Source organism: Tranquillimonas alkanivorans (assembly GCF_900115595.1).
GTDB classification, from domain to species: Bacteria; Pseudomonadota; Alphaproteobacteria; order Rhodobacterales; family Rhodobacteraceae; genus Tranquillimonas; species Tranquillimonas alkanivorans.
In genome coordinates this window covers 166,692-211,660 of sequence record NZ_FOXA01000007.1, presented here as the reverse complement: position 1 = coordinate 211,660, position 44,969 = coordinate 166,692, and the positions used below count along the sequence as shown (strand labels likewise).

Here is a 44,969-nt window from a genome sequence, read left to right as displayed (position 1 = left end):
CGAGGTGAAGGCCGCCGAGAAGGTGGGCGAGATTGAAAAGCTGCACGCCAAGATCGGCCAGCTCGTGGTGGAACGAGATTTTTTAGCCAAAGCCTCCGGCCGTTGAGCGTGGCCCGGAGGCGTGAAATGATCGAAACGCGGCACCCGGCGCTGTCGATCACCCGTCAATGCGCGCTGATCGGCATCAGCCGGTCGGCGTGGTATGGCCCCGGTAAGGGCGAGAGTGCCTTGAACCTGGCGCTGATGAAGCTGATCGACGCGCAGTTCATGGAGACGCCGTTCTACGGCAGCCGACAGATGGCGCGTCACCTGCGCAACCAGGGCTACAGCGTCGGGCGCAAGCGCGTCCGGCGGCTGATGGCGAAGATGGGGCTGCGGGCCGTCTACCAGCGCCCCCGCACCACGGTGCCCCACCCGGAGCACCGCAAATGGCCATACCTGCTGCGAGGAGTGACCATCGACCGGCCAAATCACGTCTGGTGCGCCGATATCAGTTACATCCCGATGCGGCGCGGCTTTCTCTATCTGGTCGCGATCATGGACTGGGCGAGGATGGCGCGCCGGTGACACGCTGGGATGGGGTGACGACTATGCGCCACCCGGCGACGGGTGAGGAGGTGCCGGACCCGTCGGCGCGGGTGCAGATCTACGACTACGCTGATCCGCGCCCGGCGGAGTGGCCCGAGGCCACCTTCATCGTCGGCAACCCGCCGTTCATCGGGGCCAGCCGGATGCGCGAGGCGCTCGGGGATGGTTATGTCGAGGCGCTCTGGCAGGCGTGTCCGAAGATGCCGCAAAGCGCGGACTTGGTGATGTTCTGGTGGGAGAAGGCGGCCCTGAAGGCGCGCGCCTATGACGGCCAGAGTGGTCTGCGCCGGTTCGGCCTCATCACAACGAACTCGCTGCGCCAGACCTTCAACCGGCGCGTGCTGGAGCCGCATCTGGGCGATACCAACCGCCCCCCTGTCGCTGCTCTTCGCCATCCCGGACCACCCTTGGGTGGACACTGTGGACGGCGCGGCAGTGCGCATCGGCATGACGGTGGCCGCGACGGGCAACCGCCCGGGGCGGCTGGTTACGGTCGTGTCCGAGAGTAGCGAGCGGAACGAGGCCGAGGGGCGGCAGGTCGAGCTGAAAACTGAGCTTGGGCTGATCTTCTCGAACCTCAGGATTGGCGCGGATGTGGCTGGCGCGCTGGAGTTGCGGGCGAACTCGGGACTTGGCTACCGCGGCATGCAGCTAATTGGCGCGGGCTTCATCGTCTCTCCCGAGCGGGCGCGCGATCTCGGCCTCGGCTCGTTCCCGGGGCTGGAGCAGCATATCCGCCCCTATCGCAACGGTCGCGACCTGACCGCATCACCGCGCGGCGTCATGGTGATCGATCTTTTTGGCCTCTCCGAACAGGAGGTGCGGGAGCGTTATCCTGCTGTGTTCCAGCATGTCTCCGACAACGTGAAGCCGGAGCGAGACCAGAACCGGCGCGACGGTTACCGGAGAAATTGGTGGATCTTCGGCGAAGCCCGCCGATCCATGCGACCGGCTTTACACGGGCTGCCTCGCTACATCGCTACCGTCGAGACAACCAAGCACCGCGTTTTTCAGTTCCTGGAAGCGGAAGTCATCCCAGACAACATGCTCATCGCGATTGGCTTGGACGACGCGGCCGCACTCGCCATACGGCGAGGAGCTCGACGCGCATCGAAAAGAGCGGCAGGCACTGCACCCCAAGCTGACGCTGACGCAGATGTATAACGTCCTCGCGAAGCTCCGGGTTGGCGAGGCGATCGAAGGGAAGGAAAAGAAGGCCTACGAGGACGGGCTGGTCGGCCTCTTGAAGGACATCCACGACCGGATCGACGCGGAGGTGGCGCGCGCCTATGGCTGGCCTGTTGAGCTCTCCGAGAACGACATCCTGATGAACCTCGTCGCGCTCAACCACGAGCGTGCAGAAGAAGAAGCTCGTGGCCATGTCCGCTGGCTCCGCCCGGATTACCAGAATCCGGACGGCCGCGCGGCAGAAACCAGGCAGGGCAAGCTGGAGATCGCCGCCGCCACAAAAGCTGGCAAGGCTCCTTGGCCCAAGACGCTCCCCGCCCAGATCTCCGCCGTTCGCGAGGTGCTGGAGGACTTGGGCGAGGCCGACGCGGAAACCGTCGCCCGCACCTTCATGCGCGGCCGAGCCACCACCGTTGCGCCGCTTCTCGAGACGCTCGCGGGCCTCGGCATGGCCGAGGTGATCGAGGAGGGCCGTTATGCCGTCTGAGCGCCGCTTTACGATCGAACCTGAGGGACTTCCGGACCTCGCGGGCATGATGCTCGCCACGCTCGATGCCCTCAGGCACCTGGGCGGCTCAGGAAGCATTCAGGAGATCGACGAGACCGTCATCGAGATCGAGCGACTCTCAGAGGCCGAGCAGTCGATCCCGATGCCGAACAACGAACAGCGCCTCAAGGTGAACTACTACCTTGCCTGGGCCCGGACATACCTCCGGCGCGGGGGCGCTGTCGAAAACTCGGCCCGCGGCATCTGGGCAATCACCGAGGCGGGAACTGCGATCCATGACCGCGGCCCTGTCGCCGCCATCGTCGAGGCGGTCCAGGCAGAGGAGCGTGAAAAGGCGCGCCAGAAGCGCAAGGCCAAGGAGGCGGCAGAGGATATCCCCGGCGGCGCTGAAGTCGTCATCGCGGACACCGATACTGGCCCTACGGACGAAGAGGACTGGAAGACGGCACCGCTCTCGGTGCTGGGTTCCATGCCCCCAGATGCCTTCGAGCGGCTTTCACAGCGGCTTCTCCGCGAGGCCGGGTTCACCAAGGTCGAGGTGCGCGGCAAGACCGGAGACGGCGGCATCGACGGGCTGGGGGTCCTTCGGGTGAACCTCGTTTCGTTCCAGGTCTACTTTCAGTGCAAGCGCTGGAAGGGCGGCGTCGGTGCGAAGGAGATCCGCGACTTTCGCGGTGCTCTGCAGGGCCGCGCCGACAAGGGCCTGTTCATCACCACGGGTCACTACACGCCGGCAGCGTCCGAGGAGGCGACCCGGGACGGCGCCATCGCCATCGACCTCATAGACGGCGACCGATTGTGCGAGCTGCTCAAGGAGAACGGCCTCGGGGTCTCCACCGAGATGGTTGAACGGGTGCGGATCGACGGCGGCTGGTTCGACGGCGTCTGACCTCCGAAAAAAATCTGGCGTCAGGCTCCAAACCGGCTTTGTGTCCGATCGGCTAACTCCACTTCCCGCCTGCCACCCCGCCGGGGTGGTAGCGCGGGTAGCGGCAGTACCGCGCTTACCATTACCAGAGGTAGGAGCCGGAAATGGCGACCAAGGATACGAAGAAGATATCGGCGCAGCGGGAAAAGAGCGTCCGCGCGGCCGTTGCTGAGCTTGAGAAAAAGGGCGAGCGCGTCACGTACTCGAGCGTTCGCCGGGAGATGGGTGGCGGGTCGTTCCGCGATGTTGGGCCCATCCTCAAGGCCATCGCGGCCGAAAAGGAGGCGATGGCCACCGCGGCGATCCAGGTGCCCGAGATGCCGGAGGATATCGCCGATCTCGCCACTGCCCTGTGGGAAGGCGCCTATCGTCGCGCCGACGAAGTGGCAGCCGCTGATCGGCGCGCTCATGCGGAAGAGGTAAAGTCCCTTCGCCAGGAGCTTGCGGACCGGGAGAGCGACATCGCGACCGTTGAAATCGAGCTTGATGACATGAAGGACCGTGCCGAGGCCGCGGAGGAGCGCGGTTCGCAGCTTGAGCAGGAGTTGGCGGCTCTTCGCCTGGTCGTCGCCGGACTGGAAGGACGGCTGATCGGGCGGGAAGAAGTAAGTGCCGCAGCGGGCACGTCGGCGGAAACGGCCGATGCGGTCGACGGCCGGCAGATCCCGCTCTTCGCCGAGGAAGAAGGTGGACAGGACGCCCACACTGCCGCTTCTGATGGCATCCCCGCAGACAAGGATGCTAAGCCGCGCAACCAGAAGGCTGCGTGAATTGAAAGAGCCGGAGCGACAACATCCGCTCCGGCTACTCGTGTTTCCTAGGTAATGATTTGGTCCGGCCGTGGTTTCGGGATCAGCGGCTCGGGATGAGGACCTTCTCCCGCCTGATCTTGGTCCACTCGTTCTTCGGCAGAGGTCGCTCCTGGATGCCCCCCGTCTCTTTCAACCTCTGCTCGTCCTTCGGGCTCATTTTGCCGTCTTCGAACCATGCATCTTCAAATTCGTGGACCTTTTCCATCGTGCCGATCGGGTCCAGTCCGAGCTTCGCTCGCTCATGGTTGATCTCTGCCCATGCCTCGCGCACCATGTCGAGCTGCATTCGGGCGTAAACCTCAAGCTTCTTGCGCGTCTCTGTTGCGACCCGATCGGCGTAAGACTTCGCTTTCTTTGCGAATTTCAGGATCAGCGGTAGAGCTGGCTTCAACCGTTTGATCAGCTCGCGTTGCTCGGCTTCTTCCTTCGGATAGTTCGGACCTTTCGCGAGCGTTCCGTCCGGTTTGCCCACCTTTTCCTTGTGCTGGACCTTCTCCTCCATGACCGCGTCGGCGCCGTATTCGAAGCTCTCCCGGATCTTCCGGTTTTCCGATACCCATTGCCCTGCTTCGCGATCGACTCGGAGTTCGTGCCGACGAACACGATGTTGTTTCTGGTTTGGCTGAGGTTGACGTGGTGAAGGTTGCCTGCCGTTCGATTATTGTGACTTGTCAATCCGGCTATGTCGGACATCGTCTTCCTCTTTATATCGAAGACGGTTTTGGGCGCTCCTGTTTCGTCGGTCATGCCGCCGGATCCTGGTCTTATATGCTCAGTATTTGTGACCTCGCGACAGAGTCCGCTCGTTTCTTGTTTCTCTCGGTTATTCATGTCCATCACGAAGAAGATTGACCGGATTTTCCGTGGGGCGCATTTTTCAATGTCCCGGCGCATTGGCGCATCCGATGTCAGCGTGCTCAATGTTTCTCATGAAGGGGAGAGGCGAGAGATCGGAACAGATTCGAATTCCTCCATTGCTCACAAGGGAAAAGCGGGGCCCGCCCGGCTTCGCCGGGTCCCACCCGTTTTCCCAGCGCCCATAAATGGACGCCCTGTTCGCGCCTCGCCGGCGGGGCGTCTCCGACGGCTCGCTGCCGCGAGAGGCCGGGGAGGTGCTCCGCCCTCCCTCGACCCTCCCGGCCGGGAAATCGCTCCCGGCACCTTCCGGCGCCTCCCGCTCAATGAGCAAGCCGGGCGAGCCCGGCTTCCCGGAAGATAGCACCGGACGTCCTTGCGCCGTGGAAACAGCAGCGCCACCTGACGTGGCCGCCGCGACCCGAGCAGGGTCTCAGGGAGGAATCATCGGCCCCGCTCTATCGATCGGGACGAAGCCGGGACGGGCTCCAGGGAGAGCCACAGCGCCAACGCGGTCATGAGCAAGTCAAGGAATTTATCGACAGCGGAGGTCACTTCGTTTGCGCGCGCTCCTGGTGACGCGCCCCAACGAAGAGACCACCGCTGCCCAGGGAGTAGAGGAGGCAGGCCCGGGCGCGTCGCACCCTGACATAAAGGAGAGCAGCATGCTCGACGCGACCAATCCGAAAGGCACGACGTCATCCACCTGGAAAGAGGCACTCCGCCATGGAGACATCGTCGCCTTTCGTTTCCCGGTTCCAGGCGATTCACGCGGAGGTGCGCCTGATGTCCGGCCCTGCCTCGTCCTCGACGTCAAGAGGCTTGCCGGCAGGACCTTCGCACTGCTCGCATATGGCGTCACCGCCAGGCGGATCCGAAATAAGGATGCCGAAGTGGACGTCATCCGCCGGAGCGACCACCGGGCCGCCGGTCTGTTGAGACCGACGCGCTTCGTCGGGGAGATGCGCATATTCGTCACGCTCGACAACCCGGGCTTCGAGCCGCGAGACGAGACAGGATCGCCGCTCATGGGCCGACTGCGAAACCAGCCGCTGGAGCGCCTCAGGGAGGTCCGGGCCCGACTCCATGCGCTCAGCGATGCTCGCGCAGATGGCCGCCGCCGCGGGGGGAGGCCGACCGGAAGGAGACGATCAGCCCGGCGAGGCATCGATTTCGCCGTGGAGGTTCGTGGAAGGCCCCGCAGGGTCCGCCACCACCTGGGAGCCGCAGGATGAAGATGCAGGACCATATGACGGCGCAATTGCGCGACGCTGTCGGACTCGCCGTCGCGTTCTCCGACGCCATGCCCAAACACCTCGAGCACGTCGTGGCGCCCCTTCTGCCGGAGGATCGTCATGAGCATCTGTCGACGCTCGTTGCGATGCTCGCTGAGGGACGGCTCGTGGAGAAGCGAACCCGCGATCTGCTCCGAGAAGCCAACGCTGCGCTCGATGAGGTCATCTCGTCTGGCACGTACAGGGTGGAGCGGCCTACCCATGACGTCCTTTGGCTCAGGGAGCCCTGCCGGGTCTACGAGACCCGCCTCACCAGGTATGCGAAGGCGGCCGAGCAGGCCAGGAAGCCCCTTCGAGCGCTCCTGGGTCAGATCGAGCTTGCGCTCAGTCTGACCAGCGCCATGAGGACGACGCAGGAGCTGCTGAACCAGTAGGTTTCGCCGGCGCGGAGGGCCCGCGCCGACCGCGACCGCAGCGCCCAGGCCGCTCAAGATCCTGGAGACCTTCCAGTGGCGGCCTCCGCAGCGCATCAAGCGATTCGTCGGTGGGATACCGGATAATGCTGCCCGGTTTTGGTGCGGCGTCGGAGTCACCGATCACGACTTCGTCGCAGAGCTGTGGGAGTAACTACGGATGCGCCGGCCGTTCCGGCGCATCGTTAGCGTTGCTCTCTCCGGCGAGGGAAGGAGCGTTGGCGGAGCCAAATTGAACCGGCTGGGCTGGAGAAATGCTATGGGACCCCAGATCAAGCGGCTGCAGAGCTTCGTTCAGCGGCCATCTGCAGGATCCTCTGATAGTCTTCGTTGGTCCCCTTGTGCGCGGCGATCTCTTTCTCGAGGCGCAGGAATATCGGAACGTAACGCGCGCCGTCCTCGCGCGACGAGATGATCGTCAACATAGCATCACGGGCCTGCAGCAAACGGTTGATCGAGGGCGCCATTTTTTCCTCCAGAGCAAGTTTTGGACTGGAGGGAGGTCGTTCCGACGGCGCTCAGGAGATGCGGTTTGATCCGCCGATTTTACCGGCAGGCGAGGCGCGAGCCGGGGTGCCTGTCTGGCGGTCTTGTGTGGCAATTTGTGTGGCAGTTTTTCCTCAGAACAGCAAAAAGCCTCGGAAACTGAACGTTTCCGAGGCTTTTTGCTGTTGACGGTGGTGCCGCCACGAGGATTCGAACCCCGGACATCCTCATTACAAGTGAGGCGCTCTACCGACTGAGCTATGACGGCCACAGGGTCTGATACTGCGCTGAAGTCGAGTAGGCAAGGCTGCAGGGGCCCGGTTGGGCGACCTCGACGCGGCGTTTCTCTGAGCTTCCGGCGGGTCGATGAGGCTCACGGGGCACCTGGATGCCGGCGATCCGACAGAGGCCATCGCGCAACATCTGGAATTGTCGCCCGCAGGACAGCGCGACGCCCTCTGAGGCAGAGCTTCAGCGACTGCGTCCGGCAGGACCGCAGTCGATGCTGCGCAAGGAAAGCTGGCTGCGGACTGTCAGAAGTCGCTGGGAATGGCACACCGTATCCGGTACAAGTTGCACCTCATGTGTCTCCAGATGCTGAACCGAAGCACGCTCTCCTCCTGCCGCCGCTGTGACGAGTCCGGCAGATGACCCGGTCAATCGCCCGGCTCGGCCGTGCCTTCGGGCTGTCGGCCCTGCTTCCCCCCTATGGAGCGACCGTGGCATATCGTCGGGTCTCGGGTCGGGCGCGGCTGGTCGAGTTCCTGGGGCCGCCGGCCGTCGGCAAGTCGACGCTCCTGCGAGAGATCGCACGGCGGGGCGGGTTCGGGGGCGTCCAGCCGGAGGCACTGGCCTACACCGATGTGCCGCTCGATCCGGTGGAGGTGCGGCTGATCGAAAGCTACGTCGTCGGACGACTGCGGCCGTACGAGAGGATGGACTGGCGCGCGCTCGAGGGCAGCATGCGGTATCTCGACAGGCAGATCGGTTATCTCAAGCAGGACGTCCGCCTGCGGCGGCTGGGCGGAGAGATCCTGCTGGACGAGACGGGGATCTTCCGCAAGTTCCGCATGCAGATCCTTGAGCTGGCCGAGCAGGGGCAGCCGGAGCACATGGCTTTCTTGTCCGGTCTGCTGCGCGACCGGTTGCTCGTATGCCTCGTGGCCGAACCGAAAGCGGTTTACGCCCGGGCGAAAGAGCGGATGAAGTCCAGCCGGAGCCACCGGACTCGCCATGGTCATCGCCCGCAAGAGGAGTTCGAGGCCGCCATCGCGGCCAATCTCGCGGGGCAGCAGCGGTACGTGGCGGCGCTGTCGCAAGTGCCAGAGGCGCGGTTCCTGAGGCTGGACGGCACGCGCCCGGTCGGGGAACTGGCCGACGAGGTTCTGGACGCGCTCGACCGCTGAAAATATGGCGGCCGTTCCGTTGTAGTGTATACAGTGTCGTCAAGGGACGCACCGCGCAGACTGCGCTTCGGCGTGCGTGCATGGCCCGGAAGACGCATCAACCCCTGAGCATCCTGAGCGTGCACGTATCTGCCAATGCGCCGACTTCGCACGTCTCGCCCCCTTGCTTTTCCCGCTGCGTCACGTCACAAGAATGTATACATTTGGGCCTGACTCGGGAGGAGCCGACATGACCGCCACCAGCCTCGACGATATCCTCAAGGAAAACCCCGACGTCGTCGGGATGCTGCGCAACTCCAAGCTCGGCATCTACGTCTACCCGGTCGTCGCGCCGGAGTTCTCGAACTGGCGCGACGAGCAGCGCGCCTGGCGCGAAAGCGCGGTGCTGTTTGACCAGAGCCACCACATGGACGAGCTGATCGTCGAGGGGCCGGACGCGGCGCGCTTCCTCGAAAGCCTCGCCATCAACAGCTTCGCCAATTTCGGCACCGACCGCGCCAAGCACTTCGTGCCCGTGTCGACCGAAGGCTACGTGATCGGCGACATGATCATCTTCCGCGAGCGCGAAGACAAGTTCGTGCTGGTGGGCCGCGCCCCGACCGCCAACTGGGTGCAGTTCAACCAGGCGGTCAGCACCTTCAACGTCCGCATCACCCGCGACCCGCGCTCGCCCTCGCGCCCCGACGGCAAGGCGGTGACGCGCACGCATTACCGGTTCCAGATCCAGGGCCCGGAGGCCGACAAGATCTTCACCGTGATGAACGGCGGTCCGGTGCCGGACGTGAAGTTCTTCCACGTCGACTGGATCAACGTCGGCTCGAAGCGGGTTCAGGCGCTGCGCCACGGCATGGCCGGCGCGCCGGGGCTCGAGCTTTGGGGTCCGTACGAGGACAAGGACTACATCCGCAAAGTGATCCTCGACTCGGCCCGCGAGGCGGGTGTCGACCTGCGGCAGGTCGGCTCGCGCGCCTATGCCACCAACACGCTCGAGTCGGGCTGGATCCCGTCGCCGCTGCCGGCGATCTACACCGGTGACGGCCTGATGCAGCAGTACCGCGAATGGCTGGCGGCCGACAGCTACGAGGCCGGCGGCTCGATCGGCGGCAGCTACGTGTCGAAAGACATCCGCGACTACTACACCAACCCGTACGAGTTGGGCTACGGCATCTACGCCAAGTTCGACCACGACTTCGTCGGACGCGAGGCGGTCGAGAAGATGAAGGGTCAGAAGAACCGCAAGAAGGTCACCTTCGAGTGGAACGCCGAGGACGTGGTCAACGTCATCGCCTCGGCCTTCAAGCCGGGCGAGGATCACTACAAGTGGATCGACTTCCCGCTGTCGAACTACGCCTCGTCGAGCTTCGACATGGTGATGCAGGGCGACCGGATGGTCGGCATGTCGATGTTCAACGGCTACTCGTACAACGAGCGCTGCATGCTCTCGCTGGGCATCGTGGATGACGACGTGCAGGTGGGCGACGTGCTGACGATGGTCTGGGGCGAGCCGAACGGCGGCTCGGACAAGACCTCGACCGAGAAGCACAAGCAGGCCGAGATCCGGGTGCGCGTGTCGCCGACCCCGTACTCGACCGAGGCGCGCGAGAACTACGCCGACAGCTGGCGCACCAAGCAGGGCTGACGGCTCCTCCATCACTCACGGGCAGCGCGGCGGAGGGCGACCTTCGCCGCGTTTTCTTTTGCGGCCCGCCCGGTTGCAGGCACAGGACAACCAATGCCACGCTCGCGCGTTGGGGCGGGAAGAAGCAGAAGGAGGATTCTGTGCGCGGCATCTCATCGGGCAGACGGTACACGGTATTCATCGGCGTGACGGTGGCGGCGCTGTTGTCGCTGGCCGGTCTTCTGGCGACGCCGTGGGCGCTGGTGCCGCTGGCGATCTTCGGGCCGATGGCGCTGCTGGGCCTTTGGGACGTGGTCCAGCCCAAGCACGCGATCCTGCGAAACTATCCCGTGATCGGGCACATGCGCTTCCTGTTCGAGGGCATCCGCCCCGAGATCCGCCAGTACCTGATCGAAAGCGACCAGGACGAAGAGCCGTTCAGCCGCGAACAGCGCTCGCTCGTCTACCAGCGGGCCAAGGGAGTGGAGGGCAACCGGCCGTTCGGTACGCGCGAGCGGGTCTACGACGCGGGTTATTCGTGGCTCACCCACTCTGTCCGGGCGGTGCACATCGACGACCACGACTTCCGGGTCACCGTGGGCGGACCGGACTGCAAGCAGCCCTATGCCGCCTCGATCTACAATATCTCGGCGATGAGCTTCGGGTCCCTGTCGCCCAACGCCGTCTCGGCTTTGAACCGGGGCGCGAAATTGGGCGGTTTTGCACAGGACACCGGAGAGGGCGGGATCAGCCGGTATCACCGCGAAGGCGGCGGCGATCTGATCTGGGAGCTCGGCTCGGGCTATTTCGGCTGCCGCAACCAAGTGGGCGAGTTCGACCCCGGCAAATTTGCCGATCAAGCGACCGATCCGCAGGTGAAGATGGTCGAGATCAAGGTCAGCCAGGGCGCCAAGCCCGGCCACGGCGGCGTCCTGCCGGCGGCCAAGATCACGCCCGAGATCGCCGAGGCACGCGGCATCCCCATGGGGCGCGACTGCATCTCGCCGCCCTCGCACTCGGCCTTCTCGACGCCCATCGAGATGATGGAGTTCATCGCCCAGCTGCGCCTCTTGTCCGGCGGCAAACCCATCGGCTTCAAGCTTTGCATCGGCCACCGGCGCGAGTTTATGTGCATGGTCAAAGCGATGCTCGAAACCGGCATCGCGCCCGACTTCATCATCGTCGACGGCAAGGAAGGCGGCACCGGCGCCGCGCCGGTGGAATTCGCGAACCACGTTGGCATGCCGCTGACCGAGGGGCTGACCTTCGTGCACAACACCCTGCGCGGCGCAGGCCTGCGCGACCAGGTCCGCATCGGGGCGGCGGGCAAGCTGGTCTCGGCTTTCGACATCGCCCGCGCGCTGGCGCTGGGCGCCGACTGGGCTAATTGCGGGCGCGGCTTCATGTTCGCCGTTGGCTGCATCCAGGCGCAGGCCTGCCACACCAACCGCTGCCCCACCGGCGTGACCACCAACGACCCGCTGCGTCAGCGTGCGCTGCACGTCGGCGACAAGTCGATCCGCGTCGCGCGTTATCACGAGAACACCCTGCGCGCGCTGGCCGAGATCACGGGCGCCGCCGGACTTGCCCATCCCAGCGCCTTCCTGCCGCGCCATTTCATGACGCGGGAAAAGGACGCGGAGATGATGACAGGGGACGAAACGTGGCCGTATCTGCCCGAGGGTTTCCTGCTGCGCGAGGAGGATGACGGTTGCGGATACCTCGGACGCTGGCACCGCGCGAGGGCCGACAGCTTCGCCCCGCCGGACTGAGGGGTTGGAACCCGGGCCCGCTCGCGCTATGTCCCGCGCCATGGGGAAAACAGATATAGCAGTGATTGGAGCCGGACTCGCCGGCCTGAGCGCGGCGCGTCAACTGGCTGAAGCCGGGCACGCCGTAAATGTATTCGACAAGGGCAGGAGCGTTGGTGGACGCCTTGCCACGCGCCATACCGACGCGGGCGATTTCGACCATGGCGCGCTCGAGGTGCACCCGAAAAGCGACGGCTTCCGCAAGCTCTGCGGGCAGCTGGTGCAGGCGGGCTCGGCCATCGAGATGACGAAAAGCCGCAGCTTCGTCGGCAAGCCGGGGATGAGCGATTTCGTGAAGCCCATCGCCATGGGTCTCGACGTGCGCACCGAGGTCAGGATCGACAAGGTGCAGCGCGACGCGGATGGCTGGTGGCTGTCGGCGGGGGACGAGACATTCGGCCCGTTCGCGACCGTGATATCGACCATCCCGGCGCCGCAGGCCGCCGAGCTTCTGGGCGAGTACCTGGATGACGCAGGCGCGCTGAACCGGGTCGAGATGGCGCCGGTCTGGACGCTGATGGCGGCGTGGGACCAGCTTCCCATGATCCTGCCCGATCCGAACGTGTTCTCGCGCCTGACGTGGTCGAGCGACCGTCCGGGCCGCGAGGACAAGCCGCTGCTCGTCGCGCATTCGCGCCCCGAGTGGACACGCGCCCAGCTCGAGATCGAGCGCGTCGACGCCTCGGCTCGCCTGATCGCCGCGCTCAGCGCGCCCGAGCCGTTGTTCGCCGAAGCACACCGCTGGCGCTTCGCCTGGGCCGAGGAGCCGCTGGGCCGGCCGTTCCTGACCGGCGCTGACGGATTGTTCGTGGGCGGCGACTGGACGCTCGGCGACACCGCCGACCACGCCTGGCAGTCCGCCAACGCGATGGCGCGCGCCGTGATGGAGCAGAGCTTCCCGAAGGCGGTCTGAGGCGCTAAGAGGCCGGACATGGCCTTTCGCTTCAACACCCTGCCGGAGCTTTACGCCCACGGCTTCGACACCGTGATCGACGTGCGCTCCCCGGCGGAATTCGCCGAGGACCACGTCCCCGGCGCGATCAACCTTCCCGTCCTCTCGAACGAAGAGAGGGCGGAGGTCGGCACCATCTATGTCCAGGACGCGCCCTTCAAGGCGCGCAAGATCGGCGCGGCGCTCGTCGCCCGCAATGCCGCGCGCCATATCGAGGGACCGCTGCGCGACAAGGACGGCGGCTGGCGGCCGCTGGTATATTGCTGGCGCGGCGGGCAGCGCTCGGGCTCCTTCGCCGCGATCCTGTCGCAGATCGGCTGGCGGGTGGACCTGATCGAGGGCGGCTATCAGACCTATCGCCGGGCGGTGAAGTCGGTGCTTTACGACCTGCCGTTCGAGCCTCCGGTGATCCTGCTCGACGGGAACACCGGGACGGCGAAGACGGACATCCTCGAATTGCTGAAGGCGCGGGGCGTGCAGGCGCTCGACCTCGAGGGGCTGGCCAACCACCGCGGCTCGGTCTTCGGCGGCATGGGCGAGCAGCCCGAGCAGAAGGGCTTCGAGACGGCGCTCGCGCGCGAGATGGTCGCGCTGGACCCGAGCCGCCCTGTCGTCGTCGAGGCCGAAAGCAGCAAGGTCGGCGCACGCATCGTGCCGCCGTCGCTGTGGAAGGCCATGCGCGACGCGCCCCGGATCGAAATCGCCGCTCCGGTCGCGGCGCGCGTCCGCTACCTCGTGAGCGCCTACGACGACATCATCCGCGACCGCGAGACGCTGACGCGCGTGGTGGCGTCTCTGAAGCGCCTGCAGGGGCGCGAGAGGGTGGAGCACTGGCAGGGGCTGGTCGAGCGCGAGGACTTCGCCTCGCTCGCCGAGGAACTGGTGATCCACCACTACGACCCCCGCTACACCCGCCAGCGCGGCGACGACAACCGCTGGCTCGGCCGCGTCGAGACCGAGACGCTGGACCCCGATGCGCTGGAGCGGGCGGCGGACCGGGTGGCGGCGATCGTCGCGGAGCGCAGGTGAGTCTCCGGGAGCGGCTCGAGTAGGCGCAACAGACGGTAGCGGCCGTCCGCGCCGGCCCGGCCGGCCTGGTTGAAGTGGCGCGCCGCCGGTCGAACGACGCGCGGGCGGTTGGCGCGGGATGCCTCCGGCGGGAGTATTTATCTCAAGAGGAAACACCGACGCGCGATGGCCGCGCACCGCGCGGATGCGTTCAGCGGATAACGAGAATTGGCGGCCCGTCCACGATTTCTCCAACCTCCGCAGAGGGATATCCAGCGTCCCGGAGGCGTCGCACGAGGTCCTCCGCGCTCTCTTTCGCCACTGCCGCCAGCAAGCCGCCGCTCGTCTGCGGGTCGAACAGAAGCGGCGCGTCCTCGGGCGCGCGTAGCGTCGTCCGCGCCGCCGCCGCCGTGTTCGCGCTCCAGAGCGTCGAGCGGACGCCACCCGCCGCCAGTTCCGCCGCGCCTTCCATCAGTGGCACGTCATCCAGCCGCAATTCCGCCCCGACGCCCGAGGCGTCGAGCATCGCCAGCAGGTGCCCGGCCAGCCCGAAGCCCGTCACGTCGGTCATCGCGTGCGCGTCGCGCAGGATCGTTGCCGCAGCGCCCTGTCCCTGCTGCATCAGCTCGAGCGCCAACGCCACCCACGCGCCCTTCGCCTTCAGCCCCATCTCGGCCGCCATGATCGTGCCGGAGCCAAGCGGTTTCGTCAGAATCAGCCGGTCGCCAGGCCGCGCGCCGGCAAGCGTGATGGCAGGCCCATCGAGCAGCCCCGTCACCGTGAAGCCGATCGACAGCTCCGCGCCGGTGGCCGTGTGGCCGCCGACGATCTCGGCCCCCGCGTCCGCGAACACCGCGCCGGCGGCCTCCATGATCTCGCCAAGTGTCCGGGCCTGAAGCCTTGGCGATAGCCGGGGCAGGGTGAGCGCGGGCAGCGCCGCCTGCGGGGCCGCGCCCATCGCCCAGACGTCGCCGAGGGCGTGGTGCGCCGCGATCCGCGCCATGACGAACGGGTCCTCGGTCACCGCGCGCAGGTGGTCGGTCGTCACCACCTGCCGCGTGCCGCCCATCACCAGCACCGCCGCGTCGTCGCCCGCGCCCGTCTCGACATCGGCCCGCCGGCGGGGCAGGTCGGCGAGGGCCGAGACCAGCGCGTTCTGCGCCACCTTGGCGCCGCAGCCGCCGCAGACGGGCTGGCCGCCGTGCATCTCGTCCCGCACCCCTTCAGCTACCTTCCGGGGCAGGGCGGGCGCGGGCATCTCGGGCAGGTCGCGGAACTTGTCCATGAACTTCTGGTCGATGTGGTTCTTCCAGCGCCAGAGCCAGCGCCCTTCGATCTCGCGTCCCGACCGGTCCGCCACCGCCGCCTTCTCGCCCACCGAGATGAGCTTGAGGTAATCCTTCTGCGGCCCGTAGACGCGCCACCGTCCGGCCCCCAGCGCCGCGCGCAGGTTGGCGTGCAGCACCGGCGCCTCGCGGACCGCGAAGACGCCCGCCTTGGGCCGTGGCGCGTGGGTCAGGTGGGCGCAGTCGCCCACGGCGAAGACCGAGGGGTCGGAGACGCTGCGCAGGGTCGCGCCCACCTTCACGAAGCCGTCCTCCAGCTCCAGCCCCGTCGCGCCCAGCCAGTCATAGGGCCGCGCCCCCGCCGCGCCCACGGTGAAGGCCGAGCGGAGCTCGCGCCCGTCGGCGAGGCGCACGGCGCCGGGGCCGACCTCGGCCACCTCGGCGCGCTCGATCACCGTCACGCCCATCTTCTCCATCCGCCGCCGGAGCGCGCCGGTGGAGGAGGGGGCGAGTTCCGGCAGAACCCCGTGGTGGTCGATCAGCGTCACCGGCATCCGCCGCCCTGCCGCCTGCGCCCCGCCATGCGCCAGCGCCATCGACAGCTCGACCCCGCCCACGCCGCCGCCGATCACCGCCGCGCCGGCCTCGGCCGCCTCGGGGCAGGCGCGCAGCCGCTCAAGATGCGCCGTCCAGGCCTCGGCCAGCCGCTCCAGCGGCTTGGCGGCGACGGCGTGGGCGGCGAAGCCCGGCAGCGATGGCATTTCGGCATGGATGCCGATGTCGAGCGAGACGAGGTCGTAGCCAATCCAGCCCCGCCCGGCGACGTGCACGCGCTTGGCCTCGCGGTCGAGCGCGTCGGCCTTGCCCAGGATCAGCCGCGCACCGGCGAAGCGGGCAAGACGGACAAGGTCGATATCCAGCTCCTCGCGCCGGTAGTGCCCGGCGACGAAGCCCGGCAGCATGCCGGTATAGGGGGCAGAGGGGCCCGGGTTGATCAGCGTCAGCCGCGCGCCGGGCAGCGGTTTCATGCCCCAGCGGCGCAGGACCAGCGCGTGGGCGTGGCCGCCCCCGATCAGCACGATGTCGCGGGTGTGGGGAATGGTCTGCATCATGGGGCGGTCCTTCGCGTCACCGCCGCCGGATAGACCAGCGGCGCGGCGATGGCGAGTCAGGGCGCGATCCAGCGCCCCGCGAAGCCGTCGTCGCGGGTAAACAGCGCGCGGCGGTGCAGGTCGCCCAGGTGCACGGCGTCGATCTCCTCGACCCGCGCCAGCAGGACGGCCAGCCGCTCCCGTTCCCGCGTCTCGACGTAGTCCTCGGCCCGCTTCATCGGCCGGCCCGGCGGCGGCAGGCCGCCATGGTTGCGCCGCGCCTCGTCGGGCATGGCAGCCCACCTTCCGTCCAGTCCCTCGGTCACCACCTCGACCCGGACGCGCAGGCGCGCCTGCAGCAGCGCCTCGGGCTCCCACGACAGCAGCGTTGCGCGCGGCTCGGCGCGGAGCTCATCCACCTTGGCCGAAAGGAGGTCCGTCTGCACCTCCAACTCCGCAGCCTCCACGCGCGCCTCGCGCAGGGCGACCATGCGCGCCTCGGCGCCCCGGCCGCCGACGGTCGCCAGCGCCACGACGCGGGAGCCGCCGCCACTCTCTGCGCCGGTCCGCAACCTCCGCCAAATCTCGCCGCGCAGGCCGTCGAGCGTCTCGAACCACTCACTCATATCCCGTCATCTCCAGGTATCCGATGCCCTCGTGGCCGCCCTCCACCGTCACCGGCCCCTCCCAGTAGGGGAAGGCGGTGTCGTTCCAGGCGTCCTCGTTGATCGCCGCCACCGTCACGTCGAGGTCGCGCGCCGGAAGCTCCAGCCGCCAGCGCACCGGGATCGCGCGCCCCGCGACCTCGGCCTCCGCCAGCGGAGTCGCCGTCACCGCGCCGTCCGGGAAGGGCTGCGGCCCGCCGTCGGGCGCGATCCAGGTGGCCGAGGTGTAGTCGGCCCCGGCCTCATCACGCAGGCGAAACGCCATCAGCTTCGCGCCGCCGTCGAGGTGGAGGGAGAACCAGTCCCACCCGGTCTGCGTCCGGGCGAGCGGTTGCGACGACCATTCACGGTCGAGCCAGGCCTGCCCCGTCACCGCGACCTCGCCTTCGGGCAGCGTCAACGTCCCTGCCACGTCGTAGAAGGGCTGGGAGTAGTAATAGCTTGCCTGTCCCGCCTGCGACTTCACCGAGTAGCCCGCCTCGCCCTGCGGCACGAAAGGTCGGTCGGTCTCGAGCGACAGGGCGAAGGCGAAGTCGGGACCGGCGGCCTCCATCGTCACGTCGCGCAGCCTCGGGCCGGCCACGCGCCACTCGTCGATCCAGGCCTTGAAGGGCGCGACCTCGACCCCGGCCTGACCGATGCCGCCGCGGGCGAGGCGTTCGGCCACGAAGTGCCGTTCGGGTGTGGTCAGCGCCGCGTGCCCCATCCAGGCCTGCGCCGCCGCCCATCCGGCCCGGCTGGGTCCCGGAGAGAGGGCCGACCGGAAAAGCGTCCACTGCACGCCATAGGGCCGTCCGTTCGCATCTTCGAGATTGGCGGTGACGTACCACCATTCGATCCGGAAGTCCGGGTGCGGCCCGTGGTCGGCGGGGTAGTCGAACTCCGGGTTCGGCGCGGGCAGGGCGAAGCCTTCGGCGTCGGTGCCCAGCCCCGCGAACCCCTGCGCCAGTGCCCCGCCCGCCGCGCAGGCGACGCAGAAAGCGGTGAGCGACCCGCTCCATCTTCGGTCTTGAAATATCCCCGCCGGAGGCTTCCGCCCGCTCCACGGGCGCTGTGGCCGGTCATCTTTCATTGGCGAACACCTTCAGCAGCTCCGAAGGCGGAATCGTGGCGATGCGGCGGGCGGGCCAGAGCGCGGCGAGCCCGGCGGCAAGAAGCGCGAGCGCGCCCAGCAGCGCCCAGTCCGCCGGGAAGACGTGCATCGGCAGCCGCCAACCGAACGCCTCGACATTGATGACGGCCAGCAGCACCCAGGCCAGCAGCAGGCCCACGGGCAGGGCGGCCACCGCCGTCAGCGCGGCGAGCAGGAGGGCGCGCAGCAGTTCGAGCCGCGCGAGCCGCGCGCGCGTCAGGCCGAGCGCCCAGACCGGCGCGACCTGCGGCAGGCGCATCCGCGCCAGCGTCATCAGGCTGGTGAGGATCGCGAAGCCGGCGACGGTCAGCGTCAGCACGTTGAGCGCGCCGGTCACGGTGAACGTCCTTTCGAACACCTGAAGCGAAAACGCCTTGAGCGAGGCCTGGTCAACGATGTTCTCGGCCGGAAGTCCGAACTCCTCGACCAGCGCACGTGCAAGAGCGTCGGCTTCGCCCTGCGGCAGGCGCAGACCGAAATCGAGCCGTTCGGCCTCGGGGAAACGGGTGTCGAACGTCTCGAGCCCCACCAGGACCTGCGCCGAGGGATTGCCGTAGTCGCTGTAGATGCCCGCGACGCGCGTCTCCCACCCCGGCAGTGCCATGGTGTCGCCGGGCGACAGGTCCTCGCGGCGGGCGAGCTGTTCGTTGACCAGGATGCCGTCGCCCCGCGCCACGAGGTCCCAGACATCGGGCAGGGCCGCCAGGATCGGCCAGTTGTCGCGGTAGGTCGGGTGGTCGGCGACGCCGTAGATCTCGGCCGGCGCACCCGCGATCTCTCCGGAGGCGCGCCAGATCGGCAGGACCGCATCGGTACGCGGGGCCAGCCACTCCTGGAGCGCCGCGGCCTGCGCCTCGTCGTCGGACGAGACATAGAGCTCCGAGGCGAGCCGCTGGTCCAGCCAGCCGGTGAAGGTCAGCCGGAAGCTCGACACCATGGTGCCCACGCCGATATTGGCCGCGAGCGCCAGCAGAAGCGCCATGAGCGCCAGCGACAGACCCGGCACCTGCTGGCGCGTGTCGGCCCAGAACCAATCGGCCAGCGGCGTGCGGGCGGTGCGCGCGCCGAGACGCAGCGCAACGTGCAGCAGGAGCGGCAGAAGCAGCGCCGCGCCCACAAGCAGTGCGCCCAGCATGACGAAGCCGCCGACAAGACCCGCCCCGTAAAGCCCGACCCCGACGGCGAAGACGATCAGCGCGAGCGCGACGACCGCCTGCCGGCGCATTGTCCGCTCCGATGCCATCGCCCACGCCCGCGGCTGTGCGGGGGCCAGGAGCGGCAGGCGTGCCACCTGCCAGAGCGACGCCGTGGCGGCGATCAGCGTGCCCAGCACCGCGATCCCGACGCCCGAGAGCCACCACGCCGGCCGAAGGGTCAGCGCCCCCTCGACGCTTGCCCCGTAAAGCCCGCGCAGCGTCGCCGCCACGTCCGGGAGCAGGAGCGACGCGATCAGCCAGCCGAGCGCGATGCCGAGCGTCCCGGCGACGAGGGCAAAGACCAGCAATTCCGCCAGCAACAGCCCCAGCAGCACGCGGGTGGACAGCCCGAGCGCGCGCAGGGTGCGGAAGACCGGGCGGCGCTGCTCGAACGCGAGCCCGATGGCACCGCGCACGATGAACAGGCCCACCGCGAAGGACAGCAGACCGAAGGCGGTGAGGTTCAGATGGAAGCTGTCGGTCAGGCGAGAGATGTCGCCGCCCTGAGCCGGCGGGCGCAGCACCAGCCCCGGCGCGACCTCTTCGAGCGGCGGGCGGCCGAGCGGCTGGTCGTCCAGCACGAGAAGCGCCGTCAGACGGCCATCCATGTCCATCAGGTCCTGCGCGATGCCGATATCGGCATAGGCCAGCCCCGGCGCGATCCCGTCGAGGGCGAGGCGCGGCGGCAGGTCCGCCCCCTCCAGCCGCTCGGCCGTGGCGGGCGAAGTGATCAGCTGGCCCGGCGGCGTCAGGAAGGACAGGTCGAGCGCGGTGTCTCCCTCAAGCGCGTCGGGCAGGTCGGCGGGCGGAAGGGTGAACGGGTCGATGCCGACCAGGCGCACGCTGCCGGCTTCGGTCGACAGCCGCCCCTCGATCAGCGGCGTGACCAGCCAGCCCGCGCGGCGGAGGGCGACGAAGTGTTCCTGCTCCAGCGGTACGCCGTCGGGCGCGGTGATGCGGGGGCGGGGGGTCTGACCGAGCGCGCTGGCCGCGCGGTCGTAGCTCGCCCGTGCCTCGGCGTTGATCGCCTGCACGCCGGACCAGAGCGCCGTCGCCGTCGCCAGCCCGATCAGCAGCGTGACCAGCTGGAACGGGTGCCGCCACCAGTGCGACAAGAGCGCCTGGAGGCCCGCGGTCAGCACCGTATCTCTCCGCGTTCGAGGTGCAGTCGCCGCTCCATCCGCGCGGCGAGCCGGGTGGAGTGGGTGACCATCATCAGCGCCGCGCCGGTTTCGGCCACCAGCTCGAGCATCAGGTCGAGCACCTGCTCGCCCGTATCCTCGTCAAGGTTGCCGGTGGGCTCGTCGGCCAGCACCAGCTTGGGCCGTGCCGCCAGCGTCCGGCCGATGGCGACGCGCTGCTGCTGTCCGCCCGAAAGCTGCTCGGGGTACTTGTGCGTGTGGGAGGCCAGCCCCAGCCGCTCCGTTAGCCGCGCATCCCAGTCGCGGTCGTTGCGCCCCGCGAGCCGCGCCTGGAACGCGATGTTCTGCGCCACCGTCAGCGACGGGATCAGGTTGAACTGCTGGAACACCACGCCCACCGTGCCCCGGCGCAACGCGGCCCGCCGGGTGTCGTCCATCGCGGCGAGGTCGTCGCCGTCGATCAGGATGCGGCCGCCGTCGGCGGCGTCGAGCCCGGCGATGAGGTGAAGAAGCGTGCTCTTGCCCGACCCGCTTTCGCCCGTGAGCGCGAGCGTGCGGCTTGCATCGAGGGTCAGGTCGATGCCGCGCAGGACCGGCACCGGGCGGTCCCCGCCGGAAAAGGATTTCTCAAGCTTTTCAACGACCAGCACCGGCGTCCTCCTGCCTCGTCCGCCGCAACCTAGCACCGGGCGGGGCAAGGGACAGGGGGCGCGACGTCAGTCCACGGGCAGCCCGCTCGGCACGACCTCGGGCCGGCCCAGCGGCAGGTCCTCGGCCGATTTCCCGGTGAGCGCTTGGAGGAAGGCGACAAGGTCGGTGACGTCCCCCTCGGACAGTGCGACCGGCGCGATGTCGAGCACCGCGCGGTGGCGCGCTGCTTCGCGCGTGTCCTCGCGCACGACGAAGTCGACGGGCGCCAGCCACGGCACGTCGGGCAGTTTCGCCATCTCCTCGCGCCAAGCATCGAGCGCGCCCAGCGGGTCGGCGTGGTGGCGCACGATGCCGGCGAGCGTCGGATAGGCGCCATTGTGGCCGTAGGGCGCGGTCAGGGCGACGTTGCGCAGTGACGGCGTGCGGAAGCGGTACGCGTCCTCCAGCCGGTTGCTTTCGCCCATCCGGCCGACGTCGCGCGCATAGGGGTCGAAGACGCGCGTGCGGCCCGGCCCGAACTGGGGCAGGGCGAGCGCGTGGAATTCGTTGTCGGTCAGCAACGGCCCGGAATGGCAGGTGGCACACCCTGCGCGGCCGTAGAAAAGGTCGAGCCCGCGTTCCTGCTGTGCCGTCAGGGCCGCCTGGTCGCCGCCGAGGTAGGCGTCGAAGGGGCTGTCGTGGCTGCGCCACTCGGTCCCGATGAAGGCCGCCAGCGCCCGGGCGACGTGGGCGATGGTCACCTGCTCGGGCGCGGCGACGTCGTCGAAGGTCTGGACGAACATCCGCCCGTATTCGGGGATCGTGCGGACACGCTTTGCGAGGATCGGCCACGCCTTGTCGATGCGGTCGTGGATGGCGCCCGCGATCTCGTTCTCCTTCGGATTGCCCGCCATCTCGAACTGGGCGGTCAGCGGGAACAGCGCCTGCGCAGCGAGGATGCTGTCGAGCCCCTCGGGCAGGTACTCCTCGGCCGGGCTGTCGAAGCCGTTGCCGTAAAGGTCCGACACCTCCAGCCGCCCGTCGTGGAACACCACGTCGATCGATGTGTGCCCGAGGTTCCACAGCGCGCTCGCGTTGCGGGGGATGCGCTTGCGGATGCGCTCGTCACCCTCGCCGGGCGTTCGGTCGGGGCCGACGCCGGCGCCGCCTTCGCCGATGCCCAGGCTCAGCCCGTCGCTGCCGCCGAACTCGTGATGGTGGCACGTCCCGCACGAGATGTTGCCGTTGCCCGACAGGATCTTGTCGTAGAAAAGAAGTTGCCCGATCTTAGCCTGGTCCGCGTCGAAGGCCCGGAAGTCGGCATCGGTCAGCGGGGCGGGAAGCTCTCCGCCGGCGGCGGGCAGGGGAAGCGCGAAGGCAAACAGAAGGCACGCGGCGCGTGCACCGGGGAGGTAGGGATGATCCGACTGGCGACGCTCCTGGTCCTGATGGCGGCCCCCGCGGCCGCGGATATCGAGCACGCCCGCGACCTGATGGAGGAGGGACACTTCGTCGAGGCGCGCGAAGAACTTTGGCCCGCGGCGCGGTCCGGCAACGCCGACGCCGAGGAACTGATCGGCGTCATGTACGCCATGGGCCTGGGGGTCGAGCGCGACGACGTGCGCGCCTTCGAATGGTACCTGCGTTCGGCCATGAAGGGGCATCCCGGCGCGCAGTCGGGCGTCGGTTGGTATTATGAGGTCGGCCGGGGCATGCCCGCCCCCGATCTCGTGCGGGCCTACATGTGGTACACGCTCAGCGCCATCGGCGGCGATCCCGACGCCGCGATCAGCCTCGAGGAAGTGGTCAAGAAGATGACGGCGGAGCAGATCGAGAAGGCGCATGTTCTGGTCGATGACTACAAGGTCTGGATGTATCCGTTCCGCTGAGTATGGAATGGATGGCGAGGCGACTCCAGATCGCCGGGCAGGAACGGGGCAGATCATGACGAAATTGAACCGGCGGCGCGCCCTCGCGCTGATGCTGGCCACCACGCTCGCCGCCTGCGGGCGGCGCGAGCCGGAGGTGAGCCGTGCGCTCTATCCCGGCGAGACGCCGCGCCTGCGGCGGCTGATCACCAGCTACGCCGCTCATTACCGCGTGCCGCCCTCGCTCGTGCACCGGGTCGTGCAGCGCGAGAGCGACTACAACCCCGTGGCACGCAACGGCCCCTATTACGGGCTGATGCAGATCCACCCGCAGACCGCCCGCACCATGGGCCATCGCGGTCCGGCCCGGGACCTGCTGGACGCCGAGACGAACCTGCGCTTCGCGGTGAAGTACCTGCGCGGTGCGTGGCTGGTGGCGGACGGCGACCCGGACGAGGCGGTGGGCTGGTACGCGCGGGGGTATTACTACGAGGCGAAGCGGAAGGGGCTGCTCGAGGCGACCGGGCTGCGCTGACGGTGGGCGTCGGACCGGGGGCGCTGCCCCCGGGCCCCCGGGATATTTGAGGACCAGAGATGTACAGGGCGGGCGCTGGCGGTCAGCGCATCCAGAGCTTGTGCTTCTTGATGCGATTGCGGATCGCCGCCTCGCTGCGGGGGAGCTCCGCCTGGTCGAAGAGCGCGCGGACCTTGCGGCCGCGGCCTTGCAGGACCATGCGCCGGATCGGCTCGTGCCGCTTGAGCACCTTCTTGATCCGGTTCGGCGCAACGGTCTGTTCCAGCGCGGCGATGGTGGCGTCGCTTTCGCGGGCGTAGAGCAGGGGGAACAGGCGGTAGTGGCGGCTGATCGTGCCGTCGAGCAGCCCCTCGGGCAGCGTGTCGCGGCCGCCGCCCAGGGCGTGGATCACCAGCGGCAGCGCCACCTGGTCGAGCCAGGGGTCGAGGCGCTGGCAGACGAGCTCGGGCGGGGGGTCGTCGCGGATCGACAGCGCGTAGTCCAGGAACAGGCGGCCGAACTCGCGCGGGCAGCGGTGGAAGAACCAGCCGGCGTTGAAGTAGAGGTAGCGCTTCCAGAACTCCTCGGGCTGCGACAGGTCCAGGGAGCTTTCGAAGTCCAGCCCGAAGCGGTCGTAGAGCGCGCGCCAGGTCTGGGTGTAGCCGGGCCCGTAAAGTTCGATCACCGGCCAGGTGCCGGTGCGATTGAGCGACGCGGTGGGGCGGTCGAAGTCGAAGGGAACGCGGCTGAGCGGCCCGGTGATCAGCGTGTCGCTGTCGAAGAAGACGAACGGCTCGCCTTCGGGCAGGGCGGCGAGCGCCTCGATCTTGTTGCCGTAAGGGTAGGCTTCTCCGAAATGGCGGGAGTCGAACGGCAGGATCGTCGCGCCGAGGTCCTCTATCAGCAGGCGGCGGAGGTCGGGGTCCTGCATGCGCGGGTCGCGGGACCAGAGCGGACCGGGCCGGGGTTCCGCCACGTAGAGCGTGCCGGCGAAGCCGGGGTCGAAGCGGCGGAGGGAGGCGGCGAAGAGCGCCGCCTCGTACCCGACCCGGCCATCCTGTCCCACGACCATCACATTGAAATGGCCTGCACTTCCGCTGCTCTCGGTCATGGACTTTCCGCCGGTTCTGCCCCGGGCCGTGACTAGCACGCGCGCCCGGACATCGGAAGGTGGAGGCAGGGCGAGGCGGGAACGGTGATGCGCGGCCCTTTGTTGACCGGGTGAAGAACGACCCGAGGCGAGTGAACACATGGACGAGATCAACCGACGCAGCCCCTCGACCCTGAGGCTGACGCGCGAGGCGATGATGGCGCGCGCCACCCTGCGCGACCCGATCGAGCCGATGACCCGGCGCGAGTGGTGGCGGGGGGCGGCGCTCTACCAGGTGTACGTGCGCAGCTTCCGCGACGCCTCGGGCGACGGGATCGGAGATCTGAAGGGCGTGATCGAGAAGCTCGATTACATCGAGAGCCTCGGCGTCGACGGGTTCTGGCTAAGCCCGATCAGTCCTTCGCCGCAGAAGGATTTTGGCTACGACGTCACCGATTTCCGCTCCATCGACCCGATCCATGGCGACATGGCGGACTTCGCCGCGCTGGTGGACGGGGCGCATGCGCGGGGTCTGAAGGTGCTGCTGGATTTCATCCCCTGCCACACCTCCGAGGAGCATCCGTGGTTCCAGCAAAGCCGCAGCGACCCCGGGGGGCAGTACGGCGACTGGTACGTCTGGGCCGACGCGCGCCCCGACGGCGGGCCGCCCAACAATTGGCTGTCGTCGTTCGGCGGGCCCGCCTGGACGTGGGAGCCGCGGCGGTCGCAGTATTATTATCACCCGTTCCTGACCTGCCAGCCGGCGCTGAACCTGCAAAAGCCCGAGGTGCTGGACGCCGTCATCGACGCCATGCGCTATTGGCTCGAGCGGGGGGCGGACGGGTTCCGGCTGGATGCGGTGCAGTGCCTGGCCTTCGACCCCGACCTGCGGTGGAACCCGCCGGAATCGTCGAAGGGGCCGGTGGCTCCGCTGGGCGGCGGCAAGAACAACCCGTTCCGCCAGCAGGCGCACCTCTATGACCGCGACGTGCCCGAGGCGTTCCCGATCATCGAGCGGATGCGCGAGGCGCTGAGCGATTTCGAACCCGAGCGCGTTCTGATCGGGGAACTCGCCGACGTGGACTCGGCCCGGCTGAGCGAGAAATACACCGTCGACGGCATGGGCCTGCACGCGATCTACGACTTCAGCCTGGTCAACGGGCCGAAGGACGTGGAGCCGCTGACCGACATCCTGACCTATCGCAGCTCGTACCTGCGGACGGGCTGGATGATGAACGTGTTTTCGAACCACGACTCCAAGCGCGCGGTCAGCGACCTGACCCATTTCGCCGAAGAGGCGGGTCTGCGCGAGGAGGCGGCGAAGCTTCTGATGTTCATGCAGTTCGCGCTGAAGGGCGGCGGCATCCTGTACCAGGGCGAGGAACTGGGCCTGCCGCATCCGCAGCTCGAGTACGAGGATCTGCGCGATCCCTGGGGCAAGGCGTTCTGGCCGGATTTCGAAGGGCGCGACGGGGCGCGGACGCCAATGCCCTGGACCGGACAGCCGCCGCGCTGCGGGTTCACCGACGGCGACAGCCCGTGGATCGACGTGCCCGACACCCATTGCGGGCTGAGTGTTGCCGCGCAAGAGGCGCGCGAGGACAGCCCGCTGCACTTCCTGCGCGATTTCCTAGCGTGGCGGAAGGACCAGCCGCTTCTGCGATGGGGTGGCGAACTGGTGCATTCGCCGAAGCTGGCCCCGCTGATCATCTGGGATCGGTTCGGCGGCGGGCGTACGATGACCTGCGTGGCCAACTTCTCGACCTCGCGGCAAAGCGTGCGGCTGGAAAAGCTCGGCGGGGGAGATCTTGTCTGCGGCCCCGGCATGAGCGTGCGCACGTCAGAGGTGGGGCTGGAACTGCCGCCGCTGTCCTTCGCCACGCTCGTGCGCGAGGGCGAGCCGGAGAAGCGCCACGGGCTGGACGAGTGAGCCCAGCTTCTGGTGCATCGGTTGACCGGCCCCCGGGCGCGCGTGTTACCCGGTTTGCCGGGCAGATCGAACCGGAGGGGAAGGCGTGAACGAGCTCGAGATCCAGGCATTGGGCATGTCCCGAAGCGGCAACCACGCAGTGGCGAACTGGATCTTCGCCCAGGCCGACGCTCCGAAGCTTCTTCTCAACTGCGCAGAGGGCAAGACCAACCCGTTCGAGACCTGCCGCCCGCTGTCGACCGGCGGCTTCGGCTGGCGTGGTGAGCCGGACTTCGACGTCGAGGCCGAGGCGGCGGGGCGTTTCGCGGACAAGGCGCTGCTGTTTCACAGCTACGAGGACAGCTGGCTTGCCCACGCCTTCAGCAAGCCGCTGGAAGAAAACCACGACACGTGGCTCGGGCCGTCGAAGCGTCGGGTGCGTCTTCTGATCCTGCGCGACCCGTTCAACCTGTTCGCCAGCCGGCTGAAGATGGGAGCGGCGTTGTCGCCGCATATCTCGCGCCGCATGTGGAAACAGCATGCGCGCGAGGCGCTGGGCGAGACGCGTAAGGTCAGGGACAAGGTCGTGGTCCTCTACAACCGCTGGGCGGTCGACCGCGACTACAGGAAAGACGTCGCCGGGCAACTTGGCCTGCGCTTCACCGACGCCGGCGCGGACGAAGTGCCGCGCACGCAGGGGGGAAGCTCGTTCGACGGCACGGCCTTCGACGGGCGCGCGGCCGAGATGCGCACGCGCGAGCGCTGGCGCGCCTACGAGAACGACGCCCGCTACCGCGCGATTTTCGACGACGAGATGGTGGATTTGTCGGCCCGGCTTTTCGGCCCGCCGCCCGCCTTCGCCGCACCCAAGCCCGAGGCCGGGGACGGCGCCGAAGCGACGCCGGCCTGACGCTCAGGCGCCGGCGATCTTCGGTGGCGGGTCGGCGGCGAAGTAGCGTTCGCCGCGGGTGCACATGTAGACCTCGCGCTCGGGGTGGGCCGCGATCTCGAAGCCGGACGAGCGCAGCATCGCCTCGACGGCGGCGCGGTTGGGGATGAACCAGTTGGTCGGGTCGTCGGAATACCGCTCCTCGACGAACCACAGCGTCGGCGCATCCTCGCGGCGAAACGGCGACCAGTCGTCGAAGTCGTGGTTCTCGGGCAGTTTCGCCACCGCCTCGGACCCGCGCTGCATGCACTGGAACAGCATCATGTCGCCGACGACGTGCTCGTGCAGCAGGTCGAGCGCCAGGAGTGGGTGGCGCAGGTGATAGAGCACGCCCATGAAGATCACGAGGTCGAAGCGCTCGCCCAGGCTGCCCACGTCGTAGACCGACATCTGCCGCAGCTCGATGTCCAGCCCCTCGCGCTCGGCGGCGAACTCGGCTTGGGCCAGGTAATGCGGGTCGCTGTCGATGCCGACGACGCGGCTCGCCCCCCGGCGCGCCATCTCGAGCGCGTAGAAGCCCGCGTTGCAGCCGATGTCCAGGACGGTCTTTCCGGTCAGGTCCTCGGGGACGACGTGGCGGAACCCCTCCCACTTGAAGCGGGGATAGTCGCCCAGGAAGTGGTCGGGGGCCGTGTCGATCCCGTCCAGGCGCATGTTCTGGAACCACGGCCCCAGCTCGCGGATGCGGCGGGCCGTATCCTCGCTCTTCGGGGTCGCGTGAAGGTTCATGCAGTCGCTCCCGCGGCGCGCGCGCCGCTTGTCCGGTTGGTTTGGGGAATCGGCCCGTGGCCGAGATGCAGGGCGAACCAACTCGCCGTCTCGGGCAGGCCGCGGTCGAGGCTGACCTTGGGCGACCAGCCCAGAAGCTCCTTCGCCCGGCTGATGTCGGGGCGGCGGCGCTTGGGGTCGTCCTCGGGCAGCGGGCGGTGCACGATCTGCGATCCACTGGGGATCAGGTCGCGTACCTGGGAGGCGAGCTCGGCGATCGAGAATTCCTGCGGGTTGCCCAGGTTCACCGGCGCGTCGGGGGCGGCGGAGACGTTCATCAGCGCCATCAGCCCGTCGACGAGGTCCGACACGAAGCAGAACGACCGCGTCTGCTTGCCGGTGCCGTAGACGGTCAGCGGCTCTCCGGCCAGGGCCTGCACGATCATGTTCGACACGATGCGCCCGTCGTCGGGGCGCATCCGGGGCCCGTAGGTGTTGAAGATCCGCGCCACGCGCACGTCCAGCCCGCGGGTGCGGGCATAGTCGTAGCACAGAGCCTCGGCCGCGCGCTTGCCCTCGTCATAACAGGCGCGCGTCCCGGTGCAGTTCACGTGGCCCAGGTAATCCTCGCGCTGGGGGTGCTGCTCGGGGTCGCCGTAGATCTCGCTGGTCGAGGCCTGCAGGAACCGCGCCTCGTGCGCCGAGGCGAGGTCGAGCAGGCGCGCCGTGCCCACGACGTTGGTCATCATCGTGTGCACCGGGTCCGCCTGGTAATGCGGCGGCGAGGCGGGGCTGGCGAGGTTGTAGATCTCGTCCACCGGCTCGCCGGGGTCCAGCGGTTCGGCCACGTCCTGGCGGATCAGCCGGAAGCCCGCGAAGTTCGACAGCGGCTCGACGTTCGCCTCGGTTCCCGTCAGGAAGCTGTCGACGCAGATCACGCGGTGGCCCTGCTGAAGCAGGTTCTCGCACAGGTGCGATCCGACGAAGCCCGCGCCGCCCGCCACGACGATGGTGCGCGGGCCCGAGTCGTTGGGTCTGATCATGTTCATCACTACTCTCCCTCACATGCCCACGGCCTGCGGCGCATCCGCCCGGGCCGACGACAAGGCCCGAACCAGATCACGCGCGCGGGCGCGGCCCGTGTGGGCCGACAGCACGCGGTCCATGCCGCCTTTACCGATCTTACGCCGCTCGGCGTCATTCAGATCTGTCAGCGCGCGAACCACGTCTTCGGTTGTCTCTGCTATGATCGCCGCCTCTCCGTCCGGCAGAAGCTCGCTCAAGCCGCGCCAGGCGTCGCTGACGATGGGGGTGCCGCAGGCGGCGGCCTCGAACAGGCGAACGCTGGGCGACCAGCCCATCCTCCGCATCGCCGCGCGGGTGACGTTAAGCGTGAAGCGCTGCGCGTTGTAGAAATCCTCGTGTTCGGCCGGCGGCAGGTGGTCGATCCGCTCGACGTTGTCCGGCCAGTCGATGTCGTCCGGGTAGCCCGGGCCGGCCACGATGAAACGCATCTCTGGCAGGCGGTGGGCCGGCTCGATCAGCAACTGTTCCAGCGGGGGCTGCCGGTCGGGGCTGTACGTGCCCAGGTAGCCCAGGTCCCATTTCTTGGGTGCGTCGGGACGGCTGGCATAGCGGTCGGGATCGACCGAGCAGTAAAGCGCCTCTGCCCGCTGCGCACCCCGCTCGCGTTCGAGGTGATCCAGCACCTCGCCGCCGGAGAACGAGAAATAGGTGTCGAACAGCGGGATCTGCCGGGGCGACAGGTACTCCTCGTCACCGGCATCCAGCTTGTCCATCGTCACCGGCGTGTCGATGTCGTAGAAGCACAGCAGGTTCGGCCGCATCTCGTGCAGCGCGTCGATCAGCCTCGGCCCCTCGGGGACGTAGGAACCCACGATCACCGCGTCGGCGGACAGCAGGCGGTCGCGGTAGTTCTCGAGCATCGCGGGGATGTCGTCGTAAAGCCGCAGTTCGCAAAAGTCCGGGTCCGGCAGGTCGCGGTGGGGCGCGTACCACGGCGCGTCGCGTTCCAGGAACAGCACCCGGTGCCCGTCCGCGTTCAGCCCCCGCAAAAGCGAGCGGAAGGTCGTGGCGTGGCCGTTGCCCCAGGAGGACGAGAGCGTGAGGCCCAGGATGACGATGTCCATGCTCACGACGCGGCCTCCAGCCTGGGGGCGTGGGCGCGGAACAGCGCGTCGGCCTGCTTGGCGCGGTCGGCATAGGTGTGCTCGGCCAGCACGCGGGCGCGGGCGCGCGCGCCGATCTGCTGCGGCGCGTCGTCGGGCAGGGTCTTGAGGATCTCCGCCACGTCCTCGCCGTCGCGGGCGACCAGGACCTCTTCGCCCGGTTCGAGGAACAGCTCGATCCCCTCCCACGCATCGGTGATCAGGCAGGCGCCGGCGCCGGCGGCCTCGAACACGCGGGTGGCGGGGGAGTAGCCGTTCTTCGCCATGCTGTCGCGCGCCACGTTCAGCACCATGCGCGGCGTGCAGTTCAGCGCGTTGTGGTCGGCGGTGCGGACGTGGCCCAGAAGGTGCACGTTGCGCGGCAGCGGATAGGCGTCCCAGCCCGAGCCGCCCAGCAGGAACCGGGCCTCGGGCGTCTGCTTGGCGGGGCGCAGGAAAAACTCCTCGACCCGCGCGTCGCGGTCGGGCAGGCGGTTGCCAAGGAAGGCGAGGTCGCCCCGGAACCGCTCCTGCGGCGGGGCGGGGTGGTGCGTGTCCGGGTCGAGCGCGTTGTAGATCGGCACGCACTCGCGCGCGCCGAGGTCGCGATACGCGCTCACGACCGGGTCGCCGCCGCCGTAGGTCAGCACGAGGTCCAGGTCGGGCAGGGTGCGTCGCAGAGGGTGGTCCGGCGCGGTCTGCATCTCGGCCAGCGTGGCGGGAGCGTCGACGTCCCAGAAGATGCGCAGCGCGTCGGGCCGCGCGGCTTTCATCACCTCGGCCAGCACCAGGTCGTCCTCGAACCCCACGCCACTGGCCTTGACCACGATGTCGGCCTCGGCGGCGCGGGCGGCGGCGGCCTTCAGCCCCTCGACCGTGCCGTCGTAGACTACCACGTCGCACCACGACGGCGGCTCGATGTCGCGATTGTTCTGTCGGTCGAGCACGTCGGGCTCGTAGAAGGTGATCGCGTAGCCCTCGGCCGCCAGCGCACGCAGCATGCCCCGGTAGTAGGTCGCCGCGCCGTTCCAGTAGGCGGACAGGATGCTCGAGCCGTAGAAGGCGATTGAGGTCATTCGGCGGTCTCCTTGGCGGGGGTCGTGGCGGGCGTCGCGAGCCGGTCGAGGATGGCGAGAAGCTCCTCGACCCGGTGGCGGCAGGTGTGGCGCGCGCGGATGGCGGCGAGCCCGTGCTGCGCCAGTTCTTCGCGCGCGGCGGGCTCGTTCATGAGCGTCGACAGGTGGCGCTTCATCTCGGCCCCGTCCTGCGCGATCAGGTAGTCGGTGCCGGGGCGGAACAGCCCCTCGGCGTCGTCCCACGGGGCCGAGACCAGCGGGATGCCGCAGGCCATCGCCTCGAACGGGCGGATCGTGGGAATGCCCGGCAGCGCCTCGACATACGGGCGGCGGGGGACGTGCACCGTCACCTTGAAGCGCGCGAAGGTCTCGGGCACCTTCGCGTTGGCGATCCAGCCGCCATAGTCGATGCCGGCGGCGTCCAGCCGCTCCAGCGCCGCATCTGGGTACCGGACGCCGTGGATTTTCGTGCGCAGGTTAAGTGTCTCGGCCGGTTCGATCAGGAACTCTTCCAGCTCCTCGGTCCGTTCGTCGTCCCCCCAGTTGCCGATCCAGATCAGGTCGCCCTCCTCGGGCGCCTCCACGGGGTGAAACAGCGCGTCGTCGGCGGCCTCGTGCCAGGTAAAGACCTGCCGGCCCCAGCCCGCGTCGAGGTAAAGCTGGCGCAGCGCCTCGCCGAAGGCCAGCACGCCGTCATAGCCCGACAGGTCGAGTCCGCGGATGTCGCTCTCGGCGCTCACGGCGCGGTGGTGAGTGTCATGGAACAGCAGCCGGAAGCGTCCGCCGGCCTCGCGGGCACGGCCGATACGGGCGACGAGCGCGGGGTCTGTCCATTCGTGGACCACCACGACGTCGGCACGGTCCAGCTCGGCCTCGTGATCGAAATCGAGGCCGTACTGGCGCGATTCGAGCATCGGGAACGTGCGGTGGAACTCCATCACCGGGGCCTGCCCCTGGTCGGTCACCAGGTTCACGCGGCTCCACGCGCCTTCGGGTTCAAGCGCGACGGCCTCGTGCCCCCGGCGGACGAGATCGCGCATCACGCCCCGCAGGAAGTGAGCGTTGCCGTGGTTCCAGTCCGAAACGAGCGAGTGGGTGTAGAAGAGAAATCGCATCAGGCGGCCTCCGTCGCGGGCAGTGTTGCGTAGAGGTCGAGCATGCCGTGGGTCTGCGCCGCCGGCGTGTAGCGGGCCGCGCGGGTCCGGGCGGCGGTGCCGAGTGCGCGGCGACGCTCGGGTGCGGCGGCGAGATGGTTGAGCGCGTCGGCCAGCGCCGTGGGGTCGCGCGGAGGGACGAAGACCGCCGCGCCGTCCCAAAGTTCGCGGAACGTCGGGATATCCGACAGCACCAGCGGCAGTCCGGCCCGCGCGGCCTCGGCCACGGCCAGGCCGAAGGGTTCGTGGATCGAGGGCGCGACGAAGGCGCCGGCATGGCGCAGGTGATCGAGCGCGCGGGCGTGGTCCATCTCGCCCGGCGCCTCGGCGTTGCGCACGTCGAGGTGCGTGCCGTTCCCGCCGGTCGTGGCGCCCAGCATCGTCACGGGCCAGCCGGTCATGCCGGCGGCGGCGTCGAGCGTCGCGCCGTCCTTGCCATCGTCCCACCAGCGGCCCATGGCGATCACACGCTCGCCGCCGGGGCCGTCGGCCTCTGGCGCGGAGGTGGCATTGTGCACCGCGCGCAGCTCGGTGATCGGGCCATAGGTCCGCTCCATCAGCGCCGCATGGGCACGGGAGGGGGCGACAACGGCGTCGGCCCGGTCAAAGCCTGCCCGGTTCAGCCGCGCCTGCCATTGCCAGTTCGTCGGAAGCTCCGTGCCGCGCACGGCGGCGAACCACGTGGCGACGCAGGAATGCGAGACAGCGACCACGGGCACCTGCACGTCCAGCCTTGCGGCCTGCGACGGGTAGTTCACCTGTACCACGTCGGGTCGGTGGGTGCGGATCAGGCGCTTCATCTCGGCCGGAACGTCGCGCAATTGCGCCTCGCTCTCGCACATCCAGTCAAGCGGCGCATCGCACCAGTCGAGCGTGCCGACCGCCTCGGCCTCCTGCTGCTTCGCGGCCTCGGGGCGGGGGCCGAAGCCGGCGAGCGTGACTCCGCACCCGGCGTCACGCAGGCCGCGCGCCAGGTCGATGGCGTAGCGCCACACGCCGCCCACGGCGTCGAGCGTCATCAGCACGCGCGGCGGGTGCGCGGAGGGTATCGTCAGGCAGTCGGTCATGCGCGCAGACGCTCCGGTTCCCGCGCGGGGGCGGAGGGTGCGACCCGGTTTTCCGCCAGCCAGTCGGCGAGTTGCGCGATCCCGTCGCGCCAGCCGACGCGAGGGCGCCATCCGGTCGCCTGCGTCAGCCGCGTGGTGTCGGCCACGAAGTAATGCTGGTCGCCCTGCCGCCAGTCACCGTGATGCACCTCGACCGGCCGGCCGATGACGGCCTCGATCTCGCGCAGGACGGCGACGAGGCTCACGGCGTTGCCCGGCCCGCCGCCCAGGTTGAAGGCCCGGCCCGAAATGCTGCCGACGTTGCCCATGACCGCGCGATAGGCGGCCACGGCGTCGTCCACGTGCAGGATGTCGCGCACCTGCCGGCCGTCGCCGAAGACCGAGATCGGCTCGCCCTTCAGCGCGCGGATCAGGAAGTGGGCGACCCAGCCCTGGTCCTCGGTTCCGAACTGGCGCGGGCCGTAGATGCAGCTCATCCGCAGCACCGCCGCCGGGATGCCGTAGGACTTGGCGTAGTCCAGCACGTACTGGTCCGCCACGCCCTTCGAACAGCCGTACGGCGTGCAGAAGTCCAGCGGCCGATCCTCGCCCACTCCGCGTGCGCGCAGGTCGGGATCGGCAGGGAGGTAACGGTCGTTGAGCGGCTCCATCTCCATGTCGTCGAGCGCGCCGTAGACCTTGTTGGTCGAGGCGAAGACCACCGGCACCTGCCGTCCCGTGGTGCGGATTGCCTCGAGCACGTTGAGCGTGCCGCGTGCGTTGACCTCGAAATCGTCAACCGGCGCATCCAAGCTGGTGGTCACCGCCGTCTGCGCGGCCAGGTGCACCACCGTCGCCGCGTCGTGCACGGCATCGCGCATGGCCTGAACGTTGCGCAGGTCAGCCGGGACGGCGTGCACGCGCTGGCCGTGCCGTTCGGCCAGCCAGGCGAGGTTCTGTTCCACGCCGTCGCGGCTGAGGTTGTCGACCACGACCACCTCGCGCCCGTCGCTGAGGATGCTGTCGGCGAGGTTCGAGCCGATGAAGCCGCTGCCGCCGGTGATCACCACGGGCTCGGCGGCACGGGCCACGCGCGGGGCGGCGAGCTCCAGCACGCCGTCGAGCCGCTGGAGTCCGCCGGACTTCAGCAGCCGGCCCAGAAGCTTCGGGTTGTTGTCCGCGTCCACGACACCAAGGTGGTAGTGGCGCGGGTCGAACCAGTGACCCTCCTGCACCGCCACCTCGGGCGGAAGGTCGCGCCAGGAATACCAATAGACTCGCTCGGCCGGGGCCGAGAGGCATTCGTCGAACCGCCGGACCTGTTCGATCTGGTCGCCGCGCCACGTGGAGTAACCGGCCTCCGTGATCCAGACCTCGGCGGTCTCGTTATAGCTGCGCAGGATGCGGCGCATCGCGTCGAGATGCGTGTGCCAGCCTTCCCAGCTGCCCTCTTCGCTGTCCCAGGTGCCGGGGAAGCCGTGGAAGCCGACGGCGTCGACCCTGTCGAGCACCCCGCGGCGACCCATCGTGTCGAGCCACACTGGATCGAAGGGGCAAGGCCCCCCCAGCACCGGCCTCCAGCCACGCTCGCGAACCCAGTGGGCCGCGCCGCCCACCATCTCGGCGAAGATCGCGCAGTCGGGGTCCACCCGCCAGTCCCAGTCGAGCAGGTTGTTGGGCTCGTTCCACAGCTCGACATGCGTGAAGTGTTCACCGTGGCGGGTGAGCGCCATGTCGATGAAGTCGGCGTAATCCTTGGGGTTCTTCGGCGGGCCCGAGGACTTGCCGGTGCGCGACAAGGACGGCGGCGTGTAGTGCACGCAGGGCAGCACGTCGAAATGCGCGCCCAGCTTCGGCAGCAGCCAGTCGTACCACTCCTGCCCGCCGGGCGCGTGGTACTCGGCCCAGGACAGGTGCGTGCGCAGGTGCTTCGCGCCGGACGCGACAAGGCCCGGCAGCGTTTCTTCGACCCGGTCGTGTTCACCGGGGCGGAACCACTCGACGAAGCCGTAGTCCGAGAGCCGTCTCATGTGACGAGCCCTCGTTCCTCCAGGTGCCGGCGCATGTCGGCGCCGCGGTCCTGCACGACCTCGCCGCGGACCCAGTCGACGAACTCGTCCAGCGAATCCTCGAGCCTCAGTTCCGCCTCGAAGCCCAGCATGTCGCGCGCCTTGGTGGCGTCGGCGAAGCAGTTGCGGATGTCGCCCGAGCGGGACTTGCCCAGGATTTCGGGCGTCAGTTGCGGCAGATCCATCGCGCCGGCCAGCAGCCGGGCCACGCCCGAGACGGTATAGGCCTGCCCGGAGCCCACGTTGAACGTCTCGCCCGCCGCCTCCGGTGTCTCGTAGGCCAGGCGGAAGGCGCGGGCCACGTCGCGGACGTGCACGAAATCCCGCTTCTGCTCGCCGTCCTCGAAGATCGTCGGCCGCTCGCCGTTCGCCAGGCGCGAGGCAAAGTTGGCCAGCACGCCGGTATAGGGATTCGACAGCGCCTGTCCCGCGCCGAACACGTTGAACAGCCGCAGCGCCACCGCCTCCGTCTCGTAAGCATCGCCGAAGATCAGCGCCTCGCGCTCCTGCGCATACTTCGTCAGCGCGTAGATCGAGGCGAGGTCCGGGCGCTTGTGCTCGTCCGTCGGGATCGCGGTCAACGCCTCGCCGTCCGGGCCGGTCGGGTTCCACTGACCGGCGCGCACGTCCTCGGGCCGGCGACGGATGGTTTCCAGCACCCGCCCGTCTTCGGTGGCATAGTAGCCTTCGCCGTAGATGCTCATCGACGAGGCAATGACCAGCCGGCGCACCGGGTGCTCCAGCAGCTCCTCGAGCAGAACCGCCGTGCCCAGGTCGTTGGCACCGACGTAACGGGCGATCTCATACATCGATTGGCCCACGCCGACCTCGGCGGCCAGGTGGATGACGCCGTCGCAGCCTTTCAGCGCCCCGCGCAGCCGCTCGCGGTCGCGCATCTCGCCCCGGATCAGGTCGGCGCCCTCGGGCAGGTCGACCTGCGTGTCGCCGTGAACCTGGTCGATCATCGCGTCGTAAAGGCGCACGTCGTAGCCGCGCCCGAGCATCTCTTCGGCGACGTGGCGGCCAATGAAGCCGCAGCCTCCGGTGATGAGGATGGTCGTCATAATCGTCCTTCGCTCGGCTGTTGAAGCTGTCAGGCCCCGAACCGGATGAAGCTGGAGAATGTTCCAAAGAATTCACCGACTCTGCCGGGACTTGGCGTGCATCCGCGGTGTCAGCGGCGGCTGACAAAGGGGCGCGCAGCTTCTTCCGGAACAGATCGCGGGGGCGCGGAATTGGGACGGTGAAGAAGCGGCCGCCGGGGCCTTCCCGCCGGCCCCGCGAGCATGCAGGAGGAACCCATGAACAAGCCCGCCAGCGATCTTGCGCACGAGGGCCGTGCGGCGCACATGCGCGCCGTCCGCGTGACCGGTCCCGGCCGGATCGAGGTCGTCTCGGCCCCGCTGCCCGAACCCGGCGCGGGCGAGGTGCGCGTGCGGCTGGAAGGCTGCGGCGTCTGCGCCTCGAACCTCGAGCCCTGGGCGGGCCCCGACTGGATGCAGTTCCCCACCGGCCCCGGCGACATGGGGCACGAGGGGTGGGGCACGATCGATGCGCTGGGCGAGGGGGTGACGGGCCTGTCCGAGGGCCAGCGCGTCGCCTGCCTGGGCCAGCACAGCTTCGCCAGCCATGACATCGTGGCGGCCGCCGAGGTGGTGGCGCTGCCCGCCGCGCTCGACGGTCAGCCGGTTCCGGCCGAGCCGCTGGGCTGCGCGATGAACATCTTCCGCCGCTCCGGCATCGCCGCCGGCGACCGCGTCGCCATCGTCGGCATCGGCTTTCTCGGCGCAATCCTCACGCAGCTCGCCTCCGAGGCCGGGGCCGAGGTCATCGCCATCTCGCGCCGCGACAGCTCGCTCGCGCTCGCCCGGCGGATGGGCGCGGCGCAGACGGTAACGATGGATGACAATACCCGCATCCACGAGGTCGTCGGAGAGCTCACCGTCGGGCGCTTCTGCGACGTGGTGATCGAGGCCGTGGGCAAGCAGGGCGCGCTCGACCTCGCCGGCTCGCTGGTGGCGACCGGCGGGCGGCTGGTCATCGCGGGATACCACCAGGACGGGCCGCGGCAGGTGGACATGCAAAGCTGGAACTGGCGTGGCATCGACGTGATCAACGCGCACGAACGCGACCCGGCCAAGTACGTCCGCGGCATGACCGAGGGGATCGAGGCCGTCGCCTCGGGCCGGCTCGACCTCCAGGCGCTGCTGACCCACAGCTACGACCTGTCCGAGCTCGACGCCGCCCTCGACGCCACGCGCGACAAGCCGGGCGACTTCGTGAAGGCCTACGTCACATGCTGATGAGCGACACGCGAACGACCGTCGAGACCGCGACCCGGAAGCCCCGCCTCGGCTTCGTCGGGCTGGGCTGGATCGGGCGGCACCGGATGGAGGCGATCGCGGCCTCGGGTCATGCCGAGATCGTGGCGCTCTCCGACCCCGCGCCCGAGGCTGTCGAGGCCAGCGCCGCGCTCTCGCCCGGCGCCGCGCGCTGCGCCTCGCTCGACGAGGTGCTGGCCGAGCGGCCCGACGGCGTCGTGATCGCGACCCCAAGCGCCATGCACGCCGACCAGACCATCCGCGCCCTCGAAGCGGGCGCGGCCGTGTTCTGCCAGAAGCCGCTGGGCCGGACGCGCGACGAAGCCGAGGCGGCCGTCGCGGCGGCGCGGCGCGCGGACCGGCTGCTGCACGTCGACCTGTCCTACCGTCACACCGCGGCCCTGCGCGCGATCCGCACCGCGCTGGACGCCGGGGCGCTGGGCGAGGTCTTCGCCGTGGATCTGACGTTCCACAACGCCTACGGCCCCGACAAGCCGTGGTTCTTCGACGTCACGCAGTCGGGCGGGGGCTGCGTGATGGATCTGGGCGTGCACCTCGTCGACATGGCGTTGTGGGCGCTGGATTTCCCCGAGGTGGCGGACGTCTCCGCCCACCTCTACGCCGGCGGCCGCCCGCTCGAGGACGCCGAAGCGCAGGTCGAGGATTTCGCCGTCGTCACCCTGACGCTCGCCACCGGCGCGGTGGTCCGGCTCACTTGCTCGTGGAACCTGCCTGCCGGGCGCGACGCGGTGATCGGCGCCGATTTCTACGGCACCGGGGGCGGGGCATCGTTCGCCAATGTCGACGGCTCGTTCTTCAATTTCACGGCCCACCTGCACGAGGGCACGGCCAGTCGCGCCGTCGCCGTGCCGCCGGACGACTGGGGCGGCCGCGCCGCGGCGGCCTGGGCGGAGAGGTTGGCACGCGATCCGCGCTTCGATCCCTCTGCCGAAAACCTCGTCCGCCTGTCCGGCGTGCTCGACCGCGTCTACGCCGGCCTGCGCTGAGGCCCCATCTTCGGTCTAAATATCCTCCGGGGGTGCGGGGGTGGAAAACCCCCGCTTCGCCGGGCCCCGACTGCGGGCCCGGTGCGACACCTGTGCGCGCCCGCGCCGCCGCCCGGTGCTCTGGCGTTCGCCGGACGGCTGCGCTACATGGCCCGCAACCACGGACCGGGGCGCCATGACCGACAGCACGAACGACGACTATTCCGACGCCATCTCCTCGGTCGAGGAGATCATCGAGGACGCGCGCAACGGCCGGATGTTCATCCTGGTCGACCACGAGGACCGCGAGAACGAGGGCGACCTGGTCATCCCCGCGCAGATGGCGACGCCGGACGCGATCAACTTCATGGCCACCTATGGCCGCGGCCTGATCTGCCTGAGCCTGCCGGGCGAGCGGATCGACGCGCTGGGGCTGCCGCTGATGGCGTCGAACAACTCCTCGCGGCACGAGACCGCCTTCACCGTCTCGATCGAGGCGCGCGAGGGCGTGTCGACCGGCATCTCGGCCCATGACCGGGCGCGCACCGTCTCGGTCGCCATCGATCCGACCAAGACCGGGGCCGACATCGCCACGCCTGGCCACGTCTTCCCGCTGCGCGCCCGCGAGGGCGGCGTGCTGGTCCGTGCCGGTCATACCGAGGCGGCGGTCGATATCTCGCGCCTGGCGGGGCTGAACCCCGCGGGCGTGATCTGCGAGATCATGAAGGAAGACGGCACCATGGCGCGGCTGCCGGACCTGGTGTCCTTCGCGCAGCGCCACGGGCTCAAGATCGGCACGATCAGCGACCTGATCGCCTACCGCCGGCGGCACGACAACCTCGTGGCGCTGCAGTCCGAAACGCAGGTGACCAGCGAATTCGGCGGCGAGTGGCGCATGCGCATCTATGCCGACACCACCCAGGGCGCCGAGCACATCGTGCTGATCAAGGGCGACGTGTCGGGCGACGACCCGGTGCTGGTGCGGATGCACACGCTCGACCCGATGCTCGACATGATCGGGTTGGGCGAGCCGGGACGCACGACCGAGTTCGGCTGCGCCATGCGCGCGATCGCCGAGGAAGGGCGGGGTGCTCTGGTGCTGCTGCGCGACCTGCACATGAAACTGGACGCCGACGACCACGTTTCGCCCCAGAAGCTGCGGCAGTACGGGCTGGGCGCGCAGATCCTGTCGTCGCTCGGGCTGTCGAAGCTGGTGTTGCTGACGAATTCCCCGACGCCCAAGGTAGTGGGCCTGGAAGGCTATGGGCTCTCGATCGAGGGCACCCGCCGCATCCCGCTGGAGAGCTGACATGGCTGGCGCATCGCATTACACCCCGCCGCTGCCCGCGTTTGACGAGCCCGTGAAGGTCCTGGTCGTGGTGGCGCCGTACTACAAGGACATCGCCGACGACCTGGTTGCCGGCGCGCTCGCCGCGCTGGAAGGCGCGGGCGCCACCGCCGAGGTGGTCGAGGTGCCCGGCGCGCTCGAGGTGCCGATCGCCATCCGTATCGCGCACCGGCAGTCGAATTTCGACGGCTTCGTGGCGCTGGGCTGCGTGATCCGGGGCGAGACGACACATTACGAGACGGTCTGCAACGACTCCAGCCGGGCGCTGACGCTGCTGGGGCTCGAGGGCGCGAATATCGGCAACGGCATCCTGACGGTCGAGAACCACGACCAGGCGGCCGTGCGCGCCGACCCGCAGGGCCAGAACAAGGGCGGCGGCGCGGCCGAGGCGGCGCTGCACCTGATCGCGCTGTCGCGCAAGTGGGCGCGCCAGACCAAGGGCGTGGGCTTCAAGCCCGGCAGCTACCGCGTGGCGGGCGACAACGAAGGACCGGCATCGGCATGACCAAGGCACCCGACAAGCGGCAGATGCGCTCGGCCGCGCGGCTTTACGCCGTGCAGGCGCTGTTCCAGATGGAGCAATCGGGCCAGACGGTCGAGAAGATCCGGCGGGAGTTCGAGGATTTCCGCTTCGGCGCCGTCTATGACGAAGACGAGATGGCGGAAGGCGACGTGGACCTCTTCCGAAAGCTCGTCGAGGACGCGGTGAATTGGCAGGCGAAAATCGACCAGATGACCCACCGGGCCCTGGTCGCCAAGTGGCCGATCGCCCGCATCGATCCCACGCTGCGCGCGCTGTTCCGCGCCGCCGGCGCGGAGTTGATCGAGGGCGCGGCGCCGCCGAAGGTGGTGATCGTCGAATACGTGGACGTGGCCAAGGCGTTCTACCCCGACGGGCGCGAGCCGAAATTCGTGAACGCCGTGCTCGACCACATGGCGCGCGAGGCCAAGCCCGAGGCATTCTGACCCCTTCCTTCCGCCGCTCCCGCTCCTAGATTGAGCGGTGGAAGGAGACAGACCATGCCCCGACTCGTCCGCTTCTACATCCGGCACGTCCTGATCGGCTTCGGCCTCTCGGCCGCCTTCGTGGCGATGCTGCTGTATTTCAACGTCGCCAACCTTTGGCACCTCGTGACGCATTCGCCCGACGGCCTTCTGGCCGTGGGCCTGCTGGTCATGTTCAACGGCATCGTGTTCTCGGGCGCGCAGTTCGGCATCGCCGTGATGCGGCTGGCCGAGGACGAGCGTCCCCCGCGCGGCGGCGTGCGGCAGTTCGACGCGATCCCTGTGCCGGTCGAGGATCGCCGCTGCTGAGCGCAAAAGCCTTCAAAAGGCTTTTGCCAAGTTCGTTCTGAACGAACTTGGCCCTTTGCGGTCGCGTGCCCCTGTCAGGACACCTTGCGAAGCTGTGGCTGGAGAATGTGACGGGACCACCGCAAACGTGGGGTTTTTAAATTCCCGAGGACCTGTAAGAACAGGTGGGCGCCAGGTAAACGGACCAGGATCCGCTCAGAGCCAGCTCCCTCGGAATTGAGTAAGGCCACCGGAATTCTCCCCTGCACGGGAAGGGCAGTGCCCGTCACGCGGCAGACTTAAGCCCGCGCCCCGGTGCCGGCAAGGGGGCAGCGCGAATTCTTCGTGGCGGTCCGCGCCTTGCATTTCGTTTACCTTTTGTTCACACTCTGATCATGCCAGACGATCACGCCTCCGAAATCAAACCCGGCCAGCTTCTGGCGCGCGGCGTGTGCCGGCACCTGCTGGGCCACGATTTCGTCACGGTCGAGGAACTGATCCCGGCGCCGGGACTGCGCGTCGACGTCATGGCGCTGGGGCCCAAGGGCGAGATCTGGGTGGTCGAGTGCAAGTCGAGCCGCGTCGACTTCACCTCGGACCGCAAGTGGCACTACTACCTCGAATGGTGCGACCGGTTCTTCTGGGCCGTCGACGCCGACTTCCCGGTCGAGCTGCTGCCGGACGACACCGGCCTGATCGTCGCCGATCCCTACGACGCCGAGATCGTGCGCATGGCGCCCGAGGCGAAGCTGGCGCCGGCCCGGCGCAAGGTCATGGTGCAGAAGTTCGCCCGGCACGCCGCGCTGCGCTGGCAGGCGGCGCGCGATCCGGGCGCGGCGCTCGGCTGAGCATCAGCGCTTGCCCTTGCCGCCCTTGTTGCCCTTGGCCATCTGCCGGGCGCGCGCGGCGGCGGCGCGGATCTCCTCGGCGATCTCCTCGGCCTCCTCGGGCTCGAAATCCATCGGCACCTCGATGCCGCTGCCCTCGACGTAGATGCGGACCATGCCCAGGGTGGTGGGGCCGATCTGCAGGTTGACTTCGGTGTCGGATTCGCTGTCGATGCCCATGTCTGTCTCCTTCGCACGGCGGCTGTGGGTACTCCGAGCCGCGCCGGGGCGCAAGATCCGCCGGCCGGTGGGCCGCCGCGACGGAAAGCGGCACGACCGTGCGCCGGACCTCTTGCAATCGGTTCGCGCCCTCGCTAAACCGCGCCCCACGCAAGACGCGATGCCGCCTTAGCTCAGTTGGTTAGAGCGCTGGATTGTGGATCCAGAGGTCCCCCGTTCGAGCCGGGGAGGCGGTACCACTCCCCCTCATCTTGATCTCGGCGCTGGCGTGGCCCTCTGATTCCGGAGCCGCCGAGGATATTGACGCGCCTGCGGCGCGACGCCGATGTGTTGCGCGCCTGCGGCGCGCGATGCCTCCGGCGGAAGTATTTCGGCAAGGAGAAACACCGGGGGCGGTTGATCACGGCGCGGCGTTGTGCGAGGCGGCGGGTTTTCCGTGGAGCGGGAGAGGTGACGTGTCAGACCTGACGATCCGACCGAACGTGCCCTTCGACCTGGGGCCGCTGGCGCGGCTTCTGGCGGACGGGAAGGAGCTCGCCCTCGTGAACCCGAACGCGCAGCGTCCCTTCGATCCGCGCGAATGGCAGGAGAAGTGGCTGAACGAGCCCGACGACGCTTCGTTCTACCTGGTTGACGGGACCGGGCGCGAGGTCGGCTTCTTCGCCCTGCGCGTGGGCGTCGGGCCCGAGGTGCGGCACCTGGCCTATGTCTTCGTCGAGGAGGCAGCGCGGGGCGGCGCGGGCGCGCAGCTGGCCGCGCTGGCCGAGGAGGCGGCGCGCAGCCTCGGCGCGCTGTCGATCACGCTGAAGGTCGAGACCGACAACGAGCCCGCCTTCGCCGTCTACGTCGCCGCCGGCTACGAGGAGCTGGCGCGGCGCGGCGGCATGGCGACGATGCGTCGAGACCTGGTCTGAGGCGTCAGCGTGGCTCGATCCGGACAGTCTGGCGCACGGCGCCGCTGCCCGGGTCGAGAATCAGGATCTCGTCCTCGGCCGTGACCACGGCGTACCAGCCCGGCCCGCGGGTGAAAGCCACGGCTTCGGTCCCAGAGGGCAGGGTGACGCTTTCGGGCAGGGGGATCCGGCTCGGATCGGGGAAACGGGTGACAAAGAGATAGATCAGGACTAAGAGGCCCGCCATCATCGTGCCGGTCAGCCCGGTCACGAGCCACTTCAGGAACCTGAGGTGGCGGTCCTGTCCGCTTGGAGTATCCGTCATGCCCGCCTCGCTCGTCCGGGTGATCCTTGCCGCCGACCCGCCCGGCCGCCTTGATAAGGCACTGGCGCGCGACGTGCCAGAGGATGCGCATCTGAGCCGCTCGCGACTGGCCCGGCTCATCGCCGACGGGGCGGTGACGTGCCGGGGCGTGGCCGTGACCGACGCCAAGGCGAAGGTGGCCGAGGGCGACGTCTTCGAAATCGCGGTCGAGGAGGCGGCCGAGAGCCATATCGGCCCCGAGGACATCCCCCTTGCGATCCTGTACGAAGACGACGACCTCGTGGTCGTGGACAAGCCCGCCGGCATGGTCGTGCATCCCGCGCCGGGCACGCCGGGCGGTACGCTGGTCAACGCGCTTCTGCACCATTTCGGCGGCGCGCTGTCTGGCGTGGGCGGCGAGAAGCGGCCGGGCATCGTGCACCGGATCGACAAGGACACGACGGGGCTTCTGGTCGTGGCCAAGACCGACCGCGCGCACCACGCGCTGGCCGCGCAGTTCGAGGCGCACGACGTGCATCGCCGGTATCTCGCCCTGTGCCACGGGGTGCCGGAGGTAGCCGACCCCCGGTTGACCGGTACACGGGGCGTGAGCGTCGAGCCGGGCGGCGTGGTCAAGATCACGACGGGGCTCGCCCGGCACCGGACGGACCGGCAGCGGCAGGCGGTGATCTTCAACGGCGGGCGGCACGCCGTCACCCGCGTGCAGGTCGAGGAGCGTTTCGGCCGTGCCGCGGCGCTGGTGGCCTGCCGGCTCGAGACCGGGCGGACGCACCAGATCCGGGTGCACATGTCCCATGCCGGGCACGGCCTGATCGGCGACGCGGTCTATGGCGGGCGGCGCAAGGTCTCGCCGGCCGAAGTGGGCGCGGCGGCGGCCGAGGCCGCGCGGACCTTCCCGCGCCAGGCGTTGCATGCGGCGGAACTGGGCTTCGCGCATCCCGCCGACGGCAGGTGGCTGGCCTTCGAGAGCGCCCCGCCCGAGGATTTCGCGACTTTGCAGGAAATGCTGCGCGAAGGATCGCTGCGCACAAGCGCGTGAGGATGTAAGGTCTTACGGACCCGTTACAAGGTGGCGTTCATTGTTTCGGGCAAGAACCGGGTGCGCACCCCCTTGAACTGAACCGATCGGTTCACATATGCATTCCAACCTCCCGACACGCGTCGGGGGAAGGAGG

Annotated in this window: 44 protein-coding genes, 2 tRNA genes and 1 pseudogene; 27 read left to right on the top strand and 20 right to left on the bottom strand. The window is 68.8% G+C overall.

Features of this window, described 5'->3' with window-relative positions; translation table 11 throughout:
- From BM162_RS10975 to BM162_RS10950, 6 genes and pseudogenes are all read left to right on the top strand, one after another.
- A pseudogene (locus BM162_RS10975) lies at window positions 1–549 on the top strand (IS3 family transposase); the annotation flags it as partial.
- A gap of 14 nt (window positions 550–563) precedes the next feature.
- Window positions 564–1,097 (top strand): DNA methyltransferase, encoded by a 534-nt coding sequence (locus BM162_RS10970; protein WP_143096142.1) that lies wholly within the window; start codon window positions 564–566, stop codon window positions 1,095–1,097.
- Window positions 1,024–1,752: a DNA methyltransferase family protein gene (locus BM162_RS10965; RefSeq protein ID WP_218153085.1), complete on the top strand. Its 729-nt coding sequence runs from the start codon at window positions 1,024–1,026 to the stop codon at window positions 1,750–1,752. Before BM162_RS10970 ends, BM162_RS10965 begins: the two co-directional genes overlap by 74 nt.
- Window positions 1,745–2,263 (top strand): RNA-binding protein, encoded by a 519-nt coding sequence (locus BM162_RS10960; protein ID WP_245759236.1) that lies wholly within the window; start codon window positions 1,745–1,747, stop codon window positions 2,261–2,263. Before BM162_RS10965 ends, BM162_RS10960 begins: the two co-directional genes overlap by 8 nt.
- Window positions 2,253–3,173 carry a restriction endonuclease gene (locus BM162_RS10955; protein WP_093421617.1) on the top strand — a complete coding sequence of 307 codons (921 nt, stop codon included), beginning with the start codon at window positions 2,253–2,255 and terminating at the stop codon, window positions 3,171–3,173. Before BM162_RS10960 ends, BM162_RS10955 begins: the two co-directional genes overlap by 11 nt.
- Window positions 3,174–3,316: 143 nt before the next feature.
- On the top strand, window positions 3,317–3,982 hold the full coding sequence (locus BM162_RS10950) for a DNA-binding protein (protein WP_093421614.1): 666 nt from the start codon (window positions 3,317–3,319) through the stop codon (window positions 3,980–3,982).
- 82 nt (window positions 3,983–4,064) lie between these two features.
- On the opposite strand, the gene BM162_RS10945 is transcribed toward BM162_RS10950, so the two are convergent.
- Window positions 4,065–4,526, bottom strand: a complete 462-nt coding sequence (locus BM162_RS10945) for a hypothetical protein (protein WP_093421612.1) — start codon at window positions 4,524–4,526, stop codon at window positions 4,065–4,067.
- A gap of 1,018 nt (window positions 4,527–5,544) precedes the next feature.
- Between BM162_RS10945 and BM162_RS22400 the strand changes: the two genes are divergently transcribed.
- Both BM162_RS22400 and BM162_RS10935 read left to right on the top strand, forming a co-directional pair.
- The gene (locus BM162_RS22400) at window positions 5,545–6,114 is read left to right on the top strand and encodes a hypothetical protein (protein ID WP_143096140.1); all 570 of its coding nucleotides are present in this window, start codon (window positions 5,545–5,547) and stop codon (window positions 6,112–6,114) included.
- The gene (locus BM162_RS10935) at window positions 6,111–6,548 is read left to right on the top strand and encodes a hypothetical protein (RefSeq protein WP_143096139.1); all 438 of its coding nucleotides are present in this window, start codon (window positions 6,111–6,113) and stop codon (window positions 6,546–6,548) included. Before BM162_RS22400 ends, BM162_RS10935 begins: the two co-directional genes overlap by 4 nt.
- 311 nt (window positions 6,549–6,859) lie before the next feature.
- Here the strand turns inward: BM162_RS10935 and BM162_RS10930 are convergent, their stop codons facing one another.
- Window positions 6,860–7,054 carry a hypothetical protein gene (locus tag BM162_RS10930; protein WP_093421604.1) on the bottom strand — a complete coding sequence of 65 codons (195 nt, stop codon included), beginning with the start codon at window positions 7,052–7,054 and terminating at the stop codon, window positions 6,860–6,862.
- Window positions 7,055–7,265: 211 nt separating this feature from the next.
- Window positions 7,266–7,341: transfer RNA gene (locus BM162_RS10925), tRNA-Thr, on the bottom strand.
- Between the two features lie 379 nt (window positions 7,342–7,720).
- On the opposite strand from BM162_RS10925, the gene BM162_RS10920 reads away from it, so the two are divergent.
- The 5 genes from BM162_RS10920 (at window position 7,721) to mnmH (ending at window position 13,889) form a co-directional block, all read left to right on the top strand.
- Window positions 7,721–8,479: a DEAD/DEAH box-containing ATP-dependent helicase gene (locus BM162_RS10920; protein WP_093421601.1), complete on the top strand. Its 759-nt coding sequence runs from the start codon at window positions 7,721–7,723 to the stop codon at window positions 8,477–8,479.
- Between the two features lie 229 nt (window positions 8,480–8,708).
- Window positions 8,709–10,118, top strand: coding sequence for a vanillate/3-O-methylgallate O-demethylase (gene ligM, locus BM162_RS10915; protein WP_093421599.1), 1,410 nt, complete (start codon window positions 8,709–8,711; stop codon window positions 10,116–10,118).
- 140 nt (window positions 10,119–10,258) lie between these two features.
- Window positions 10,259–11,869 (top strand): FMN-binding glutamate synthase family protein, encoded by a 1,611-nt coding sequence (locus BM162_RS10910; RefSeq protein WP_439332832.1) that lies wholly within the window; start codon window positions 10,259–10,261, stop codon window positions 11,867–11,869.
- A 61-nt stretch (window positions 11,870–11,930) separates the two neighbouring features.
- On the top strand, window positions 11,931–12,821 hold the full coding sequence (locus tag BM162_RS10905) for an NAD(P)/FAD-dependent oxidoreductase (RefSeq protein ID WP_177215132.1): 891 nt from the start codon (window positions 11,931–11,933) through the stop codon (window positions 12,819–12,821).
- 18 nt (window positions 12,822–12,839) lie between these two features.
- Window positions 12,840–13,889 (top strand): tRNA 2-selenouridine(34) synthase MnmH, encoded by a 1,050-nt coding sequence (gene mnmH, locus BM162_RS10900; protein ID WP_093421594.1) that lies wholly within the window; start codon window positions 12,840–12,842, stop codon window positions 13,887–13,889.
- 190 nt (window positions 13,890–14,079) lie between these two features.
- Here mnmH and selD read toward each other — a convergent pair whose 3' ends face one another.
- From selD to BM162_RS10870, 6 genes are all read right to left on the bottom strand, one after another.
- Entirely contained in the window at window positions 14,080–16,266 is a 2,187-nt protein-coding gene (gene selD / locus BM162_RS10895; protein ID WP_093421591.1) for a selenide, water dikinase SelD, read from the bottom strand.
- A gap of 56 nt (window positions 16,267–16,322) precedes the next feature.
- Window positions 16,323–16,871, bottom strand: a complete 549-nt coding sequence (locus BM162_RS10890; protein ID WP_093421588.1) for a pyridoxamine 5'-phosphate oxidase family protein — start codon at window positions 16,869–16,871, stop codon at window positions 16,323–16,325.
- A complete protein-coding gene (locus BM162_RS10885; RefSeq protein ID WP_093421585.1) occupies window positions 16,864–17,982 on the bottom strand; it encodes a lipocalin-like domain-containing protein in 1,119 nt (372 codons plus the stop codon). The genes BM162_RS10890 and BM162_RS10885 overlap by 8 nt, the downstream gene beginning before the upstream one ends.
- Window positions 17,972–20,377 carry an FtsX-like permease family protein gene (locus BM162_RS10880; protein WP_093421667.1) on the bottom strand — a complete coding sequence of 802 codons (2,406 nt, stop codon included), beginning with the start codon at window positions 20,375–20,377 and terminating at the stop codon, window positions 17,972–17,974. The genes BM162_RS10885 and BM162_RS10880 overlap by 11 nt, the downstream gene beginning before the upstream one ends.
- Window positions 20,374–21,030, bottom strand: coding sequence for an ABC transporter ATP-binding protein (locus tag BM162_RS10875; RefSeq protein ID WP_093421583.1), 657 nt, complete (start codon window positions 21,028–21,030; stop codon window positions 20,374–20,376). Before BM162_RS10875 ends, BM162_RS10880 begins: the two co-directional genes overlap by 4 nt.
- A 66-nt stretch (window positions 21,031–21,096) precedes the next feature.
- Window positions 21,097–22,374 carry a cytochrome-c peroxidase gene (locus tag BM162_RS10870; protein ID WP_093421665.1) on the bottom strand — a complete coding sequence of 426 codons (1,278 nt, stop codon included), beginning with the start codon at window positions 22,372–22,374 and terminating at the stop codon, window positions 21,097–21,099.
- 54 nt (window positions 22,375–22,428) lie between these two features.
- Here BM162_RS10870 and BM162_RS10865 point away from each other — a divergent pair, with 54 nt between their 5' ends.
- Both BM162_RS10865 and BM162_RS10860 read left to right on the top strand, forming a co-directional pair.
- A complete protein-coding gene (locus tag BM162_RS10865) occupies window positions 22,429–22,899 on the top strand; it encodes a tetratricopeptide repeat protein (RefSeq protein ID WP_093421662.1) in 471 nt (156 codons plus the stop codon).
- A gap of 55 nt (window positions 22,900–22,954) precedes the next feature.
- Window positions 22,955–23,413, top strand: a complete 459-nt coding sequence (locus tag BM162_RS10860; RefSeq protein WP_093421580.1) for a lytic transglycosylase domain-containing protein — start codon at window positions 22,955–22,957, stop codon at window positions 23,411–23,413.
- An 82-nt stretch (window positions 23,414–23,495) separates the two neighbouring features.
- Here BM162_RS10860 and BM162_RS10855 read toward each other — a convergent pair whose 3' ends face one another.
- The gene (locus BM162_RS10855; protein WP_093421578.1) at window positions 23,496–24,503 is read right to left on the bottom strand and encodes a GT-B fold glycosyltransferase domain-containing protein; all 1,008 of its coding nucleotides are present in this window, start codon (window positions 24,501–24,503) and stop codon (window positions 23,496–23,498) included.
- Window positions 24,504–24,642: 139 nt separating this feature from the next.
- On the opposite strand from BM162_RS10855, the gene BM162_RS10850 reads away from it, so the two are divergent.
- A complete protein-coding gene (locus BM162_RS10850; RefSeq protein WP_093421575.1) occupies window positions 24,643–26,412 on the top strand; it encodes an alpha-amylase family glycosyl hydrolase in 1,770 nt (589 codons plus the stop codon).
- An 85-nt stretch (window positions 26,413–26,497) separates the two neighbouring features.
- Window positions 26,498–27,301, top strand: a complete 804-nt coding sequence (locus BM162_RS10845) for a hypothetical protein (protein ID WP_093421572.1) — start codon at window positions 26,498–26,500, stop codon at window positions 27,299–27,301.
- Window positions 27,302–27,304: 3 nt separating this feature from the next.
- On the opposite strand, the gene BM162_RS10840 is transcribed toward BM162_RS10845, so the two are convergent.
- Genes BM162_RS10840 through BM162_RS10805 form a run of 8 tightly spaced genes read right to left on the bottom strand, consistent with a single transcriptional unit; the run spans window position 27,305 to window position 36,625 of the window.
- Complete coding sequence (locus tag BM162_RS10840) at window positions 27,305–28,069, bottom strand: TIGR04290 family methyltransferase (RefSeq protein WP_093421570.1); 765 nt, start codon at window positions 28,067–28,069, stop codon at window positions 27,305–27,307.
- Window positions 28,066–29,097 carry a UDP-glucuronic acid decarboxylase family protein gene (locus BM162_RS10835; RefSeq protein WP_439332831.1) on the bottom strand — a complete coding sequence of 344 codons (1,032 nt, stop codon included), beginning with the start codon at window positions 29,095–29,097 and terminating at the stop codon, window positions 28,066–28,068. Before BM162_RS10835 ends, BM162_RS10840 begins: the two co-directional genes overlap by 4 nt.
- Before the next feature lie 12 nt (window positions 29,098–29,109).
- Window positions 29,110–30,204: a CgeB family protein gene (locus BM162_RS10830; protein ID WP_177215131.1), complete on the bottom strand. Its 1,095-nt coding sequence runs from the start codon at window positions 30,202–30,204 to the stop codon at window positions 29,110–29,112.
- Window positions 30,201–31,292: a CgeB family protein gene (locus tag BM162_RS10825; protein ID WP_093421565.1), complete on the bottom strand. Its 1,092-nt coding sequence runs from the start codon at window positions 31,290–31,292 to the stop codon at window positions 30,201–30,203. The genes BM162_RS10830 and BM162_RS10825 overlap by 4 nt, the downstream gene beginning before the upstream one ends.
- Window positions 31,289–32,407, bottom strand: coding sequence for a CgeB family protein (locus BM162_RS10820; RefSeq protein ID WP_093421562.1), 1,119 nt, complete (start codon window positions 32,405–32,407; stop codon window positions 31,289–31,291). The genes BM162_RS10825 and BM162_RS10820 overlap by 4 nt, the downstream gene beginning before the upstream one ends.
- Entirely contained in the window at window positions 32,407–33,513 is a 1,107-nt protein-coding gene (locus BM162_RS10815) for a glycosyltransferase family 4 protein (protein ID WP_093421560.1), read from the bottom strand. The genes BM162_RS10820 and BM162_RS10815 overlap by 1 nt, the downstream gene beginning before the upstream one ends.
- Complete coding sequence (locus BM162_RS10810; RefSeq protein WP_093421557.1) at window positions 33,510–35,522, bottom strand: SDR family NAD(P)-dependent oxidoreductase; 2,013 nt, start codon at window positions 35,520–35,522, stop codon at window positions 33,510–33,512. The genes BM162_RS10815 and BM162_RS10810 overlap by 4 nt, the downstream gene beginning before the upstream one ends.
- The gene (locus BM162_RS10805) at window positions 35,519–36,625 is read right to left on the bottom strand and encodes an NAD-dependent epimerase/dehydratase family protein (protein ID WP_093421554.1); all 1,107 of its coding nucleotides are present in this window, start codon (window positions 36,623–36,625) and stop codon (window positions 35,519–35,521) included. Before BM162_RS10805 ends, BM162_RS10810 begins: the two co-directional genes overlap by 4 nt.
- Window positions 36,626–36,862: 237 nt before the next feature.
- Between BM162_RS10805 and BM162_RS10800 the strand changes: the two genes are divergently transcribed.
- From BM162_RS10800 to BM162_RS10770, 7 genes are all read left to right on the top strand, one after another.
- Complete coding sequence (locus tag BM162_RS10800) at window positions 36,863–37,864, top strand: MDR/zinc-dependent alcohol dehydrogenase-like family protein (protein ID WP_245759235.1); 1,002 nt, start codon at window positions 36,863–36,865, stop codon at window positions 37,862–37,864.
- Window positions 37,864–38,889 carry a Gfo/Idh/MocA family protein gene (locus tag BM162_RS10795; RefSeq protein WP_093421655.1) on the top strand — a complete coding sequence of 342 codons (1,026 nt, stop codon included), beginning with the start codon at window positions 37,864–37,866 and terminating at the stop codon, window positions 38,887–38,889. Before BM162_RS10800 ends, BM162_RS10795 begins: the two co-directional genes overlap by 1 nt.
- Window positions 38,890–39,064: 175 nt before the next feature.
- Window positions 39,065–40,177, top strand: coding sequence for a 3,4-dihydroxy-2-butanone-4-phosphate synthase (gene ribB / locus BM162_RS10790; RefSeq protein WP_093421552.1), 1,113 nt, complete (start codon window positions 39,065–39,067; stop codon window positions 40,175–40,177).
- A 1-nt stretch (window position 40,178) separates the two neighbouring features.
- The gene (locus tag BM162_RS10785) at window positions 40,179–40,721 is read left to right on the top strand and encodes a 6,7-dimethyl-8-ribityllumazine synthase (RefSeq protein WP_093421549.1); all 543 of its coding nucleotides are present in this window, start codon (window positions 40,179–40,181) and stop codon (window positions 40,719–40,721) included.
- Complete coding sequence (gene nusB, locus BM162_RS10780) at window positions 40,718–41,182, top strand: transcription antitermination factor NusB (RefSeq protein WP_093421547.1); 465 nt, start codon at window positions 40,718–40,720, stop codon at window positions 41,180–41,182. The genes BM162_RS10785 and nusB overlap by 4 nt, the downstream gene beginning before the upstream one ends.
- Before the next feature lie 54 nt (window positions 41,183–41,236).
- A complete protein-coding gene (locus tag BM162_RS10775; RefSeq protein ID WP_093421544.1) occupies window positions 41,237–41,530 on the top strand; it encodes a hypothetical protein in 294 nt (97 codons plus the stop codon).
- A 374-nt stretch (window positions 41,531–41,904) separates the two neighbouring features.
- Window positions 41,905–42,357: an MmcB family DNA repair protein gene (locus BM162_RS10770; RefSeq protein WP_093421541.1), complete on the top strand. Its 453-nt coding sequence runs from the start codon at window positions 41,905–41,907 to the stop codon at window positions 42,355–42,357.
- A gap of 3 nt (window positions 42,358–42,360) precedes the next feature.
- On the opposite strand, the gene BM162_RS10765 is transcribed toward BM162_RS10770, so the two are convergent.
- Entirely contained in the window at window positions 42,361–42,576 is a 216-nt protein-coding gene (locus BM162_RS10765) for a DUF6324 family protein (RefSeq protein WP_093421539.1), read from the bottom strand.
- Window positions 42,577–42,738: 162 nt separating this feature from the next.
- Here BM162_RS10765 and BM162_RS10760 point away from each other — a divergent pair.
- Together BM162_RS10760 and BM162_RS10755 are read left to right on the top strand one after the other, a co-directional pair.
- Window positions 42,739–42,815, top strand: a tRNA-His gene (locus tag BM162_RS10760).
- A 216-nt stretch (window positions 42,816–43,031) separates the two neighbouring features.
- Entirely contained in the window at window positions 43,032–43,490 is a 459-nt protein-coding gene (locus tag BM162_RS10755) for a GNAT family N-acetyltransferase (protein ID WP_093421535.1), read from the top strand.
- 4 nt (window positions 43,491–43,494) lie between these two features.
- On the opposite strand, the gene BM162_RS10750 is transcribed toward BM162_RS10755, so the two are convergent.
- Window positions 43,495–43,794, bottom strand: coding sequence for a DUF6476 family protein (locus BM162_RS10750; protein ID WP_093421533.1), 300 nt, complete (start codon window positions 43,792–43,794; stop codon window positions 43,495–43,497).
- Between BM162_RS10750 and BM162_RS10745 the strand changes: the two genes are divergently transcribed.
- Complete coding sequence (locus BM162_RS10745; protein WP_093421530.1) at window positions 43,793–44,833, top strand: RluA family pseudouridine synthase; 1,041 nt, start codon at window positions 43,793–43,795, stop codon at window positions 44,831–44,833. The genes BM162_RS10750 and BM162_RS10745 overlap by 2 nt on opposite strands.
- Window positions 44,834–44,969: the final 136 nt, after the last annotated feature.

Excerpts from the sequence above, each read along its gene's own strand:
- BM162_RS10815 (WP_093421560.1), bottom strand. The coding sequence starts at position 33,513 with ATGACCGACTGCCTGACGATACCCTCCGCGCACCCGCCGCGCGTGCTG.
- BM162_RS10960 (WP_245759236.1), top strand. The coding sequence starts at position 1,745 with ATGTATAACGTCCTCGCGAAGCTCCGGGTTGGCGAGGCGATCGAAGGG.
- BM162_RS10820 (WP_093421562.1), bottom strand. The coding sequence starts at position 32,407 with ATGCGATTTCTCTTCTACACCCACTCGCTCGTTTCGGACTGGAACCAC.
- BM162_RS10785 (WP_093421549.1), top strand. The coding sequence starts at position 40,179 with ATGGCTGGCGCATCGCATTACACCCCGCCGCTGCCCGCGTTTGACGAG.
- BM162_RS10945 (WP_093421612.1), bottom strand. The coding sequence starts at position 4,526 with ATGGAGGAGAAGGTCCAGCACAAGGAAAAGGTGGGCAAACCGGACGGA.
- BM162_RS10885 (WP_093421585.1), bottom strand. The coding sequence starts at position 17,982 with ATGAAAGATGACCGGCCACAGCGCCCGTGGAGCGGGCGGAAGCCTCCG.
- nusB (WP_093421547.1), top strand. The coding sequence starts at position 40,718 with ATGACCAAGGCACCCGACAAGCGGCAGATGCGCTCGGCCGCGCGGCTT.
- BM162_RS10770 (WP_093421541.1), top strand. The coding sequence starts at position 41,905 with ATGCCAGACGATCACGCCTCCGAAATCAAACCCGGCCAGCTTCTGGCG.
- BM162_RS10930 (WP_093421604.1), bottom strand. The coding sequence starts at position 7,054 with ATGGCGCCCTCGATCAACCGTTTGCTGCAGGCCCGTGATGCTATGTTG.
- BM162_RS10840 (WP_093421570.1), bottom strand. The coding sequence starts at position 28,069 with ATGAACCTTCACGCGACCCCGAAGAGCGAGGATACGGCCCGCCGCATC.
- BM162_RS10860 (WP_093421580.1), top strand. The coding sequence starts at position 22,955 with ATGACGAAATTGAACCGGCGGCGCGCCCTCGCGCTGATGCTGGCCACC.
- BM162_RS10800 (WP_245759235.1), top strand. The coding sequence starts at position 36,863 with ATGAACAAGCCCGCCAGCGATCTTGCGCACGAGGGCCGTGCGGCGCAC.
- BM162_RS10920 (WP_093421601.1), top strand. The coding sequence starts at position 7,721 with ATGACCCGGTCAATCGCCCGGCTCGGCCGTGCCTTCGGGCTGTCGGCC.
- BM162_RS10795 (WP_093421655.1), top strand. The coding sequence starts at position 37,864 with ATGAGCGACACGCGAACGACCGTCGAGACCGCGACCCGGAAGCCCCGC.
- BM162_RS10865 (WP_093421662.1), top strand. The coding sequence starts at position 22,429 with ATGATCCGACTGGCGACGCTCCTGGTCCTGATGGCGGCCCCCGCGGCC.
- BM162_RS10825 (WP_093421565.1), bottom strand. The coding sequence starts at position 31,292 with ATGACCTCAATCGCCTTCTACGGCTCGAGCATCCTGTCCGCCTACTGG.
- BM162_RS10850 (WP_093421575.1), top strand. The coding sequence starts at position 24,643 with ATGGACGAGATCAACCGACGCAGCCCCTCGACCCTGAGGCTGACGCGC.
- BM162_RS10935 (WP_143096139.1), top strand. The coding sequence starts at position 6,111 with ATGAAGATGCAGGACCATATGACGGCGCAATTGCGCGACGCTGTCGGA.
- BM162_RS22400 (WP_143096140.1), top strand. The coding sequence starts at position 5,545 with ATGCTCGACGCGACCAATCCGAAAGGCACGACGTCATCCACCTGGAAA.
- BM162_RS10835 (WP_439332831.1), bottom strand. The coding sequence starts at position 29,097 with ATGAACATGATCAGACCCAACGACTCGGGCCCGCGCACCATCGTCGTG.
- BM162_RS10950 (WP_093421614.1), top strand. The coding sequence starts at position 3,317 with ATGGCGACCAAGGATACGAAGAAGATATCGGCGCAGCGGGAAAAGAGC.
- BM162_RS10810 (WP_093421557.1), bottom strand. The coding sequence starts at position 35,522 with ATGAGACGGCTCTCGGACTACGGCTTCGTCGAGTGGTTCCGCCCCGGT.
- ligM (WP_093421599.1), top strand. The coding sequence starts at position 8,709 with ATGACCGCCACCAGCCTCGACGATATCCTCAAGGAAAACCCCGACGTC.
- mnmH (WP_093421594.1), top strand. The coding sequence starts at position 12,840 with ATGGCCTTTCGCTTCAACACCCTGCCGGAGCTTTACGCCCACGGCTTC.
- BM162_RS10750 (WP_093421533.1), bottom strand. The coding sequence starts at position 43,794 with ATGACGGATACTCCAAGCGGACAGGACCGCCACCTCAGGTTCCTGAAG.
- BM162_RS10955 (WP_093421617.1), top strand. The coding sequence starts at position 2,253 with ATGCCGTCTGAGCGCCGCTTTACGATCGAACCTGAGGGACTTCCGGAC.
- BM162_RS10775 (WP_093421544.1), top strand. The coding sequence starts at position 41,237 with ATGCCCCGACTCGTCCGCTTCTACATCCGGCACGTCCTGATCGGCTTC.
- ribB (WP_093421552.1), top strand. The coding sequence starts at position 39,065 with ATGACCGACAGCACGAACGACGACTATTCCGACGCCATCTCCTCGGTC.
- BM162_RS10890 (WP_093421588.1), bottom strand. The coding sequence starts at position 16,871 with ATGAGTGAGTGGTTCGAGACGCTCGACGGCCTGCGCGGCGAGATTTGG.
- BM162_RS10855 (WP_093421578.1), bottom strand. The coding sequence starts at position 24,503 with ATGACCGAGAGCAGCGGAAGTGCAGGCCATTTCAATGTGATGGTCGTG.
- selD (WP_093421591.1), bottom strand. The coding sequence starts at position 16,266 with ATGATGCAGACCATTCCCCACACCCGCGACATCGTGCTGATCGGGGGC.
- BM162_RS10745 (WP_093421530.1), top strand. The coding sequence starts at position 43,793 with ATGCCCGCCTCGCTCGTCCGGGTGATCCTTGCCGCCGACCCGCCCGGC.
- BM162_RS10765 (WP_093421539.1), bottom strand. The coding sequence starts at position 42,576 with ATGGGCATCGACAGCGAATCCGACACCGAAGTCAACCTGCAGATCGGC.
- BM162_RS10805 (WP_093421554.1), bottom strand. The coding sequence starts at position 36,625 with ATGACGACCATCCTCATCACCGGAGGCTGCGGCTTCATTGGCCGCCAC.